Here is a 55996-nt window from a genome sequence, read left to right on the forward strand (position 1 = left end):
CCGACGTCCTCTGAGCCGCCCCCCGCCCGGCGGACGGGTCACCATTACCCCCTCGGGCTGGGAAAAGCCTAAAATCACGTCAGACGTGCAACCAGACGGGCGCCCCGGCGCTCGGAACGCGCCCCGCCCGGGGCGGGACGGGAGATCAGAGATGACCATCAACGCCGACGGCAGCCACGCCGTCCAGCCCCACGCCGCGAACGCCCACACCGCCCCGGCCCGCCCCGTGCGCCACGCCGTGGTGGAGGAGGAGGTGCTCGAGCCGCTGGGCCCGGTGGAGGGCTGGGGCTTCACCAACCGCGTCATCCTCGTCTCGGTGCTCGTCGTGATCATCGGCAACGTCGTGCGCGTGCTCACCGGCGACCTGGGTGATCCGAACGGCTCCGTGGCGCTGGGCGAGACCGGCCACGGCTGGGTCGTGCTGGTGCAGTCGTTCATGTTCGGCCTGGTGGGCGGCGCCCTGGCGGGCGCGGCCGGCTACCTGGTCGTGCTGCTGATGGGCGGGGCTGCCCGCTCCGTCGTGCGCTACGTGGTCGGTGGCGTGGTCGGCGGCTTCCTCGGTGCCGTGGGCCTGTTCGCGGTGTTCTCCAACACCGTCCTCTACGGGGCGGGCCTGCACCTGTTCTGGATGCTGCCGGTGGCGGGCCTGCTCGGCGGCCTCTGGGCGGGCGTCGTCTCCTCCCGCCGCTGATCCCCGCAACCGGCGCCTCGGGCGCCGGCCGCAGAGAAAGGCCCCGGTTCCGGCTCTCGCCGGGCCCGGGGCCTTCTCCGTCATCACTCGCACCTTCGATGAGGTGGCTTCAGCCTACGAACTCGCCTTGGGCTTTCCAGGGGAGTCGGCTGGGCGTTCCCTGGGAGTGTCGGCCGCCCCGAGCAGGTGCGCGAGCTCGCCGGTGGCGGCGACGAGGGCCGCCCCGCACCGGTCCGCCAGCTCGTCCGTGCAGCGGTAGGCCGGCACGAGCGTGCTGAGCGCACCGACCACCGTGCCCGCCACGCTGATGGGGGCGGACAGCGAGGTGACGTCCTTCTCCACGGAACGGGTGCGCAGCGTGTAGTCCCCCGCGGCCACGCTGCCGCGCAGGGCGTCGCCCACGGCCGTGCCCGCCAGGGGGACGGTGCGTCCGACCCAGTTCGTGTGGCGGACGGAGTGCGTGCCCTCCACGATCGCCAGGTAGACGGCGGAGTCCGGAGGGGTCGTCACCGAGAGGTAGACGGATTCGCCCGTGGCGGCCACGACGTGGTCCATCGGCCCGCGGGCCAGCTGCACGAGCGAGTCTCGGGAGAAGGCCCGCGCCCCGAGCTGGATGAGGCGCACGCCGGGGCGGTAGGCGCCGTCGTCGTCGCGGGCCACGAAGCCGGATCCCTCGAGGCTGCGCAGCAGGCGCAGCGCCGTGGACGCCGGCAGCTCCGTGGCGCGGGCGGCCTCGGTCAGGCTCAGCCGGGGCTGCTCGGTGACGGCGGCGAGCAGGTCCAGGGCCCGGTCCACGGTGCGCGTCGAGGCGGTGGGGGTGGTGGTCATGAGAGGGAGCGTAACGGGTGCGGGACACGCGGATCGGGCTTGCGCGTGAGCCGAGTCACTGTTTCAATGTTCGGAAAGTGCATGCCGAGCCGTGAAATCACCGGGGCCACCCGTCCCGGCGGCGCACGCACCCCGTCGAGAGGAACTGCCATGGCCGTGGGCTTCACCCAGCACGACCCGTCCCGCACCATCCGCGCCCCGCGCGGCACCGAGCTCTCCGCCAAGTCCTGGCAGACCGAGGCCCCGCTGCGGATGCTCATGAACAACCTGGACCCCGAGGTCGCCGAGCGTCCCGAGGACCTCGTCGTCTACGGCGGCACCGGCCGCGCGGCCCGCTCCTGGGAGGCCTACGACGCCATCGTCGCCACCCTCAAGGACCTCGAGGAGGACGAGACCCTCCTGGTGCAGTCCGGCAAGCCGGTGGGCGTGTTCCGTACCAACAAGTGGGCCCCGCGCGTGCTGATCGCCAACTCCAACCTGGTGGGCGACTGGGCCACGTGGCCGGAGTTCCGCGAGCTCGAGGCCGAGGGCCTGATGATGTACGGCCAGATGACCGCCGGCTCGTGGATCTACATCGCCACCCAGGGCATCCTGCAGGGCACCTACGAGACCTTCGCCGCGATCGGCCGCAAGCGCTACGACGGCTCCCTCAAGGGCACCCTGACCCTCACCGGCGGCTGCGGCGGCATGGGCGGCGCCCAGCCCCTGGCCGTCACCCTCAACGGCGGCGTCTGCCTGATCGTGGACGTCTCGGAGGACCGCCTGCGCCGTCGCATGGGCAAGCGCTACCTGGACGAGGTGGAGACGGACATCGACAAGGCCGTCGAGCGCGTCATGCAGGCCAAGCGCGACGGCGAGGCCGTCTCCGTGGGCCTCGTGGGCAACGCCGCCGAGGTGTTCCCCGAGCTGCTCGAGCGCCAGAAGGCCGGCACCGTCGAGATCGACATCGTCACCGACCAGACCTCCGCGCACGACCCGCTGTCCTACCTGCCGATCGAGATCGACGAGAAGGACTGGCACGCCGAGGCCGAGGCCGACCCGGACACCTTCACCAAGAAGGCCCAGGAGTCCATGGCCCGCCAGGTCGAGGCCATGGTCGGCTTCCAGGACATCGGCGCCGAGGTGTTCGACTACGGCAACTCCATCCGCGACGAGGCCCGCAAGGCCGGCTACTCCCGCGCGTTCGAGTTCCCGGGCTTCGTCCCGGCCTACATCCGCCCGCTGTTCTGCGAGGGCCTCGGCCCGTTCCGCTGGGCCGCGCTCTCCGGCGACCCGGAGGACATCCGCGTGACCGACGAGGCCCTGAAGGAGCTGTTCCCCGAGAACGAGCACCTGCACCGCTGGCTCGACGGCGCCGCCGAGTTCGTGGAGTTCGAGGGCCTGCCGGCCCGCATCTGCTGGCTGGGCTACGGCGAGCGCCACAAGGCCGGCCTGCTCTTCAACCAGCTCGTGGCCGAGGGCAAGGTCAAGGCGCCGATCGTGATCGGCCGCGACCACCTCGACTCGGGCTCCGTGGCCTCCCCGTACCGCGAGACCGAGTCCATGCTGGACGGCTCCGACGCGATCGCCGACTGGCCGCTGCTGAACGCGCTGACCGCCACCTCCTCGGGTGCCACCTGGGTGTCGATCCACCACGGCGGCGGCGTCGGCATCGGCCGGTCCATCCACGCCGGCCAGGTGGGCGTGGCCGACGGCACCGAGCTGGCCGCGGCCAAGCTCGAGGCGCTGCTCACCAACGACCCGGGCATGGGCGTCATCCGCCACGTCGACGCCGGCTACTCCCGCGCCGCCGAGGTGGCGAAGGAGCGCGGCGTCCGTGTGCCCATGGAGGCCACGATCCGGGACTGACCCCGGTCACGTCGTCGGACGGCGACGGTGCCGCCGCGCCGTCGCCGTCCGACGACTTCACCGCCGCGAGCCGGACGGGCGGCCGCCCGTCCGGCTCGCGATCGAAAGGACACCACGATGGACTCGTCCCGCCCCGCAGACCACGAGCTGCACACCGACACCACCGCGATGGCCGCGATCGAGGCCGACGCGCCCCGCCCGCCGGCGCGCTGGCGCATGATCGTCTACTCGGCGATCGGCATCGTCATGTTCTTCGTGCCCGTCACGATCAACGGGGCGAGCTCCATCCCGCTGGACCACCTGGTGACCTGGGTGCGCGGGCTGCTCGGCCCGGCCGACCGCTGGGTGGGCCTGGCCATCATCGCCGCCGGCGCCGTGTACCCGTTCGCCTCGGGCCGCTGGCGGACCAGCACCACCCGGACGGTCTTCGCCCTCCTCGCCGTGCTCGGCCTGGTCGCCTCGGCGATGGTCGTGTTCGGCGTGGGCCCGAGCTGGATCCTGGACAAGAGCATCGGCCCGTTCCTGATGGACAAGCTCGTGGTGCCCGTGGGCCTGATCGTGCCCATCGGCGGCGTCTTCCTGGCCCTCGTGATCGGCTACGGCCTCATGGAGTTCGTGGGCGTCTACCTGCGCCCGGCCATGCGGCCGATCTGGCGCGTGCCCGGCCGCGCCGCCGTCGACGCCGTGGCCTCCTTCGTGGGCTCCTACGCCCTGGGCCTGCTGCTCACCAACCGCATGTACACCGGCGGCCGTTATACGGCCCGCGAGGCGGCGATCATCGCCGTCGGGTTCTCCACGGTGTCCGCGACCTTCATGGTGATCGTGGCCAAGACGCTGGGCCTGATGGACATCTGGCTCTGGTACTTCTTCGGCACCCTCGCGGTGACGTTCGCGGTCACCGCCATCACGGTGCGCATCCCGCCGCTGAGCCGCATCCCGGACGAGTGCTACCCGGGCGTCACCCACTCGCCCGAGCAGGCCGTCACCCGGGACCGCTTCCGCGTGGCCCGTCGCGCCGCCGAGCAGACCCTCGCCGAGGCCCCGTCCCTGCCGAAGAACATCTGGGTCAACTTCCGGGATGGACTCGTGATGGTGCTCCAGATCCTGCCGTCCATCATGTCCGTGGGCCTGATCGCCCTGGTCCTGGCCACGTACACGCCCGTGTTCGAGTGGATCGGCGTGATCTTCTACCCGCTGTTCTGGGCGCTCGGCTACTCCGACCCCGGCCTGCTGGCCTCGGCCTCCGCCACCTCGATCGCCGAGATGTTCATCCCGGCCACGATGGCGGCCGGTCACGAGGACCTCGTCGCCCGGTTCGTGATCGGCGTCGTCTGCGTCTCCGCAATCATCTTCTTCTCCGCGGTGGTTCCTGCCATCCTGGCCACGGACATCCCCGTGAAGATGTGGCACCTCCTGGTGATCTGGGTCGAGCGCGTGGCGCTCACCATCGTGCTGGCCACGCCGCTGGCCCACCTGGTGGCCGCGCTCACCTGAGGCCCGCCCCACCGGCCCACCCCCGTCCGTCCCGCAGAGAGGCCCCCATGCGCTCCACGCTCATCACCGACATCGCCGAGCTGACCACCGTCGACCCCGAAGGGCGGGTGCTCACGGACGCGGCCGTCGTCGTCGAGGACGAGCGCATCGCCTGGATCGGTGCCGCCGCGGACGCCCCGGACGCGGACGACCGGGTGTCCGTGGGGGGCCGTGCCGTGCTGCCCGGCTGGGTGGACTCCCACACGCATCTCGTGTTCGACGGGGACCGCTCCGCCGAGTTCGAGGCCCGCATGGCCGGGGAGTCCTACGCGGCCGGCGGCATCGGCGTGACCACCTCCGCCACCCGCGCCGCCTCGGACGACCGCCTGGCCGAGCTGGTCCGCGGCCGGGTGGCCGACGCGGTGGCCGGAGGCACCACCTACCTCGAGACCAAGACCGGCTACGGGCTCACCGTGGCGGAGGAGGCCCGCCACGCGCGCCTGCTGGCCGGGCTGCGCGAGGAGGGCCTCGTCGACGAGGTGACCTTCCTCGGCGCCCACCTCGTGCCCCCGGGCCGGGACGCGGAGGACTACCTCGACGACGTCGTCGGGCCGATGCTCGAGGCCGTGCGGGAGCACGCGAGCTGGGTGGACGTGTTCTGCGACACCGGCGCCTTCGACGCCGAGCAGACCCGCCGCGTGCTCGCCGCGGGTGTGGCGGCGGGGCTGGGCGTGCGCCTGCACGGCAACCAGATCGAGCAGGGCCCGGGTGTGGGCGTGGCCGTGGAGTTCGGCGCCGCCTCCGTGGACCACGTCAACCACCTCTCCGACGCGGACGTCGAGGCCCTGGCCGGCACCTGGACCGGCTGGGACCGCGCCTCGGCCACCGGCACGCCCGGCACCGTGGCCGGCTGCCTGCCCGCGTGCGACCTGTCCACCCGCGCCCCGCTGGCGCCCGCGCGTCGCCTGCTCGACGCCGGCATCGAGGTCTCCCTGGCCTCGAACTGCAACCCGGGCACCAGCTACACCACGTCCATGAACTTCAACGTGGGCACCGCCGTGCTGCAGATGCACCTGACCCTCGCCGAGGCCGTGCGCGCCGCCACCCTCGGCGGGGCCCTCGGCCTGCGGGCGCAGGACCGCGTCGGGAGCCTCGAGGTCGGCAAGCGCGCCGACCTGCACGTGCTCGACGCCCCCGCCGCCATCCACCTGGCCTACCGCCCCGGCATGCCGCTGACCCATGCGGTCTGGCGCGCCGGTCGCCGGGCCGTCTGATCGACCGACAGCAAGGAGAACGCATCACCATGACCACCCCTCCCGCCACCGTCACGCTCGGCACGTCCGGGGCCACCCTGGACGACGTCGTCGCCGTGGCCCGCCACGACGCCCGCGTGGTGCTCGCCGACGACGTGCTCGAGACCGTCGGCGCGGTGCGCCGCCACGTCGAGGCGCTGGCCGAGGCCGAGACCCCCACCTACGGCGTCTCCACCGGCTTCGGCGCGCTCGCGGACAAGCACATCCCGCTCGAGTCCCGCGCGCAGCTGCAGAAGTCCCTGATCCGCTCCCACGCCGCCGGCATGGGCCCCGTGGTGGAGCGCGAGGTCGTCCGCGCGCTGATGTTCCTGCGCGCCACCACGCTGGCCTCCGGCCGCACGGGCGTGCGCCCCGTGGTGGTCGAGACCTTCGTGGCCATGCTCAACGCGGGCATCACCCCCGCCGTGCGCGAGTTCGGCTCGCTGGGCTGCTCCGGCGACCTCGCTCCGCTCTCCCACGTGGCCCTGGCGCTGATGGGCGAGGGCGACGTCGTCGGGGAGGACGGCGCGCTGCGTCCGGCCGGCGAGGCGCTCGCCGAGGCCGGGATCGAGCCGGTCGAGCTGCGGGAGAAGGAGGGCCTGGCCCTCGTCAACGGCACCGAGGGCATGCTCGGCATGCTGATCATGGCCCTGGCGGACCTCGACGAGCTCGCCGACACCGTGGACCTCACCGCCGCCATGTCCGTGGAGGCACTGCTCGGCACCGACCGCGTGTTCGTGCGGGAGCTGCATTTCCCGCTGCGCCCCCACCCGGGCCAGGCGGCCTCCGCGGAGCGGATGCTGAAGATCCTGGCGGGCTCGCCGATCGTGGCCAGCCACAAGGAGGGCGACTCCCGCGTGCAGGACGCCTACTCGCTGCGCTGCGCCCCGCAGGTGGCCGGCGGCCTGCGCGACACCCTCGCGTACGTGCGCACCGTGGCCGAGCGCGAGCTCGCCGCGACCGTGGACAACCCGGTGGTGCTCGACGACGGCCGGGTGAGCTCGAACGGCAACTTCCACGGGGCGCCCGTGGCGTACGTGCTGGACTTCCTGGCCATCCCGGTGGCCGACGTCGCCAGCATGTCCGAGCGCCGCACCGACCGCATGCTGGACCCGGCCCGCTCACACGGGCTGCCCGCGTTCCTCGTGGACGACCCGGGCGTGGACTCCGGCATGATGATCGCCCAGTACACGCAGGCCGGGCTCGTCTCGGACATGAAGCGCCTGGCCGTGCCCGCGTCCGTGGACTCCATCCCGTCCTCCGCGATGCAGGAGGACCACGTCTCCATGGGCTGGCACGCCGCCCGCAAGCTGCGCTCGGCCGTGGAGAACTTCCGCCGCGTGCTCGCCGTCGAGCTCGTGGCCGCCGCCCGCGCGATCGAGCTGCGCGCCCCACTGCAGCCCTCCGCCGCGACCGGTGCCGCCGTCCGCGTGATCCGCGAGGCCGGCGTCCCCGGCCCCGGCCCGGACCAGTACATGGCCCCGCAGCTGGCCGCCGCCGAGCAGGCCCTGCGCGACGGGTCCGTGCTGGCCGCCGTGGCGGAGGCGCTCGCGGGCGTGTCCGCCGACGCCGAGCCGCAGGACCTGGCCGAGGAGTCCGAGGGCGCCGAGGCCGAGGGGCACTGACGCCACAGCGTGGTCCGACGCCACAGAGTGGTCACGACATGCCCCGTGCGCCTGCGCGAGACGGCGTGTCGTGACCACTCTGTGTGTGGGCGGCCCTTCCGGCTCAGGCCGCCAGGTCCACGTCCTTCGTCTCCTTCATGACCAGGCCGGTGAGGCCGCCGACCACCATGAGGTAGATCGGGAACGCGCTGGCCCACCCCTGCGCCGTCAGCCACGTGATCAGGTACGGCGCCGTGCCGCCGAAGATCGCGGTGGCCAGTGAGAGCATGGTGGCCACGCCCTTGGCGCGCACCGCCGTGGGCAGCGCCTCGGACCAGACGGCGCCGTTGACGCCGAACAGCAGCGCCACCGCCAGCAGGGCGATGGTCTGCACGAGCAGGAACGAGGCGAAGGTGCCGTCCAGCATGCCGAACAGCGGGAACGGCAGCACCACGAAGAGCAGGCCGAAGGCGATGACCAGCGGACGGCGGCCGATCCGGTCGCCCAGCAGGCCCGCCCCGAGGATGGCGGCCAGGAAGATCACCTGGGCCACGAGCGAGGCCGAGAGGGTGGTGGACTTGTCCATCTGATGGGCCACCTGCGCGTGCGTGGGCAGGTAGATCAGCCACGTGTAGAACATCAGGGAGCCGCCCGCGGAGACCAGGAAGATCGTCAGCAGGCCGCGTCACACCGCACCCGGCTCCCGGCGGGGAGCGTCGTCGGCGGTGGGCACCACCTGCTGCGCCGCCGTGAAGTGCTCCGACTCCGTCAGGCTCCGTCGCAGGTACAGCGCGTAGAGGCCGAGGACGCCGCCGATGCCGAACGCCACGCGCCAGCCCCAGGACGCCACCTGCTCGGGAGAGAGCAGCGTGTTGATGGCCAGGCCCACGAGCGTGGCCAGGATCGTGCCCACCACCACGGACACCCACGACGTCGCCCCGAACAGCCCGCGCCGACCCTGCGGCGCCCGCTCCACGAGGTAGGTCACGGAGGTGCCCATCTCGCCGCCATGCGCCAGGCCCTGCAGCAGGCGGGCGATGACGAGGATCACCGAGGCGAGGACGCCCACCGTGCCGTAGGTGGGGGTGAAGGCGATGATCAGGCTGCCGAGCGCGGTGATCATCATCGCCGCGAAGAGGCTGCGCTTGCGGCCCACCCGGTCCGCGTAGGCGCCGAACACGTAGCCGCCGATGGGGCGGGCGACGAAGCCCACCGCGAAGACGGCCAGGGTGGCGAGCAGCTCGGAGGTGGGATTGTCCGCGTGGAAGATCTGCGCCGCGAAGACCGGGGCGAAGATCGTGTAGACGTTCCAGTCGTACCACTCCAGCGCGTTGCCGAAGTTCACGGCCAGCATGTCCTTCAGGCTCCGGGGGCGGGCCCGGGGCACGGGAGCGGGCCGGGCCGCGCCGGTGGCCGCGGTGCTCATGCCCGTCCCTCGAGGCCGGCCTGGGCATCGCCGTCGGCGCCGGGCACCCGCATCTCGAAGGTCTCCCGCACCACGGTGTAGTCGAAGTAGCCCAGGCGGGCGATCGGCTGGATGCGCGGGATGTCGATGCGGCCGTCGGCGGTGATGACGTCGTCGTCGATGTGGATGGTGTCCACGTGGGCGAAGACCACGTCGATGGTGCCGACGTTCGAGTCGCCCTTGATGCGGTGCGTCGAGTGGTAGCGGCACTCGAAGCGCACGGGGGACTCGGCGACCATCGGGATGGGGTGGTTGTCCGCGTAGACCTTGGTGACGCCGTGCTCGGCGATGCGGTCCCACTCGCTCTCGCCCGGCTTCAGGGCCATGGCGGAGACGTTGACGGCCTCGCGCAGGTCGTAGGTGGCCATGTTCCACACGAACCAGCCGGTCTGCTCCGCGTTGAGGACGGTGTCCTTGCGGCGTCCGTCCGGGTACTGGTTCGCGGAGAACATCACCATGGGCGGGTCGAAGGTGAGGTTCTGCCACTGGCTGTAGGGGGCGATGTTCTCCCGGCCGTCCGTGCTCACGGAGGACAGCCAGCCGATGGGCCGCGGCACGGTGGAGCTCTTGAAGGGGGAGAAGGGCAGGGGGTTGGCCTCGTGCTGCGGCGGTACTTCATGAGTCCTCCATGTGATGCCGGTAACAGTGTGTGGGCCACGCTATGTCGCATATTCCGGATATATCAAGCGGATTGGGGGCAGATCACTGCCTACGCTGGGCCCATGAACAAGTCGGAGGAGGCCTACGCCCGCCTGATGCAGAAGATCGAGACCGGGGAGCTGCCACCGGGCGCCATCCTCAGCGAGGCGGACCTCATTGACGTCGCCGAGACGGGGCGCACGCCCCTGCGCGAGGCCGTGCAGCGCCTCATCCGAGACCACTGGCTCCTGGTCGGTGGGGGACGGGGACTGCAGGTGCCCCCGATCTCCGTGGACGACCAGCTGGAGAGGCTGGAGGTGCGGCGGTCGCTCGAGGCGCTGGCCGTGGGACTGGCCTGCGCGCGGGCGGACGAGGAGCAGCTGGCCGCCGTCGCGGCCCACGTGCGGCACCTGCGCACGGTGGAGGACCTGGCCGCGTACGTCGCCGCCGTCGGGCGCTCGCACGAACTCCTGCGCACGATCGCGAACAACCGCTATCTCGCCGATTCCCTGGTCCCGCTCCAGGGGCTCTCCCGGCGGTTCTGGCTCGCCACCACGAAGGGCCTGCCCGACGAGGTCGAACGCGGCCGGGCGTTCTACGTCCCGGCGCTGGAGGCGGTGACCCGGAGGGACGCGGCAGGAGCCCGGGCCGGGGTGCTGGCCCTACACGACTTCCTGGCACGCTCGGCGCTGGACTACGCCGCCCGACGCGCGGACCACGGCAGCGCCGAGCCCCCGGCCCCGTGGGCGGAGGGACGCTGACGCGCGCGGCCCCCGCGCCGGAAGGGACCCCCGGCCCGCCTCAGGCCAGCAGCGACGCGTCCGTCCGGTGACGGCTGACGACCGTGTGGATCAGCCGGGCCGCGGCCTTCGCGGTGCGGCCGTCCACGTCCAGGGCGGGGTTGAGCTCCACGACGTCGGCCAGGGCCAGCTTCCCGGACTGGGTGGCCTCCAGCGCGCACGCGTGGATCACCTCGTACGGCACGCCGAAGCCGGCCGGTGCGCTCACCCCCGGGGCGACGGCGGCCGGCAGCACATCCAGGTCGATCGTCAGGTAGAGCACATCCACGGCGTTGATGAACGAGCGCACCCAGCGGCGCACGCCGGTGACGTCGGCGGTCTGGGCCTGCTCGTCGGTCACCCACGTGACCCCGCGTTCGCGCGCGGTGTCGAACAGGGCCCGGGTGTTGTTGGCCTCGCTGATGCCCACCACCGCGTAGGAGAGCTGATGCTCCGCCCCCTCGGCATCCCGCAGGGCCTGGAGGAACGGGGTGCCGGAGCTGGGCCGCGGCGCCTCGCGCAGGTCGAAGTGCGCGTCCAGGTTGAGGATGCCCACGCGGGTGCCCGCGCCCACGCGCGTGGAGCCGGTCAGGCCCGTGATCGAGGCGTAGGCGGTCTCGTGTCCGCCGCCGAGCACCACGGCCAGGTCGTGGGCGTTCAGCAGCCCGCTGACCACCGTGCCCAGCTCGGCCTGGCCCGCCTCGAGCTCGCCCGGGGCATCGTCGTCGCCACGGTCCACGGACACGTCGCCCGCGTCCACGAGCGCGCCCGTGCCCTCGAGGTACGCGAGCGAGGCGAGCGCACCGCGCAGCGCCTCCGGGCCGTCCTCGGCGCCCACGCGGCCGTGGTTCCGGCGCACGCCCTCGTCCGAGGCGAAGCCGACGAGCGCCGTGGACCGCGCGCCCGACGTCGGAGCACCGGCACCGGGGTGGCGCTGCGTCGTCGTGGGCTCGCCGCGGCCGTCGGCGGGGCGGACGACCTGGTGCCAGCGCAGGTGCTCGGGGGTGTCGCCGTCGGTGCGGCCGGTCCAGGCGGGGGAGAGGGAGGGGGAGGGGAGCTCGGAGGTCATGGGCCCATCCCACGCCATCGACGGGCGGGTGCGCAACGAGGGCCGGACGACGCCCGACACGGGGCGTCGTCCGCCTAGCGGTCCAGTTCCTGGCGCCGCGAGCTGATCACGCCGGTGACGAAGCCGGCGAGGTTGAGCCCGCCGTGGAAGCGGGCGTGCTCGATCTTCACACAGCGGTCCATCACGACCTCCAGGCCCGCGGCCTCGGCCTGACGCGCGGCGTCCTCGTTCCAGATGCCCAGCTGCAGCCACACGGTCCGGGCGCCCACGCGGGCGGCGTCCGCCACCACCTCGGGGGCGTCGGAGGACTTGCGGAACACCTCCACGAGGTCCGGGGTGACGGGCAGGTCGTCCAGCGAGGCGTACACGCGGTGGCCGAGGATCTCCTTGCCGGCCGCGGCGAGCACGGGATTGACGAAGTAGACGTCGTACGTGGTCGAGCTCAGCAGGTACGTGGCCACGAAGTACGACGCACGGGCCGGCTTGTCCGAGGCGCCGACGATCGCGATCGACCGGGTGCGCCGCAGGATCGCCAGGCGCTCGGGGGCGCCGGGGCCGGTCCAGGTGCGCTCGGGGTGGGTGGTGCTCATGGCTCAGGCCTCCTTCGGCGCGGCCGGGGCGCCGTCGTCGTCGCGGGTGCGGCCGGTGGCCTCGGTCAGGGCCTGGTCCAGGTCCCAGAGGATGTCCTCGGTGTCCTCGATGCCCACCGAGATGCGGATGAGGTCCTCCGGGATGCCCGCGGCCACGAGCTGCTCGGCGGTGAGCTGCTGATGGGTCGTCGTGGCGGGGTGCAGCACGAGCGTCTTCGCGTCGCCGATGTTGGCCAGGTGGCTGGCCAGCTGCAGGGCGGAGATGAAGCGCGACGCCGTCGCACGCCCGGCCTCCGGACCGGAGGCGCCGTCGTCGGTGTCTGTGGCTGCCGGGGCCACGCCGAAGCTGAACACCGAGCCGACGCCCCGGGGCAGCAGCTGCTGCGCGCGGGCGTGGTGCGGGTGGTCGGGCAGGCCGGCGTAGCGGACCCAGGAGACGCGCGGGTCCTCGTCCAGCCACTGCGCCACGGCCTGCGCATTCGCCAGGTGGGCGTCCATGCGCGGGGCCAGCGTCTCGACGCCGAGCAGCAGCTGGAACGCCGACTGCGGGGCCAGCGACGGGCCGAAGTCGCGCAGCTGCTCCGAGCGGAGCTTGGTGAGGAAACCGTACTCGCCGAAGTTGCCCCACCAGGAGACGCCGCCGTACGAGGGCACGGGCTCGGTCATGGACGGGAACTTGCCGTTGTCCCACGGGAAGCGGCCGGACTCCACCACGACGCCGCCGAGCGTGGTGCCCTGCCCGCCGAGGAACTTCGTGGCCGAATGGATGACGATGTCCGCGCCGTGTTCGATCGGCCGGATCAGGTAGGGCGGGGTGAGGGTCGCGTCCACGACGAGCGGCACGCCGTGCCGGTGGGCGACGTCGGCCAGGCCCGGCAGGTCCACGACGTCACCGGAGGGGTTGGCGACGATCTCCGTGTAGACGGCCTTGGTGTTGGGCTGGAGGGCGGCCTCGAAGTCCGCGGCCTCGGCGGAGTCCACGAACGTGGTCTCGACGCCGAACCGGCGCAGGGAGACGTCCAGCTGGGTGATCGTGCCGCCGTACAGCTTGGAGGACGCCACGATGTGGTCGCCGGCCGCGGCGAGGGCCGCGAAGGTGACGAACTCGGCGGCCATGCCGGACGCCGTCGCGACGGCCCCGATCCCGCCCTCGAGCGTGGCGACCCGCTCCTCGAACGCGGCGACCGTGGGGTTGCCGATCCGCGAGTAGATGTTGCCGTACTTCTGCAGCGCGAAGAGGTTGGCGGCGTCTTCGGCGGACTCGAACACGAAGGAGCTGGTCTGGTGGATCGGCACCGCGCGGGAGCCGTGGACGGCGTCCGGGACGGCGCCCGCGTGCAGCGCCTGGGTGCGGAAGCCGAACTCGTGGTCAGCCACGGGGGTCCTTTCGATGGAGGCTTCGGGACAGTCCCTCCCATTGTCCCGGGCGAGGTGCGCCGGGGGCAGGGTGGGCACGTCGCAGAGCGTCACGCGGCGCAGGCCGGTGCCGTGCAACGCGGGTTGAGTTATCACCGGTTACGCGGGCCTGGACCCGTGACAACTCAACCCGCGTTGGACGGGACCCGTGACAACTCAACCCGTGTTGGCCGCGGGGGCGGATCAGCGCGTGCGGGCGAGCCGACGCCGGACCAGCCCCACGATCCGCCCGAACCCAGCGCGCTGGTCCTCCCAGGTGCAGCGCAGGGTCGTCCATTCCCGCTCGAGGCAGTACGCGTCCCGACGGGCGTCCCTCGCCTGCTGCTGAGCCGTGCGGTGGCCGGCGCCGTCGTACTGGAGGGCCAGGCGCGCCCCCCGGTACCCGAGGTCCACGACGGGCGAGGCCGGGTCGGCCGGGTCGACGGCGACCTGCAGCTCCGGCTCCGGCAGCCCGGCCCGGATCAGCGCGAGCCGGAGGAAGGTCTCGGGCGGGGAGTCGGCCCCGACGCGCACCTCCGCCAGCGCGGCACGTGCGAGACGGACACCCGGCCGGCCACGGCAGCGGGCGAGCACCTCCGACAGCTCGGACACGGTGGCCACGGGGTCCGCCCGGCCCGTCGGCGTCCACGGCGGACGCACCAGGTGGTCGCCGTCCGCGATGAGCCAGTCCACCTCGTGGGGGCGGAGCATCCCGGCGAGGTCGAACCAGGTGCGCGCCGCCGTCGTGACGCGCTGGCCGTCGGGAAGCTCGAGCACGTGGTCGGAGGGCAGCCGCACCCGGTGGCTGACGACGCCGTCCAGGTCGGTCCGGTGCGTGCGCGCGGAGCGGTCGAAGGTCAGGTGCAGTCCGGCGGGCCGCGCGAGGCGGGGCGGCAGCGGCAGTCCGTGCCAGAGGGCGGCAGAGACGTGGGAGACCACCCCGCCCGTGAGGCGGACCAGCGCGGCCGCGCCGTCCGGGGCGCACGGGTCGGGGATGCCCGCGGTGTGCACGCCGCGGCAGATCCGGGCGAGGTCTGCCGCGAGGGTGCGGCGCCACGGCAGGCCGGCGGCGTGCAGCTCGGCCGTCGTGAAGGCGCCCGCGGCGAGGGTGGACGGCAGGGGCGTGCGCGCGGTCATGGGGTGAGCCTGCCGCCCCCGGGCCCTGCGACGGACCGGACCGACGCGCCCTGGGGAGGGCCGCCGTCGTCGTGGTGGCTGTGCAGGAGCGGCCGACCCGCCGGTCATGGTGGCACCGGCGCGACGCGGGTTGAGTTATCACGGGTGCAAGCCGCCTGGACCCGTGATAACTCAACCAGCGTTGCAGGGGGGAGCGGCCGGCCCGTCGGTCACGGCGTGCGGTCCACGGACACCAGCTCCACGTCCTCGAGCCGTCCGTCCCGCGCCACCGCGCGCATCAGCGTGCACACCGGCTGCCGTCGCCGGTCCGTGCAGGAGCCGGGGTTGAGCAGCCGCAGGCCCGGGTTCGCGGTCTCCGGGCCGGCCACGGTGTCCCACGGGATGTGGCTGTGCCCGAACACCAGCACGTCCGCGTCCGGGAACGCCGCGGCCATGCGGCGCTCGCGGCCGGCCGCCGGGCCCGTCTCGTGGACCATCGCGATCCGCACCCCGCCGATCTCCACGCGCGCCACCTCGGGCAGCCGCGCCCGCAGCCCCGGCCCGTCGTTGTTGCCCCACACGCCCACCAGCCGGGCGGCCCGTGCGTCGAGGTCGTCGAGCACGTCCTCGGTCACCCAGTCGCCGGCGTGGAGCACGACGTCGGCCCGCGCCACCCCGGCCCACACCTGCGCGGGCAGGGCGCGGGCACGCCGCGGGATGTGGGTGTCGGCGATCAGGAGCAGGCGGACGGCGACGTCGTCGGACACGGTCCGCCTCACCGCGCGGCGAACGCGCCGAGCCAGAGCGCCAGCGGCAGGCCGATGATGAACACCGCCACGAATCCGCGCACCAGCCACCGGCCCACCGGCGTGGCGAGGTTGATCGTCACGCCCACGCCGTAGCCGGGGCGTTTGGCGGGGAAGACGGCCGGGTCCTCGGGGTCGCGCTTGAGCCCCAGGGGCGTCCACACCTCGTCCTCGGCGCGTTCCGCGGCCGTGGGCCGGTGCCCGAGCTCCGCCGCGACGCGGTCCGACCAGCGCGTCCACCGCTGCGTTCCGGCCCGCATCGCCGGGAAGATGCCCACCATGAGCACGGTCAGTGTGAGGGGCAGGAGCCACCACGGCATCGTCCAGGCTCCGGCGGCGAGCACCTCTACCGTCGACGGGGCCAGCGCCAGGACCATGAGCACGCACAGCCAGCCGATGCCCTCCCGGACCCCGCGGTGCACCCCCGTCTGGCGCACGCGCCGCCACGGGGACAGCCCCGGATCCGTGGGGGTGAGGACGGTGACCATCGCGGAGACCAGGGCCAGGAACCCCGTCACGCCGAGGCCGATCAGCGGCCCCGTCGCCACCGTGCCGAACGAGGTGTCCTCCCACGCATCCGGCCGCCCGTCGACGCCCCAGTGCGTGGGCACGCGCTCCGGCAGGCCCGGCAGGGCGACGAGGGCCCACCCCAGCAGCGCCAGGCACAGCACGGCCGCGAGCAGGAACGGCAGCCACGGACGCAGCCGGCCACGGCGCAGGGCGGCGCGCTCGGCGGCGGGGACGTCGTCGGGGGCGGGACGGGACGGGTGGGGCATCGACACAGGCTAGCCTCAGCCCCTGCCCGCCACACCCGGTGATCGGCCCGTCCAGACGGCGGCCGCGCACGCCGCGATCACCAGCAGCATCCCCGCCAGGTCCAGCGGGGTGAGCTCCTGCCCGCGCACGGCCCACGCCGTCAGCGCCGCCGCGATCGGCGAGAGGCACGTCAGCAGGGAGAACAGCGCGGTCGGCATGCGGCGCAGCACCTGCAGGTCGATCCCGTACGGCACCGCTGTGGACAGCAACGCCACGGCCAGCCCCACGCCCAGCACCACGGGGGAGAGCAGGGCCGCCCCCGCCGTCGCGACGCCGACCGGCAGCGCCACGAGGGACCCGGCCGCCGTCGCCAGGGCCAGCCCCTGCACCCCCGGCAGGTGGGTCCCCGCGCGCCGCGAGAGCAGGATGTATGCCGCCCAGCACGCCGCCGCGGCCAGCGCGAGCGCCACCCCCACCGGGTCCAGTCCCGCCCCGCCGATCCCGCCGTCCGCGCTGAACCCCTCCCGGCCGAGCACCCCGATCCCGGCGAGCGCGAGGGCCGCCCACGCCGCCGACCGCCACGACGGCCTCGCCGCCACGGACAGCGCCAGCGGCCCGAGCACCTCGAACGTCACGGCCACGCCCTGCGGGATCCGCGCGAACGCCTCGTAGATGGCCAGGTTCATGCCGGTCATGGCCGCGCCCAGCCCGACGACGGCGGCCCACCCCCGGGGGCCCAGGCCGGCGAGGGCGGCGCGGCTCGGCCGGGTGACGAGCAGCAGCACGGCCGCGGAGAACACCACGCGCAGGGCGACCATGGCGGACGCGCCGACGTCGTCGAACAGCAGGCCCGCCACGGACGCGCCGAGCTGCTGGCTCAGCAGCGAGAGCAGGACGAGCAGGACGAGACGCACGCCCACAGCCTAGGGGCGCGCCGCGCCACCCCGGCCCCGGCCGGCGCGGGAGCGCTGCTGCCGGAGGACCACCGGGGGGCCCGGTTCCGCTGACCCCGAGGCCGCGGAAAACATCACGCTGACGTGCGCTAATCCGCCTCGTCGTGGGAGAGTGGGGGACGCGTGCCCGCGCAGACCCCGCCCCCGACCCCAGGAGGCCCGCATGGCCCGGCCCCAGACCGTCCTCACCGTGCTGGCCGCCCGCCGGCTCACCCCGCACCTCGTGCGCCTGACCCTCGGCGGCGAGCAGTTCGACGCCGTCCACGCCCGCTGGGCGGAGAAGGGCGCCACGGACCAGTACGTGAAGCTGCTCTTCGCCGGCCCCGCGCTCGGCCTCGAGCCCCCGTACGACCTGGACGCCCTCCGCGAGCGCCTCGCCCCGGAGCAGCTGCCGGTCCGCCGCACCTACACGGTGCGCCGCATGGACGCGGCCGCCCGCACCATGGACGTCGACTTCGTGGTCCACGGCGCGTCCGACGACGGCGCCGCCCCCGGACGCGACGGCGGCCTGGCCGGGGCGTGGGCGGCGTCCGAGCCGGTGGGGCAGCAGGTCGCGTTCCTGGGCCCCGGCGGCGCCTACCGACCCGACCCCACCGCTGACTGGCACCTGCTCGCCGGCGATGAGTCCGCGCTGCCGGCGATCGCCGCCGCCCTCGAGGACCTCGCCGCCACGGACGCCGCGGCGGCCGGTCTCGCGCTGATCGAGGTGACCGACGCCCGGGACGAGGTGCCCCTGACCGCGCCGGCCGGCGTCGAGGTGCGCTGGCTGCACCGCGGCGGCCCCTTCACCCCGGAGACGACGCGGTTCGCCGCCGCCGTCGAGGACGCGGCGTGGCGGGAGGGGCGGGTGCACGCGTTCGTGCACGGCGAGCGGGAGCAGGTCAAGCGCGTCCGGGCGTACCTCACGGACGTGCGCGGCGTGGACCGGCGGCAGCTGTCGGTGAGCGCGTACTGGGCCTACGGCCGCGCCGAGGACGTGTTCCAGGCGGAGAAGCAGACCCCGGCGGGGCAGATCTTCGAGGACGGCACCACCGGCGGCTGACCCGCACAGGATCGGCACAGCCGCAGTTCCGCCGCCCCTCAGGGTATGACGGGCCAGGGGTGACGTGAGACGGTCGAGGGGTCATCACCCGGCGGTCCCCGGCCGCCGGCACGTCCGCACCTCTGCGAAGGAGTCCCCCATGAAGACGCCCGCACGCCTCGCCGTCGGCATGCTCGCCGCCTCCGGTCTGCTGCTCACCGGCTGCGCCTCCGACCCGACGCTGGACGAGAGCTGGCCCGAGATCCGCCAGAAGGTCGTGGATGCCGAGAGCCTGCGCCTGAGGGTGGAGGGCACCGCCGCCGACAAGGGGGAGGAGAAGGACGACGTGTCGGCCTCGGCGTCGCCCTCCGCCTCCCTGGGCACGGACGCCATCCAGTCCGCGAACGTGGACCTCGCCGGCGCCACCGACGACTCCCACCTCAAGGGCACCATGAACATGGACATGGGGGCGGCCACCATGGACATCGAGGTCCTGCGCCGGGACGCCGACGTGTTCTTCAAGCTCAGGGCCGACGGTGACGACCTGCCCCGGGAGATGGGCATGTTCTCCACCCTCGTGGGCGACCGCTGGATCAAGACGAGCGCCGAGCAGGCCGCGCAGATGGACATCTCACTCCAGGAGATCATGTCCGACCTCGAGGAGGACATGCCCGCCGCGGACGCCTTCGACGGCAAGGACCTGAAGGCCGAGGAGGTGGAGCTCGAGGGCAGGACGTACCTCAAGTACGCGCTGCCCGAGGAGCACCACGAGTTCGGTCGGACGATGCTGATCGACCCGGAGAGCACGACCCTCTACCGCCTCGAGGACGTGAACTCGGAGGACGAGGACGAGGACGTGGACGCGGACGCCACCTTCACCGAGTGGAACGCGGTCGAGGCGCCCGAGGCCCCCGCCAAGGAGGACGTCTTCGACCTGACCGAGCTGCAGGAGCTGGCCGGCTGACCCGCTGCGCGATCCGGGTGGGCCGGCGGGCCGCCACGGCATGATGTCCTGATGGACCGCACCGCCCCCACCCCGCCCGCGAACGCCCTCGCCCCGGACCTGCCGGAGGACATCGCCCGGGAGGCGATCGCCTTCCGCCGCCTCCTCCACGGGCATCCGGAGCTGGACCTGCACCTGCCCCGCACCCAGGCCGCCGTCCTCGAGCGGCTCGAGGCCCTGCGCGCTGAGGCGGGGGAGGATGCCGCCACCGGCCGCCCTGCGCTGGAGACGAGCGTGGGCCGGGCGCTGAGCTCCGTCGTCGTGGTGCTGCGCGGCGGGGCCCCGCTGCCGGAGGGGGCCCGGCGGCCGGTCGTGCTGCTGCGGGGGGACATGGACGCCCTGCCCGTCACGGAGGAGACCGGGCTGGAGTACGCCCCCTCCGTGCCGGGCACCATGCACGCCTGCGGCCACGACCTGCACACCGCCGGCCTCTACGGCGCGCTGGCCTGGCTGGTGCGCCGTCGCGGGGAGCTCGCCGCCGACGTGGTGGCCATGTTCCAGCCCGGGGAGGAGACCGGCGGCGGCGCCCTGCACATGATCCAGGAGGGACTGCTGGAGGCGGCCGGGCGACCGGTGGACGCCGCCTACGCGATCCATGTCTCCTCGGGCACGTACCCGCGCGGCGTCCTGCGCAGCCGCCCGGGGGCGATCCAGGCCGGCTGCGACGACCTGGTGGTGACGGTGCACGGTCGAGGCGGGCACGGCTCCGTGCCGCACCTGGCCCAGGATCCGGTGCCCGTGGCCGCCGAGATGGTGCTGGCGCTGCAGTCCGTGGTCACCCGGCAGTTCGACGCCTTCGACCCGGTGGTCGCGACCGTCGGGCACCTGAGCGCGGGCACGGCGGCCAACATCATCCCGGACAGCGCCACCCTCGCCCTCACCCTGCGGACCTTCTCCGCGGACGCCCGCGCCCGGCTGCGCGCGGCCGTGGAGCGCATGGTGCACGGGATCGCCGCGGCGCACGGCATGAGCGCGCAGGTCCGGGCGGACTGCGCGTTCCCGGTGACGGCCAACGACGCGGACGCGGTGGCCTTCGCCCGCGGGGTCGTGGAGGACCTCTACGGGGCCGACGCCTACCGGGAGCTGCCCGAGCCTGAGCCCGGCAGCGAGGACTTCTCCGAGGTCCTCCAGCGGGTGCCCGGGGCCTACGTCCTGCTCGGGGCGGTCCCGGAGGGCGTGGACCCGGACGAGGCCCCGGTCAACCACTCCCCGCAGGCCGTGTTCGACGACGCCGTGGTGCCGCGGGCCGCTCAGGTGCTGGCCGAGCTGGCGCTGCGGACGGCGCCGGTGCCGGCGTCCTGAGCGCGGCGGCCGGCCCGGAGCACCTCGGCGATCTGCCCGACGCACGGCTCGTTCTGCAGGCTCGTGGTGTCCCCGAGCGCGGTGCCCTGGTGCAGCTGCGTCAGCAGCCGCCGCATGATCTTGCCCGAACGGGTCTTGGGCACGTCGGGGACGAAGACCACCTCGGCGGGCTTGGCCACCGGCCCGATCACCCGCCCCACATGCCGCCGCAGCTCCTCGGCGCGGTCGGCGGCGGAGGCGCCGGGGCCGTCGTCGCCGGCCAGCCAGCTCTCGTGCGCCACGACGAAGGCGACGGCGGCGTGCCCGGTGGTCTCGTGCGGCACGGGGCACACCCCCGCCTCGATCACCTCCGGGTGCGCCACGAGGGCGGACTCGATCTCGATGGTGCTCAGCCGGTGCCCGGAGATGTTGATGACGTCGTCCACGCGCCCGAGGATCCAGACGTCGCCGTCCTCGTCCCGCTTGGCGCCGTCGCCGGCGAGGAACCAGCCCGCCTCGCCCTGGTCCGCGTAGTCCTCCCAGTACGAGTGGAAGTAGCGGGCCGGGTTCCGCCACACGGTCCGCGCCATCGCCGGCGAGGTGCGGGTGACCACGATCCGGCCCTGCAGGCCCTCGGGCGTGGGGGCGCCGTCGTCGTCGACCACGGCCACGTCCACCCCCGGCAGGGGCCGGGAGCCGCAGCCCGGCTTGAAGGCCGTGTCCGTGGGGCGGGGGGAGAGCACGGTGGCGCCCGTCTCGGACTGCCACCACGTGTCCACCATCGGCAGGTCCGGGGTGTCCCGGCCGATCTGGGTGCGGGCCCACGTCCAGGCCTCCGGGTTCACGGACTCGCCCACGGTCCCGATCAGGCGGATCGAGGACAGGTCCGGACCGCCGTCCGCGTGCGCCGGGATCCCGTCCGGATGCCAGCCCTTGAGCGAGCGGATCAGGGTGGGCGCCGTGTAGTAGCTCGTCACCCGGTAGCGCTCGATCACCTCGAAGTGCCGGCCCGGGTGCGGGGCGTTCGGCACACCCTCGTAGATCACCTGCGTGACCCCGTTCGAGAGCGGACCGTAGATCTCGTAGGTGTGCGCGGTGACCCAGGCCAGGTCCGCGGTGCACCAGTGGACGTCGTCGTCGCGCCGTGCCGGGTTCGGGTGGGAGAACAGGAAGTCGTGCGTCCACGAGGCCGCGGCGAGGTACCCGCCGGAGGTGTGCACGAGCCCCTTGGGCTGTCCCGTGGTGCCGGAGGTGTACATGATGAACAGCGGGTGCTCCGCGTCGAAGGCGCGCGGGGTGTGGGTGTCCGGCTGGCGGTCCACGACGTCGTGCCACCACAGGTCTCGGCCCTCGGTCCACGGGATGTCCCGGTGGCCCGTGCGGTCCAGGACGAGGATGTGCTCGATCGCGTTGTCCCCGGACACGGCCTCGTCCGCGTTGGCCTTCACGGGGACGGCGGCACCGCGGCGGAACTGGCCGTCGGTGGTGACGAGCAGCTTGGCGCCCGTGTCCTCGACGCGGAACCGCAGCGCCTCCGCCGAGAACCCACCGAACACGAGCGAGTGCACGGCGCCGATCCGCGCGCACGCCAGCGTGATGACGATCGTCTCGACGAGCACGGGCAGGTACACGACGACGCGGTCGCCCGCCTCGATGCCCAGCTCCTCGAGGGCGTTCGCGGCCTGGGCGACCTCGCGCTGCAGCTGTGCGTAGGTGACGGCGCGGCGGTCGCCGGGCTCGCCCTCGAAGTACAGGGCGACCTTCTCCCCGCGCCCCGCCGCCACGTGGCGGTCCACGCAGTTCACGGCCACGTTCAGGGTGCCGTCCTCGTACCAGCGGATCTCCGGGCCGCGCTCGGCGGCCGGGTCCGGGGCGGTGAGGGAGCGTGTCCGGGTGAAGGGTCGCTCCCAGCTCAGACGTCGGCCGGCCGCCTCCCAGAACGCGAGCCGGTCCGCCTCGGCCACCGGGCGGCCGTCGCCGCGCCCGCCGTGCAGCCGGTCCGCCGGGCGGCCGGGGTGGACGTCCGGGTCGGCGGCGTCGACGAGCGCCTGCGGGAGGGGGCCGGGCAGCGTGGCGAGGGCCGCGGCGGGCACGCCGTCGTTCGGTCCGCGGACGGCCCCGGAGGCGCCCTCCTCGGCCGGGTCGGGGCGGGCGGGGTCCTCGGTGGGCGTCATGGGCGGCGGTCCTCCTGGTCGGCGGGTCCGACCAGGCTAGGGACGACGACGACGGCGCCCCGCCCGCCGTCGTCACCGGCGGTCATGCTCGGCCCGCCGGACCCCCGCGGGCGCCCGGCGCGGGCCAGGGCGACGGCGGCCGGTGTGGATCCCGTCCCACGGCCGGGTCGCCCCGGCCGCCGGCCCGCCCGCGCGTGTCAGAGTAGGGCCATGACCACCTACGCCACCCTCGCCGCCCGGTACGCCGACGCCTTCGACTCCGTCGCCCACGGCGAGCGGGCCCGCGAGGCGGGCCGGCACCTGCCGTTCGCCGCCCTCGCGGAGCTGCAGGCCGCCGGGTTCGGCAAGGTCGGTGTCCCCGAGGACGCGGGCGGCGAGGGCGGCGGCAGCGAGACCGTGCTGCGCCTGCTCATGGACCTGGCCGCCCGGGACGTGAACACCGCGCACGTCTGGCGCTCCCACCTCGTGTTCATCGCCACGGCCATGGACCAGGCGCCCGCCCGTCGGGAGCGGTGGCTGCGGCACATCGTCGACGGGGACTGGGCCGGCTCCGCCCTGGCCGAACGCGCCGGCGGGGCCGCGCCGGGCCGTGCCGCCACCCTGGCCAGCCGGGACGAGGGCGGCACCTGGGTCGTGCGGGGGCAGAAGTACTACGCGACCGGCTCGGCCTTCGCCACGTGGACCGCCGCGACCGTGGGCATCGAGGGGGCGGACCTCGTCTCCCGCCGGAACTCCAAGCGGGCCGGGGGCGCGGTCCGCGAGCCGGACCGGGCCGTCGCCGTCGTGCGCGTGCGTCAGCCGCGCGTGGGCATCAAGGACGACTGGGACGGCTTCGGCCAGCGCCTGACCGCCACCGGGTCCGTGGTGCTCGACGACGCCGCGGCCGAGGAGCTGCTCGAGGTGCCGCGGCAGGACGGGCCCGTGCCCGTGCTCATGGAGGCGACCCTGCTGGCGCTGCAGGCCGGGATCGGCCGGGCGGCGCTCACGGAGGGCACGCAGCTGCTGCGGCAGCGGCGCCGCACCTTCAACACCGGCACGGCCGCGCTGCCCAAGGACGACCCCCAGCTCCTCGAGATCATGGGGCAGCTGGCCGGGCGGCAGGCCGCGGCCGAGCTGATGGTGCGCGAGATCGGGCGGCTGCTCGACGAGGGGCAGGACGGCGCCGACGGGGCCGGCCCGGCGGAGGCCGACGTCGTGGCGGCGTCCGCCGAGGCGATGGCGGCCGCGTACCGGGCCCAGGCCGTGGTGCCGGAGGCCGTCCTCGAGGTGTGCACCCGCATCTTCGACACGCTCGGCGCGTCGGCGACGTCGGCCACGCTGCGGCTCGACCGGCACTGGCGCAACGCCCGCACCCTCGCCACCCACGACCCGGCGGCGTTCAAGGTGCGCATGGCCGGCGACTGGCTCGTGAACGGCACCCCGCCGACCGCCTACACGTCGGCCGGCGAGGTCCCCGAGGGGGACTGACCCGACGACCGGGCGGCCGGACGTGCCGGGCTCAGGCCCAGCGGCGCAGGGCCCGGCGCTCCAGCAGGCCGAGCAGCCAGTCGGTGAGCTTGCCGAGCACGGCGAGCAGGATGATCGCCAGGATCAGGCGGTCCGTGCGTCCGTTGTTCTGCGAGTCGGTGAGCAGGAAGCCCAGGCCCATCGAGGAGGCGATCAGCTCCGCGGCCACCAGGAACAGCCAGGCCTGGGCCAGGGCCAGCCGCAGGCCGGAGAACACGGCCGGCACCACGGCGGGCAGCTGCACCGTCCGCAGCAGGGACAGCCCGTGGTAGCCGAAGGCCCGACCGGCCTCCACCAGGTGCGGGTCCACATGGCGCAGGGCGGCGTAGACGGTGGTGAACACCGGGAAGAACGCGCCGATCGCGATGAGGGTGACCTTGGACTCCTCGCCGATCTGCATCCACAGGATCAGCAGCGGCACCCAGGCCAGCGAGGGCACCGCGCGCAGCGCCCCGATCAGCGGGGCGAACAGCGCGTCCGCCCACCGGGACAGCCCGAGCGCGGACCCCACGGCCAGCCCGAGTGCGGCGCCGAGCAGGAAGCCCAGCAGCACGCGCTGGGTGGAGATCCCCACGTGCAGCCACAGGTCGCCCCGCTCCAGCAGGTTGACGCCGGCGCTCAGCACCGCGCCGGGGGAGGGCAGCTGCACCGCGGAGAGCAGCCCGGCGGCCGTCACCGCCCACCACAGCACCAGGAGGACAGCGGGCGCGGCCAGCCCCACCACCGCCCGGGCGCCGGGCCGGTCCAGCACCCGGGGCCGCTGCCGTCGGCGCGCCCCTGTGTCGCCGTCGTCGTGACCCGACCGCTCGCGCGCCTCGGGGCCCGTCGTCGCGGCGGGGGTGGTCAGGGCGGCGCTCATCGGATGGCCTCCTCGGCGAAACGGGTGTCCAGGATGCTCGCCAGCGCGGCGTCCACCTGGTGCTGGTAGTCGACGGACCCGGTGCCGACCAGGATCCGTCCGACCCCCGTCAGGGCGTCGAGCAGCTCCTGGCCCGGCACGGGGCTGACGTCCGCGTTGGTGCGTTCGAGGATCACGGTGCGGGCGACGTCGGGAGAGATCTTCGCGGCCTCGGCCAGGATCCCGACGGTCTCGTCCGGGTGCTCGAGCGCCCAGGCGCGGGCGCGTTCGTACGTGTCCAGGACGGTCTGGGCCGTCTCCGGGTCCGCCTCGAGGAAGGACTCCGTGGCGTTGAGGACGGAGAACGTGTTCAGGGCGAGGTCCCGGTACAGGAAGCGGGCGCCCTCGGCCTCGGCCTTGGCCATGATCGGGTCGAGCCCGGACCACGCGGCCACCGATCCGCCGGCGAGGGCGGCGCGGCCGTCGGCGTGCTGCAGGTTCTGGATCTCGACGTCGGCCGGGTCCACCCCGGCGGCCTCGAGCGCCTGCACGGCGAAGAAGTACGGGTCCGTCCCGCGCGTGGCGGCCACCGTGCGGCCCGCGAGCTGGGCGACGTCCGTGATGTCCGAGCCGGGCGGGACCATGAGCGCGGACCACTCCGGCCGCGAGGCGACGCCCACGATGCGCGTGGGCGCTCCGTTGGCCCGGTTCAGCAGCGCGGCCGAGCCGGCCGTCGACCCGATGTCCACGGAGTTCGAGCGCAGGAGCTCGTTGGCCTTGTTGGAGCCGGCGGAGAACACCCAGTTCACCCGGACGCCGCGGGGCGCGAGCGTCTCCTCCAGCCATCCCTGGTGGCGGATCACGAGGGAGAGCGGGTTGTAGGTGGCGTAGTCGATGCTCAGCGTGTCCGGACCGTTCACCGGCCCGGTCGTCGCCTCACCCTGCAGGACGCATCCGCTCAGGCCCAGGGGCAGGGACGCGGCCAGCAGGCCGAGCGCCGTGCGACGGGTCAGGCGTGCGGAGCCGGCGCCGCTCATCGGGCGTGGCTCTCGACGCCGAGGCCCTCGAGGAGCTCGGCGCGCAGCCGGGCCAGGCGGGCGTCCGCGCGGTCGCGGGGACGGGCCCCCGGCACGTCCACGATCCGCCCCACGGTCGCTCCGGGGCGGGCCCCGCCGTCGGGCGCGGGGACGTCACGGGCGAGCAGCAGCACGCGGTCGGCGAGCTGCAGGGCCTCCTCCACGTCATGGGTGATGAGCAGGACGGTGGTGCCGGTGGCGGCGTGCACGTCCAGCAGCAGGTCCTGCATCTTCAGGCGCGTCAGGGCGTCGAGGGCGCCGAAGGGCTCGTCGAGCAGCAGCACGCCGGGGCGGCGCGCCAGGGCGCGGGCGAGCGAGGCCCGCTGGGCCATGCCGCCGGAGACCTCCCGGGGGCGGTGCTCCGCGAAGGGCGCGAGGCCCACGAGCTCGAGCAGCTCCTGCACGCGGTCCCGGCCCGCGGCGCGGTCCAGCTCCCGGGGCAGGCCGAGTTCCACGTTGCGGCGCAGGGTGCGCCAGGGCAGCAGGCGCGGCTCCTGGAAGCCGACGGCGGTGCGCTCGTCGTAGGGTCGCACGGGCGAGCCGTCGATCAGCAGCTCTCCGTCGAAGTCCGGGTCCAGGCCGGCCACGGCGCGCAGCAGCGTGGACTTGCCGCAGCCGGAGGCGCCGATCACGGCGAGCACCTCGCCGGGCGCCACGGTCAGGTCCACGTCGCGCAGGACGACGCGTGGTCCGTCCGCGGTGGGGAACGTGCGCCCGACGCCGCGGAAGACGACGTCGAGGCTGTGGCGGTCCTCGTCCCGGACCGGGGTGGAGGCGGTGGCACGGGAAGGCGCGTGCACGCTCATGGAGGGCTCCCATCGTCGCTTCGTCGTCGGTGTCGGACGGATACGGATGCCAGTAGACCACCGCGGGCCCGGTCGGCCGCGCGGTCGCCCGGCCGCCGGCGCCGGAGGGTCACACGGGCGTCACACCGGGGGCGCCGCCGGTCCTGGCCCGGCCGGCCGTCACGGCCCGAGCCCAGCGCCGAGCCAGACGTTTCGGTCGTCTCTGCAGGGTGGAGGCAGCAGATTTCTCTGGCTCAGCGCTGGGGTGCCACTGGGCCGCAACAGGGCCGCCGCCCGCGGACGTGTCCTCCGTCATGGTCGGGGCATGTCACGAACCGGGCGCCGGACGCGTGGCCGGGCCCGGCGGGGCCGTCATGAACCCCTGGGCCGGACCGGCTTCCACCGCCGGCCGCGTCAGCGTTGCATGGTGCGGAACCGTCGCTCGCCCGGCCGCGCCCCTGCGACCGGGCGGCCCTGGAAAGGAGACCCATGAGCACCGCCGAGAACGCCGGGGCCGGAGCACCCACCCGCCCGGACGAGCACCGCGCGATCCTCTTCAACGCATTCGACATGAACTGCGTCGCCCACCAGTCCCCGGGTCTCTGGCGTCACCCCGACGACCACGCCCGGGACTACAACACCCTGGGCTACTGGACGCACCTGGCGCAGACGCTGGAGAAGGGCCTGTTCGACGGCCTGTTCATCGCCGACGTCCTCGGCCCGTACTCCGTGTACGGCGGCACCTCCGAGGCCGCCATCAGGACCGGCGCGCAGACCCCCGTGAACGACCCGTTCCTGCTCGTCTCCGCGATGGCCGCGGTCACCGAGCACCTCGGCTTCGGCGTCACCGCCGGCACCGCCTACGAGCACCCCTACCCGTTCGCCCGCCGCCTCGCCACGCTCGACCACCTCACGGGCGGCCGCGTGGGCTGGAACGTGGTCACCGGCTACCTGCCCTCCGCCGCCCAGAACATGGGCCAGGACGACCAGATGGAGCACGACGAGCGCTACGAGCACGCCGACGAGTACCTCGACGTCGTCTACAAGCTCCTCGAGGGCTCGTGGGAGGACGACGCCGTCGTCTACGACAAGGAGTCCGGCGTGTTCGCGGACCCGGCCAAGGTCCACGACATCGCCCACGAGGGCCGGTACTTCACCGTGCCCGGCCACGCCGTCACCGAGCCGTCCGTGCAGCGCACCCCCGTGATCTACCAGGCCGGCGCCTCGACGCGCGGCCGCGCCTTCGCCGGCAAGCACGCCGAGGCCGTGTTCATCAACTCCCCCACGAAGGAGCTGGCGGCCGCCACCGTGAAGAAGATCCGCCAGGCCCTGGTGGACGCCGGCCGTGACCCGTACGACGTGAAGATCTTCGCGATGCAGACGATCGTCACCGGGGCCACCGACGAGGACGCGCGGGCCAAGTACGACGACCTGGCGCAGTACGTGGACCCGCTGGGCGGCCTCGTGCTCATGTCCGGCTGGATGGGCATCGACCTGTCCCAGTACGACCTGGACGAGCCGATCGGGGACGTGAAGTCGAACGCCATCCAGTCCGCCGTGGAGACCTTCCAGAAGGCCTCCGGCACGGATGAGGAGTGGACCGTGCGCAAGCTCGCCGAATGGGTGGGCATCGGCGGCTTCGGCCCCGTGATCGTGGGCGGCGGCGAGTCCGCGGCCCGTCAGCTCGTCGAGTGGGCCGACGAGACCGACGTGGACGGCTTCAACCTCGCCTACCACATCACCCCGGGCGCCTTCGAGGACGTCGTGGAGTTCGTGGTGCCGGCGCTGCAGAAGCTCGGCCGCTACAAGACCGCGTACACGGACGGCACGCTGCGCCACAAGCTCTTCGGCCGCGGCGACCACCTGCCGCAGAACCACCACGGCGCATCCTTCGCCCTGCGCCGCCGGTAGGGTGACGCCAATGGCCGCGGCGCCCTGCCTCGGCCGGCAGCAGCCCCAGGAGGAGAACATGCAGCGCAGACGTGCCGTCCGCGCGGCCGGGCTCGGCGTCGTGGGCGCCCTGGCCTTGGCCGGGTGCGCATCCGAGCCGCAGTCGGCGGGGGAGGCCTGGCATCAGGCCCGCACCCAGTTGGACGAGGCCGAGACCGTCCGACTCGAGACCGCCTACACCACCGGCCGTCAGGGTCCGCACTCGGTCCGCTGGGACATCGCCGGCCGGCTCGACGGCGGCGACGCCGAGTCGAAGGGCGTCATGCAGGTCGGCCGGGACTCACACATCACCATGGAGTCCCGCCAGGTCGGCGAGGATGTGTTCGTCCGGGTCGACGTGGACGGCTCCGACGTCCCGGACGACGTCCAGGTGATGTACTCCGACCCGCAGTGGCGCCGTGTCCCGGCCGGTGAGGGGCAGGAGCCGCCCCTGAAGGCCCTCCTCGACCAGGTGGGCTTCCCCGCGGCGGACGCCCTCGACGGCGCCGAGGTGCGCGCCGAGGAGGTCGACTGGGACGACGGCACGGCCTACCGCTACGCCGTGCCCGAGGAGGTCGCCGACGCCGCAATGGTCGAGGGCGACGCCACCCGGGTGCACTCCTTCACGGTGGACGACGACGGCGAGCTGGTCGCGCTCACCGTCGACGACGGCCGGGCCACCCAGCAGTACGCCCTGAGCGACTGGAACCAGATCGAGCCGGCCGAGGCGCCGGAGGAGGTGGCCGAGTGAGGCAGCGCCAGACCCAGACCCGCCGCACCCGCCGCGGCCTGTCCCTCGCCGCCCTCGGGGCGGCCGCCCTGCTGCTGACCGGCTGCGCCTCGGGCGACGACGCCCCCGGCGCCTGGGACCGCGCCCGCACCCAGCTCGAGGAGGCCGACTCCGTCCGCATGGTCACCGAGCTGCGGTCCGAGGCCCCGAGCAACGGCCGCGCGGTCCCGGACGCGGTGGACATCTCCGGTCCCGTGGACGGCTCGTCCATGCGGTACGTGTCCGTGTACAAGGACGACGGTCTGATCACCCGGGACGAGTCCCGGATCGTGGACGGCACCGCGTACTCCCGGTTCACGGTGGAGCGCGTCGGCGCGAGCGGTGAGGACCATCCCGCCTATGCGGAGCGCTGGACCGCCACCCCGTACGAGGGCGATCCCAGCGCCACCGGCATGGGCGCGATGGTGAGCTCCCTGCTGGGCTCCCTGCCGGAGTCGGGCGGCCTGGACGACGTCGAGGCGGACGCGGACGGCATCCGCCGCAGCGGTCAGGATGCGATCCGCTACGTGCTGGACGAGCCCGTCTCGGGCCCGCAGGAGGGCGTGGAGCTGACCGCGTTCACGGTGTCCAAGGAGGACGGCCGCCTGCTCACCGTGGAGACCGAGTCCGCCGGCACGAAGGCCGTGGTGACCCTCTCCGAGATGGGCGGGGTGGATCCGGTGCAGGCCCCGCCGGCCGACGAGGTCCTGAAGCAGGACGGCTGACCCGGCCCACGGCGGCGGCGGCCCGCCTCCCCTCGGGGAGGCGGGCCGCCGTGTCTGCGCGGGTCAGCGCGTCAGCGGACCCTCGTCACCCAGCGGGGTGGACGGGTCCGAGATGGTGTCCGGCTCGGCACCGTGGCGGGCCGCCGAGGTGATGTTGTCGTTGTTGGACTCGGTCACGCGATCTTCGCGGACGTCGTTCTTCTTGTCGTTGCCCTGCATGGCATCCTCCACCTTCGTCGTGGCCTTCTGCACCGGATCGGACTTCTTCACCTCAGCGAACTTCTGCTGGGCGGTCTCCTGGACCTGGCCGACCTTCTCCTGGGTCTTGGGGTCGTTCCAGAGCTTCTGGGCGTTCTGGGTCATCTTCTCGAGGTTCTTGCGGCCCTCGGCGGAGCCGAGCAGGTAGCCGAGTGCGGCGCCGAGGCCCAGGGTGATGAGGCGCATGGGTGGTCTCCTTCATGTGTCGGGACCGCGCCGACCCTCTTGGACGGGCCGGGCGGCGCGCTGGCGCGCTGTCCTGGGATCACTCTGGTCATCGGAGCCCGCCGCGTCAACGACTGAGGCGCACGGCCGTGCGAGGGTCGGCGGCGTTCGTCCCCGCCGTCCCGCCCCACGACGACGGCCGCCCACCCCGGAGGTGAGCGGCCGTCGTCGTGCCGGGGCCCGTGGGCCCACGGGGTCAGCCGAAGTGCTTCGGCAGGGTGGCCTCCCAGGCCTCGCGCAGCTCCGCGATCGGCAGGGTGAAGGCGTCCTGGACCTCGAGGGCCGCGGAGTCGGCGTCCACCACGCCGATGCGCACGGCCGCGTAGCCGCGGGCCGTGGTCATGTCCGTGAACCGGACCTCCTCGGTGCGGGGCACGGCCACGACGGCGCGCGCCTGCGTCTCGGAGAACAGTGCGGTGAACAGGTCCACGCCGGCGCGGCGCAGCACCTCGTCCAGCACCACGCGGGCGCCCACGCCGAAGCGCAGCACCATCTCGGACAGGGTGGCCGCGAGGCCGCCGCCGGAGACGTCGTGGGCGGCGTCGATCATGCCGTCCCGGGACATGTTGACCAGCAGCTCGCCGAGCAGGCGCTCCTTCTTCAGGTCGACCTTCGGGGGCAGGCCGCCGAGGTGGCCGCGCAGGCGCGCGAACTCGGAGCCGTCCAGCTCGTCCGCGGTCTCGCCCAGCAGGTAGATCGCCTGGCCGTCCGCGTCCGGGGCGAAGCCGGACGGGGTGCGGCGCAGGACGTCGTCGAGCTGGCCGAGCACCGCCACCGTGGGGGTGGGGTGGATCGGGGTGCTGCCCGTCTGGTTGTACAGGGACACGTTGCCGCCGGTCACCGGGATGCCGAGGGTCTGGCAGCCGTCCGCCAGGCCGCGCACGGCCTCCGCGAACTGCCACATCACGTCCGGGTCCTCGGGGGAGCCGAAGTTCAGGCAGTCGGAGACGGCCAGGGGCACGGCCCCGGCGGTGGTGACGTTGCGGTACGCCTCGGCCAGGGAGGCCTGCGCGCCCGTGTACGGGTCCAGGTAGGTGAACCGGTCGTTGCAGTCCGTGGCCAGGGCCACGCCTATGCCGGTCTCCTCGTCCACGCGCACCACACCCGCGTCGTCCGGGGCCGCCAGGGCGGTGTTGCCGCGGACGTAGCGGTCGTACTGGCGGGTGATCCAAGAGGTGTCCGCCAGGTTCGGGGAGCTCATCAGCTCCACGACGGCGGCGCGCAGCTCCTCGCCCGTGGCGGGCAGGTCCTGACCGGCCTCGGAGGAGCGGAACGTGTCCGCCTGGAGCTCGTCCTGCCAGGCCGGACGCGCGTACGGGCGCTCGTAGACCGGGCCGTCGTGGGCCACGGTGCGCGGGTCCACGTCGACGATGACCTCGCCGTCCCAGGTGATGATCAGGCGGCCGTCGCCGGTGACCTCGCCCAGCCAGGAGTACTCGACGTCCCACTTTGCCATGACGGCCTCGAACGCGGCGACGTTCTCCGGCGTCACCACGGCCATCATGCGCTCCTGCGACTCGGACATGAGGATCTCGCCCGGGGTCAGCGTGGAGTCGCGCAGCAGCACGTCGGTCAGCTCCACGCGCATGCCGCCCTCGCCGTTGGAGGCGAGCTCGGAGGTGGCGCAGGAGATGCCGGCGGCGCCGAGGTCCTGGATGCCCTCGACGAGGGAGTCGCGGAACAGCTCGAGGCAGCACTCGATGAGCACCTTCTCGGAGAAGGGGTCGCCGACCTGCACCGAGGGGCGCTTGGCGGGCTTGCCGTCGCCGTCGAAGGACTCGGAGGCCAGCACGGAGGCGCCGCCGATCCCGTCACCGCCGGTGCGGGCGCCGAACAGAACTACCTTGTTGCCCACGCCGGAGGCGTTGGCCAGACGCAGGTCCTCGTGCTTGAGCACGCCCACGGCGAGGGCGTTGACGAGCGGGTTGCCCTGGTAGATCGGGTCGAAGCGGGTCTCGCCGCCGATGTTCGGCAGGCCCAGGGAGTTGCCGTAGCCGCCGATGCCGGCCACCACGCCGTGGAACACGCGGGCGGTGTCCGGGTGGTCGATCGCGCCGAAGCGCAGCGGGTCCATCACGGCCACCGGGCGGGCACCCATGGAGATGATGTCGCGCACGATGCCGCCGATGCCCGTGGCCGCGCCCTGGTAGGGCTCCACGTAGGAGGGCGAGTTGTGGGACTCGACCTTGAACGTCACGGCCCAGCCGTCACCGAGGTCGGTCACGCCGGCGTTCTCGCCGATGCCCACCATCATGTGCTGCTTCATCTCGTCGGTGAGCTTCTCGCCGAACTGGCGCAGGTGCACCTTAGAGGACTTGTACGAGCAGTGCTCGGACCACATGACCGAGTACATGGCCAGCTCGGCCGCGGTGGGGCGGCGGCCGAGGATCTTCTTGATCTCGGCGTACTCGTTCTCCTTCAGGCCCAGCTCGGCCCAGGGCTGCTCGACGTCCGGCGTCGCCTGGGCGTCCGCGACCGTCTCGATGTTGAACTGCTGGCTCATGCATGGCCTCCACGGCTGGCGAGGGTGGTCAGGACGGAGGTGAAGAAGCCGAGGCCGTCCACGCCGGAGCGGGGGCCGGCGGCGGTGTCCGGGCCGAAGCCCGTCTCCACGGCGTGCTCCGGGTGCGGCATCAGACCGACGACGTTGCCGGCCGGGTTCGCGATGCCCGCGATGTCCCGGCGCGAGCCGTTCGGGTTCCAGCCCTGATAGCGGAACACCACGCGGCCCTCGGCCTCGAGGGCGTCGAGGGTCGTCTCGTCCGCCACGTACTGGCCGTCCTGGTTCTTCAGGGGCACGGTGATGGTCTGGCCCTGCTCGAAGTCGCGGGTCCACACGGTGTCCGTGCTCTCCACGACCAGCTCCTGGTCGCGGCAGATGAAGTGCAGGTGGTCGTTCTTGATCATCGAGCCCGGCAGCAGGTGTGACTCGGTGAGGATCTGGAAGCCGTTGCAGATGCCGAGCACCGGCAGGCCGTCCGCCTCGCCCTCGGGGCCGCCGGCCGCCGTCGCCACCGCGTCCATCATGGGGGCGAAGCGCGCGATCGCGCCGGCGCGCAGGTAGTCGCCGTAGGAGAAGCCGCCCGGGATCACGACGGCGTCCACGCCGGCGAGCGTCCGCTGCGGGTCCGCGTCGGCGTGCCACAGGGAGACGGGCTCGGCGCCGGCGAGGCGGACGGCGCGCAGCGCGTCCACGTCGTCCAGGGTGCCGGGGAAGGTGATGACGCCGATGCGCGCGCCGCTGAGCGGCGTCGTCGGCGTCGAGTAGTCGCCGATGAGGGGGAGCTCGGTCATCGGGCGCCCTCGGCCTCGTCCAGGACGGCCACGTTCACGACGTCCTCGATGACGGGGTTGGACAGCATCTCCTCGGCGGCCGTGCGGGCCTGAGCGAGGATCTCGTCGGTGACCTTGCCCTCCACGGTGAGCTCGAAGCGCTTGCCCTGGCGGACCTGGCTGAACTCGGTGAAGCCGAGGCGGGGCAGGGCCCCGTTGATCGCCTTGCCCTGCGGATCGAGGATCTCGGGCTTGGGCATGACGTCGACGACGATGATGGGCATGAACACGCTCCTGGGTGCGGGACGATGCCGCGGAGCAGGACGGTGTAGATGCCGTCTCACGCCCGGCCCTGGGCGCTCCGCGTGCTTGCCCGCCCAGTCTACTCGGCCGCCCGGACGCGGGATCGTGGGTGTGATGGGGGCGGCACGCGGCAGCCGGCCCGGCGTAGCCTGGCGGCATGAGACCTCAGCAGACCCGTATGTCCCCGCTCGGCCGACGCCGGCCGATCAGCCCGCTCGGCCCCGCGCTGCTCGCCGCGGCGGCCGGCGTCGTGCTGACGGGAGTGCGCCGCATCAAGGCCCGCTCCGCCCGGCGTCGCGCGACCGGACGCCCGCGCCGGTGACCCGCCCCGAGCCCTGCCCCTGCGGGTCCGGAGCCGGGCTCGCGGCGTGCTGCGGTCGCCTGCACGCGCGTTTCGCCCGGGACGGCGCCCTGACCGCGCCCACCGCCGAGGCGCTCATGCGCTCCCGGTACACGGCGTTCGCGCGGCTGGGCGAGGCCGGGCCGGCAGAGGCGCGGGCGATGGCCGACTATCTCGCCGCGACCTGGGTTCCCGAGCACCGGCCCACCGCGGCCGAGCTGCTGCCGACCGAGGGGGAACAGGCGCCGCGGTTCACCCGCCTGGCGGTGCTGGACGTGCGGGACGGCGGGCCGTTCCAGGACGCCGGGACCGTGGAGTTCGTGGCCGTCGGCACGGGGGCCGAGGGGCGGTTCCGACTCCATGAGGTCAGCCGGTTCCGCCGTGAGGACGGGATCTGGCGCTACGTGGACGGCGACGTGCGCTGAGGCCGGAGCGGCGCGTCGGACGGCGGCCGGCGGTGCCGCGTCAGAAGGCGGAGAAGATCCCGGCGCCCACGCTGAGGACCAGGCCCAGGATGGCGATCCACGCCACCAGGGTGACGATCGGGCGGGGGCGACGCGGGGCGTCGTCGTGCCAGTCCACGCCCTCCAGCTCCGGAGGGGTGCGCAGCTCTCGATCCATGGCCCCAGCCTCTCATGCCCCACGCCGCCCCGGGCCCAACGCGGGTTGACTTGTCACGGGTGCTGGGCGCCTGGACCCGCGACAACTCAACCCGCGTTGCCGTCCGGGGTGAACAGGTCCTCGATCCGCCGCCCGAACACGGCCGCGAGGCGGAAGGCGAGCGGGAGCGAGGGGTCGTAGCGGCCCTTCTCGAGGGAGATGACGGTCTGCCGGGAGACGCCGAGCTCGTCGGCGAGCCGCTGCTGCGACCAGCCGAGGCGGGCACGCTCGTCGGGGATGGTGTTCTCCACGGCTCAGCCCCGGCGCTTCTGGAGCGCGTAGCGGACGGCCACCGAGGCGCCCGCGAAGAGGAGCAGCCCGGCGCCCACGAGGGGGAGGCTGGGCTGCCACCCCGCCAGGGCGACGACGAACGTGCCCAGGCCCAGCACCACGAGCAGGTCGCCGAACGCGCCGGACTGCGCCTTCTCGAGCCACCGGCCTTCGATGGTCTCCTCGGTGTCCCGGACGGCGCCGCGCAGGGTGGTGCGGTCCACGAGGAACAGCCAGGCGAGGGCTGCGCCGACCGGGAGCGCCGACGCCGCCATGACCGCGCCCGTGACCGCCGGGAAGCGGGGACCGGCGTCGCCCTGGCTCGAGGCCAGACCGTAGGACGCGGCCCCGATCAGCAGGGCGATGACGACGCCGGCCACGAGGCTGACGAGGATCAGTCGCCCGGACCCGCCGCCCAGACGGGCGGAGCGGCCCCAGCGGGGGCGGCGGTCGCGGGCGAGGTCGGTGGTGGTGTGCGGCGTGGTGGCCATGGCGGTCCCTCCGGGGCGGGGCCGGGGTTTGTCCCCGTCGTGTGAAGCAAGCTTGACAGTAAAGAGAGTTTGACGTCAAGTCTGCTTGACGGTGGCCCGACAGGGCGGCGGCGGAGCTGGGCCTCGCCATGGACGCCTCCACCGCCGCCCACGATGCTGGCCGCATGGCCTTCGAGGTGCACCCGCTCACCGCCGACCGCTTCGACGACTTCGCGCACGTCGTCAACCCGAACCGCCGCGCCACGCACTGCTGGTGCCTGTCCCCCCGGCTCTCAGCGCCGCAGAGGCACGCGCCCGGCGACCCCCGCGAGGACACCATGCGGGCGCTCGCTGCGGGGGAGCCTGCGCCCGGCGTCGTCGGTACTCGGACGGCGAGCCCGTCGCGTGGTGCAGCATCAGCCCGCGCAGCGCGATCCCGCGGCTCGTGATGCGACACATCCGCGGGTGACCCGGCCCTCCGCCGTCCGTCCGCCCGTCCGGCCAACGCGGGTTGACTTGTCGCGGGTCTGGGCGGTGAATACCCGTGACAAGTCAACCCGCCTTGCCCGGGGTGCCGCGCCCTTGGCTCGCGTGGAGTCGTCCCCGCCCGCCCCGGCCCGTTCCTGAGGAGCCGCCATGTCCCTCCGTCTCTCTCACACCACGTGGGACGCGCTGGACCCCCACGCCATCGCCGAGTTCTGGCGCGCGCTGCTCGGCTGGGAGGTCGACGAGCCTCACCTCTACCGCCCGGGGTCGGACGAGTGCTCACTCGTCGGCCCTGACGGGCAGGTCGTCCTCTTCTTCCGCGTCCCGGACGCCAAGCGCGTGAAGAACCGCGCCCACATGGACCTGCGCGCGGCCGCCGGCTCGACGCGCGACGCCGAGATCGAGCGGGCGCTCGCCCTCGGCGCCGCGATGGTCGACGACCGCCGCGTCGACCTCGGCTGGGCCGTCCTCGCCGACCCCGAGGGCAACGAGTTCTGCATCCTCGACGGCTGAGCCGACCCCACGACGGCCCGGCGTCTCCGCGGGGGAGTCGCCGGGCCGTCGGGGCGGACCGGGTACCGGGTGCCCGGGCCGTCCGCGGCGGCGGTGGTGTGGCGGGAGTGGTTCGTGGTCATGGGGCCCTCCTGTGGTCGATGCCCTGGGCCGGTGGCCCGGCCCGCCTCGGAGGCTCTGTGGGGGCCGTCCGACCGGACGTTGTGAAGCAAGCTTGACAGTCAAGTGACCTTGTCGTCAAGGGAGCTTGACGCCGGGGCCCGCGCGAACTCCTCCCACGTCGTGGGCGGGGTCAGCCCGAGCCAGGCAGGCTCGAGACGGAACCCGAGGGCCGCGTTCATCCGCAGGGACGCCGCGTTGGACTCGGCGCCGCCGGTTCCCCACTCGCGCCCACCGCGGGCATGGGTCGCCAGGACAGTCGCCGCCTTGACGGCCTTCGCCACGCCACGGTTCTCGTGCTCGGACGCGACCGCGGTGCGGTCGACCTCCCACCGGTCAGGGGAGCGGAACGTCAGGGTGAATCCGATGAGCACGCCTCCCTGGAAGGCCCCCACGGCGAGCCCCTCTGGGGTGGACAGTCGGGCCTCGAGGTCGTCCGGCAGCGGCTCGTGACGGGAGCCGTCGGTGTGCGGGAATCGGGGAGCCGCTTCCTCGTCGAGGGCGCGCAGGGCAGGCAGGTCGACGGCGGTCAGTCTCCGGACCTCGATTCCCCGCGCTTCGGCCACCGCGACGTGGCCACGGTAGGGCGCCAGGTCGGCGTCGTCGTCGAGGTGGAGGCGCGCGCCCCAGGAGCGGGAGCGCACGCTCCACCCGGCGTCGAGCAGCGCGGCGGCCTCGGCCGAGTCTTCGCGGTGCACGCGGGCGTCCGCCCGTGGGTCGGTCACGGGGGTGAGCATTGAGCACGGGATGTGCCCGGAGACGGCCTCGTCCGGATAGATGTGCGGGAACTCGGCCGAGTGGGGATCGGAGGGGTCTCCCGGCTCGCGCCGCACCCGCAGGCCGGCCCCCGCCAGTTCGTCCTCGTCCAGGCCGACGACGAACGCGTCGGGCCGGTCTGGGTAGATCGCCGCGCCGACCATTCCCACCTGGGCGGCGTCGTCGGAGGCGTGGAGGAAGCCGACGTCGTCGATCGAGGCGCCGCGCGTCGACGCCGTGTAGCGGCCGGTGCGACGCGCGGCGGCCCAGTCCTCCGGGAGGGTGATGTGCAGGATCATGGCGCGAGGCTATCGGCCTCGGCGTCGACGCCACCCCTCCGGCTGCCCATCGCGGGTTGAGTTATCGGGGGTGCGCGGCGGCGGCACCCGCGACAACTCAACCAGCGTTGCAGGGCCGCCCCGGGGCGTGACGACGGCCCGGCGTCTCCGCGGGGGAGTCGCCGGGCCGTCGGGGGCGAGCCGGGTGCCGGGGTGCCCGGGCCGTCAGTCCTCCAGGAAGGCCTCGACGTCCGGGGTCACCGCGCGGGAGTCGATCAGCTGACGCTCAATCGCGTCGTGGGTGATCCGGTTGGCCTCGCGCACGGCGTCGGTGCGCATCGAGATCTTGATGTCGCCCTTGTGCGTCGGGGTCCCGGCCACCTGGACCGGCTGGGTCTCGAGCGGCAGCGGGACGGCGTCGCACAGCGACTTCTCGGCCGGCTGGGCGCCGGTCAGGAAGTAGTCACGGATGGGCGCGTCCACGCACTCGGTGCGGTACGGGAACAGGCCGTGGGTGCCCTCGTTGTCCACGGAGATCAGGGACGTGTTGCGCAGCACGCCGGCGGCGCGGTGGCCGCCCTCGTACGGGGTCGCCGCGTCCAGCTCGGACTGCACGATCACGGTGTTCGGGGCGCCCTTGCCACCGGGCTGGGCGGGCATGGAGGTCTGGGCGGGCCAGTACATGCACTCCGACGGGCCCATCAGCACACCGATCCACGGGGCCTTGCGGCCGAGGTCGTCCACCCACGAGGTCCAGTATCCCTGCGAGGTGTTCCACTGGCCGTCCTGGCAGCGGATCGCCGAGAACGCGCCCTCGAAGGTGACGGCGTCACCGGCCTGGGTGGCGGCGACGAGCTGCTCGCGCTCGCCCACGGTCTCCAGGCCGCGGGCGGCGAAGCGGTCGAAGGAGTCGCGCTCCTCGGCCGGCAGCGACGCACGGGCCTCGGCCAGGATGCGCTCGATCTGGGTGCGCTGCCCCGCGGGGTCCGTGGCCGCGGCCTCGGACTCCATGATGCGGATGTAGGCGGCGATGACGGACCCGGCGTCGAGGTACTGGGACGTGTCGTACAGGGCCGGCAGCAGGAACGAGCCGGCGACGATCATGCCGAGCTGGGTGCGGGTGCCGCCCACGTCCTCCCAGCGCTCCCGGATCTGCATCGGGTCGTCCCCGAGGTCGAAGATCTCGTCGTGCCGGGCCACGTAGGGGAGCATCGCGTCCTGGAACTGGCGGTCGCGGGAGCGCGGCTGCAGGTCCCAGGTGGTCTGGAGCCCGTCGCGGGAGATGTCGACGGCGGAGTCCAGCAGGAACCGGTGCGCGTGCTGGGGGAAGACGCGCTGGTACCAGCTGCCCAGCCACGTGCCGTACGAGTAGCCGATGTAGGAGGTCTTCTCCTCGCCCAGGACGGCGCGGATGAAGTCCATGTCGTACACGGTCTGCTCCGTGGTGATGTACGGGGTGAGCTCGTTCTCCAGGCACGCGTCGACCTGGGCCTTCGTGTCCTGCCACACGTCGTGCTCGGGGTTCGGCGTGTAGGTGCACTCCAGGGCGGTGGACTGGCCCACGCCGCGGGGGTCGAAGCCGATGAAGTCGTACTGCTCGGCGAGCTCCGGGGCGCGCTCGGCCATGGCGGGCCCCCAGGGCAGGCCGGAGCCGCCCGGGCCGCCGGGGTTGACCAGCGCGATGCCCTGGCGCTCCGGGTTGCCCTTCGAGGTCTCGGTCTTGGCCACGCGCAGGGTGATGGTGTGGCCGTCCTCGGGGTTCTTCCAGTCGCGGGGCACCGTGACGTCGGCGCACGCGGTGCCGGGGATCGCGCTGAACCGGGCGTTGAGGCTCTCGCTGCCGAAGTCGCAGGCCTCCCAGTCCAGCGTCTGGCCCACGAGGTGCGGCGCGAGCGCGGCGGCGTCGTTGACCTTGTTGCCCCGCGTGGCGGAGAGGTCGTTGGAGCGGGCCTGACCCTGCGATGCGGACCCGTTGCCGTTGCCGTTGCCGTTGCCGTTGCCGGGCGCGGAGAGCGCGGGGGCGGCGGCCGTGACGGCGAGCGAGACGGCCGCGACGGCGGCGGCGAGCGTGGTGCGGCGGCGAGCTGGAACGGTTCTGGTCACGTCAGGTCCTCGAGTCGTTCGGTGCGGAGAGGGCCGGGGCGGTCACCGGATGACGCGAGTGATGCGCCTCACAGCCTGTAGAGCGGCCATCCTAATCATGGACGTGCGCTGGAAGTCCACTCGGCGTCCGGCCCGGTCCCGGGGGCCGCCCCCGCGGCTGCGTTCAGCACCGCCAGCAGCCGCGCCCGCAGCGCCTGGCCCCGTTCGGCGAACTCGCGCTGGCGCCGCGCGTACTCGGCACGCCCGGCCGGCTCCTCGATCCGCACGGCCGCGTAGCCGCCGCGCCCGTCGGAGAGGTCGTCCACCCCGGTCAGGTCGTACGGCGAGGCCTCCATGTCCAGCCTGCGGATGTCCCACGCGAGGTCGAAGCAGTCCGCGAGCAGGTCCGAGTCGACCACCGGCACCAGCTTGTACGCCCACTTGTACAGGTCCATCCCCGCGTGCAGGCAGCCGGGCTGCTCCATCTCCCGCATCCCGGCGCGCGTGGGCAGGACGCCGTCGTCGCCCTCGTTGCGGTCGCGGGCCTCGGGCGCGAAGAACCGGAACGCGTCGAAGTGCGTGCACCGGATCCGCGAGCCCTCCACCACCGCGTCCGTCCCCTCGGCCCCGAGCCGCAGCGGCAGCTGGGAGTGCCGCACCCCGTGCACGTCCGAGCGGTACGCCATCGCCCACTCGTGCAGCCCGAAGCAGCCCAGGCGCGGCGCCCGCTCCGCCGTGCGCGCGAGCAGGTCCCGCGTGAACGCCACCCCCGACGCGCGGTCGGCCAGCACCGCCGCCACGTCCACCAGCCAGCCGCCCACCGCGCGGCCGTCGACGACGGCGCCCGCCACCTCACCGGCCTCGACGCGCCGGTAGTGCTTCCACTCGCCCCGTGGGGTCGCGCCCAGCTCGGCCGCCTCGGCGCGGGCCGCGGCGCCGTCGTCGTCCGCGAGGAGGACCCCCGGCCCGGGGTGCTAGCGCTGCAGCGCGGCGGGGGAGTGCGTGTAGTAGCCGAAGAGGAAGTCCTGCACCGGGTGCTTCTCGCCCCGCATCCGCAGGGCCACCAGCGGGTCCGTGCGTCGGGCGATGCGCTCGCGGTGCGCCCGCGCGTGGGCCCGCCACACGTCGGCGGGCAGGGCGACGACGGCGGTCGGCGGGGGCGCGGGGGCGGTGCGTGGCTCGGGCATGGCCCCACCATCCTCCCCCGTGGTGCCCCTCATGAGCGAGCGGGCCCGGGGCGCCGACGCGGGGAGCGCGCTCCGGCGGCCGTTATTCGACGGCCCTGGACGTTGCCTGGCAAAGATCTGGTCAAACGCCCTACCGGACGGTAGATTGCACGTGTCTTGCTGTGGCGCCCATCACATGCGGCGCCGCTCTCCCCGTCCCCCGGCGCCATCCCCGCCGTCGTGCCACGGGCGAGAGCTGGGCGGACCTTGATGAGAAAGGCGGAGGCAATGCCTCAGAACCCCACCCCTGCCCGGCGCCGTCGGGCCCTGGCCGCGGCCGTCGCCGGCGCGAGCCTCGTGGCCGCTCCCGCGCTCGCGGTGTCGGCCACCGCCGTCGAACTGCCCGACGGCAGCACCGTCTCCAGCCCGCAGGGCGAGGTGCAGGTCCAGCAGCAGTTCGAGGACGCCCGCTACTTCGTGGTCCTGAAGGACCAGCCGTCGGTGACCGCCCCCGAGGCCGGCGCCGTTCCGGGCGCCGCCCCGAAGGCGAAGTTCGACCCCTCGCACCCACGCGTGAAGAACTACGAGGCCAAGCTCCAGCGCCAGCAGGCGAAGGTCGCGAAGGCCCACGGCGCCAAGGCCGAGATATCCTTCCAGCGCGCCGTGAACGCGTTCGTCGCCGAGCTGACCGCCGAGGAGGCCCAGGCGATCGCGAAGGACCCGGCCGTGCTCGGCGTCGCACCGGACGAGCAGGTGGCCCCGGACTACAGCTCCACCGAATTCCTCGGCCTGCCCGGCAAGAAGGGCACCTGGAAGTCCGTGTACGGCAAGGCCGAGAACGCGGGCAAGGGCGTGGTGGTCGGCGTCATCGACTCCGGCATCCACCCGGACAACCCGTTCATCGACGGTCAGCCCGTCCAGCCGCTCAAGGGCAAGGCCAAGGTCGGCGTGCCGTATCGCACCGCGGACGGCCAGATCGCCGTGCTCAAGGCGGACGGCACCACCGCCACGGCCGACTGCGAGACCGGCCCGGACTTCCCGGCGTCGTCGTGCGACTCCAAGCTGATCGGCGCCTACGCCTTCTCCGACGACTTCGAGCGCTTCGTCCCGGTGGACGAGCGGGCCCCGGAGGAGCGCATCTCCCCGCTGGGCGTGTTCTCCCACGGCACCCACGTGGCCACCACCATCCTCGGCAACACCGGGGTGGAGCAGACCATCGACGGCGACTCCTTCGGCGAGGGCGCGGGCGTGGCCCCGGCCGCCCACCTGATCTCCTACAAGATCTGCTGGGAGGACACCGATCCGGACACCGGCGGCTGCTACACCTCCGCCTCCGTGGCCGCCGTCGAGCAGGCCATCGAGAACAACGTGGACGTGCTGAACTACTCGATCTCCGGCTCCAACACCTCGATCGTGGACCCGGTGGCCATGGCCTTCAAGTCCGCCGCCGAGGCCGGCATCTTCGTGGCCGCCTCCGGCGGCAACTCCGGCCCCGGCCCGAACACCGTGAACCACGGCTCCCCGTGGCTGACCACCGTGGCCGCGGAGACGTTCTCCAACGAGCTCACCGCCACCGTGCAGTTCTCCGACGGCACGCAGCTCCGCGGCGCCTCCTCGGCCCGCACCGGCGTGGGCCCGGCCGAGGTCATCCACGCGTCCGAGGTCGCCGCCGGCGACGCCGAGGCCGCGCGTCTCTGCCTGCCCGGCGGGCTCACCGAGGAGGCCGCCGGCAAGATCGTGCTCTGCGAGCGCGGCGTGAACGCCCGCACCGAGAAGTCGCAGGTGGTGGAGGAGGCCGGCGGCGTCGGCATGATCCTCGTGAACACCCCGTCCGGCTCGCTCGACGCGGACATCCACGCGGTGCCGACCGTGCACATGAACGACAACGGCGTGATCGAGAAGGTGAAGTCCTCCGACCTCACCGCCACGATCGTCCCGGGCGACACCACCGGCCTGCCGGAGGACCCGCTGCCCCAGATCGCCGGCTTCTCCTCCCGCGGCCCGGCCAACGCCGTGAACCAGGAGCTCCTGAAGCCCGACCTCGCCGCCCCCGGTGTGAACGTGATCGCCGGCGTCTCCCCGCTGGACCCCGACTACCACGGCAACACGTTCGGCCTGATGTCCGGCACGTCCATGGCCTCGCCGAACCTGGCCGGCATGGCCACGCTGCTGATCGGCAAGTACCCGGCCTGGTCCCCGATGGCCGTGAAGTCCGCCCTCATGACCACCGCCGGCGACGTGTACAACGCCGACGGCACCGTGAACACGGACAACTTCGCCACGGGCGCCGGCTCCGCCGATCCGGCCGCCGCCGCCCGCCCGGGCCTGGTCTACGAGTCCGGCAAGGAGCAGTGGGACGCGCTGCTGCGCGGCGACATCGCCGGCCGTGACGTGAACGTCCCGTCCCTGGCGATCCCCGACGTCGTCGGCTCGGCCACCGTGACCCGCACCGTGACTGCCCGGGAGAACGGCCGCTGGCAGTTCTCCGCGAACGTGCCCGGCTTCGAGGTGACCGCCTCCCCGGCCGTGCTGGACCTGAAGGCCGGCCAGTCCGCCGACGTCGAGCTGACCGTCACCCGCACCGACGCCGCGGTGAACACCTGGACCCACGGCTCCATGTCCTGGACCACCGCCAAGGGCAAGCCCGTCCCGGAGGTGACCTCCCCGGTCACCGTGAAGGCGAAGTCCGCGACCGTCACCTCCGCCGTCGAGGGCTCCGGCGCCACCGGCTCCGCCGACGTGGAGATCACCCCCGGCGTGACCGGTGAGCTGACCCCGCAGGTCCTGGGCCTGGGCAAGGTGGACTCCACCGTGGCCGCCGCCACCGCGAGCAACTCGCTCGTGTCCAGCGCACTGGCCGTGTCCACGGTGACCGTGGAGGAGGGCACCCAGTCCCTGGTGGCCTCGATCAACGCGGGGGCTGCCGGCGCCGACTGGGACCTGTACGTGATCACCCCCGAGGGCAAGCAGCTCTCCCGGGCGACTGCGGACGAGTCCGAGACGCTGACGATCGCGAACCCCACCCCGGGCGCCTACACCGTGGTCGGCCACCTGTACGCGGCCAACGGCGGCAAGGACACCGGCACCCTCGAGACGCTCAAGCTGCGCGAGGACGCGGGCAACCTGACCGTCTCCCCGAACCCGGTCCCCGTGACCTCGGGCAAGGCCACCGAGGCGACCCTCTCCTGGTCCGGCCTGACCTCGGGCACCTGGAAGGGCCTCGTCACCTGGGACGCGGGCATCACGACCGACGTGACCGTCCAGGTCCCGTGACCGCCGACCCCCTCCGTCCTCGCTGACGGAACGGGAGGGACCCCGCACGACGCCGGCCCCGCACCTTCACGCTGAAGGTGCGGGGCCGGCGTCGTGGTGGGTGGGGGAGGGGCGGGTGCGGCGTCAGCGGCCGGTGCCGCCGTAGACCGTGGCCTCCTCCTCGGCGTCGAGGCCGAAGGCGGCGTGCACGGCGCGGACGGCGTCGTCGAGCTTGCTCTCGGCGGTGACCACGGAGATGCGGATCTCCGAGGTGGAGATGAGGTCCACGTTCACGCCGGCGTCGGCGAGGGCCTTGAAGAAGGTGGCGGAGACGCCCGGGTTGGAGCGCATGCCCGCGCCGATCAGCGAGAGCTTGCCGATCTCCGGGTCCGAGACGATGTCCTGGAAGCCGATCCGGTCCTGGGCGGCGCGCAGGGCGGCCATGGCGTCCTTGCCCTCCACGATCGGCAGGGTGAAGGAGATGTCCGTGCGACCCGAGCCCTCGCGGGAGATGTTCTGCACGATCATGTCGATGTTCACGTTGGACACGGCGATCACGCGGAAGATCTCGGCGGCCTTGCCGGGCACGTCGGGGACGCCGACGATCGTGACCTTGCCCTCGGAGCGGTCGTGGGCGACGCCGGAGACGATGGGCTGTTCCATGGGAGCGCCTTCCTGAAGGGTGATGGTGTCGTTCGGGTCGGGCATGATCCAGGTGCCCTCATGGTCGGAGAAGGAGGAGCGCACGTGCAGCGGCACGCCGAAGCGGCGCGCGTACTCCACGGAGCGCAGGTGCAGCACCTTGGATCCGGAGGCCGCCATCTCGAGGGTCTCCTCGGAGGAGAGCTCGGTGAGCTTGCGGGCGGTCGGTACGACGCGCGGGTCCGCCGAGTAGACGCCGTCCACGTCCGTGTAGATCTCGCACACGTCCGCGCCGAGCGCGGCGGCGAGGGCGACGGCCGTGGTGTCCGAGCCGCCGCGGCCCATGGTGGTGATGTCCTTGGACTCGGGGCTCATGCCCTGGAACCCGGCCACGATGGCCACGCGGCCGGCGTCGAGGGCCTCCTGCACGCGGTGGGGGTTGACCTTGACGATCCGGGCCCGGCCGTACGAGGTGTCCGTCAGCATGCCGGCCTGGGAGCCGGTGTAGGAGCGGGCCTCGACGCCCTCGGCGTGGATGGCCATCGCCAGCAGGGACATGGAGATGCGCTCGCCGGCCGAGAGCAGGATGTCCATCTCGCGTGCGGGCGCGTCCTGCGTGAGCTCGGCGGCGAGGTCGAGCAGCTCGTCCGTGGTGTCGCCCATGGCCGAGACCACGACGCACACGCGGTTCCCGGCCCGGACCGTGTCCGCGACGCGGCGGGCCACGCGCTGGATGCCGGCGGCGTCGGCCACGGAGGAGCCGCCGAACTTCTGGACGATGAGACTCATGGGTCGCTCCGGACGGGATCGAGGGTCGGTTCGGGCCAAGTCTAGGGGCGCGCACCCGCGCGAGTCCGCCAGGTGAACCCCTGTTCCGGATGCTGGACCCGGCGCCCGTGGTCGGTCAGGACGACGGCGTCCGCGGCCCCGCCTGCGACCCCGGTCGGGCTCGGATCGGCGCCGGGATCATCCCCCGGGTGGATCCGCGTCCGGGCACGGTCCGGCAAGGATGGGGCCATGACCGCTCCAGCACCCCCGCCCGCCTCACCCGTCCTGGGGGTGGCCGCCCACGACGGGATCGTGGCCCACGGCCTCGCCCGCTCGTTCGGCGCCGTCCATGCGGTGCGGGACGTCTCCCTCACCGTGCCCGCCGGCTCCGTGACGGCCCTCGTCGGCCCGAACGGCTCGGGCAAGACCACGCTCCTGCTGATCCTGGCCACCCTGCTGCGCCCGGACGCCGGCGCCGTGTCCGTGGCCGGGGTGGACGCGGTACGCGAGCCCGTCGAGGCCCGGCGGCGGCTCGGCTGGATGCCCGACACCCTGGGCGTGTGGGAGGAGCTGACCTGCCACGACATCCTCGCCAGCCTGGGCCGGCTCTACGGCATGGGGAAGGCGGAGGCGTCGGCACGCGCGGACGAGCAGCTAGCGTGGGTCGAGCTCACGGAGTTCGCCCACCGGCCCGCCCGCGTGCTCTCCCGCGGCCAGCAGCAGCGCCTGTCCCTGGCTCGGGCCACCGTGCACCGGCCCTCCGTCCTGCTCCTGGACGAACCCGCCAACGGCCTCGACCCGGCCGCCCGCATCCGGCTGCGGGACGACCTGCGCGCCATGGCCGCAGCCGGCACCGCTGTGCTCGTCTCCTCCCACGTGCTCGCCGAGCTCGAGGAGATGTCCGATCGCGCCGTGTTCCTCCGTGAGGGCGCCACGGTGGCCACCCAGGAGTTCCGCGCCTCCGACGACTTCGCCCGCCCCTACCGGATCGCCGGACCCGACCCGACGGGCCGGGAGGACCTCGTCCGCGCCCTCGAGACCCGCGGCCTGACCGTCACCGCGGCCACGGGCGCCGGCGCGGGCCAGCGCCGGGACGGGGTCGTGGTGCAGCTGCGGGGGGAGGCCGCCGCGGCCGCTCTGCTCGCGGACCTCGTGCGCGAGGGTGTGCTCGTCAGCCACTTCGCGCCGGAGGGCTCCCGCCTCGAGAACGCCTACCTGGGCCTCCATCTGGAGGGCCCCCGCACCGAAGGAGACCGGCCGTGAGCACCGCCGTCGCGACCTCGATCCACGACCGCCGCCCGCCTCAGCCGCAGCCGGGGGGACGCCTCGGCGCGGCCCAGGCCGTGGCCACCGTGGTGGGGATGGAACTGCGTCAGCGGCTGCGCTCGCGCGGCTGGTACGTGCTGTTGGGCGTCTTCTTCGTGGTGGTGGGGGCGGTGACCCTCGGCGCCCTCGGGCTGCGAAGCCTGGGCGTGGCGGAGATGGAGGCGTCCGGCCTGGAGCCGGAGCTGGCGGAGCAGCAGATGCGCGCCCTGGGGCGGACGCTCTTCGACGGCGTCCTGCTCTTCGTCCTCACCCTCTCGCTGCTGGTCTCACCTGCCCTGGCGGCCAACGCGATCTCGGGCGACCGTGCCGGCGGCACCCTGGCCATCACCCAGGTCACCCTGCTGCGGACCGGGCACCTGATGGCGGGCAAGTGGCTGGCCGCGTGGATCGCCTCCGCCGCGTTCCTCGCGGCCGCGCTGCCGTGGCTGGCGGTCGCGGCCGTGGTGGGGCGCGTGTCCCCGTGGGCCGTGCTGGTGGGGCTCGTGATGATCCTCGTGGAGTTCGGCATGATCGCGGGGATCGGCGTGGCCGTCTCGGCGATCGCCGGGCGCACGCTGTTCGCCGTCGTGGTGACGTACCTGATCGTGGCGGCGCTGACGATCGGCACCCTGGTGGCCTTCGGGCTGTCCCTGCAGTTCCTGCAGACCGAGGTGCGGGCCAACGACGCCGAGTACGGCTCCATGACGGCGGAGCCGTTCACCGAGGCGGAGCTCGAGAAGATGACCCCGGAGGAGGCGGAGCAGGCCTGGGCCGAGTGGGAGGCGGCGCACCCGGAGCTGTTCGACGGGATCGCCGACCGGTGCGTCGGCCCGGTGACCGCCCGGACGATCCCCGACCCGCGGCGCAGCGGATGGCTGCTCGCGGCGAACCCCTACGCCGTCCTCGCGGATGCCTCCCCCTGGGAGGCAGGGCTCCTCGCGGACGGGACCCGGGTGGATCCCGGGCCGCTCAACCTGCTGTCCGTGGGGCTGCGCTGGACCCAGCGTGACCCCGTCCGGGACGTCGAGTGCCTCGACGGCGAGCTGCGCGGTCTCGACCAGAGCGGCGTGCCGGACCGGCAGGGCACCTGGCCGGTGTGGCCGCTCGGTCTGGCGATGCAGGGTGTGCTGGTGGCCGGGCTGGCCTGGTGGGGCCACCGCCGCCTGGACACCCCGGCCGGGCGGCTGCCCGCCGGCACGCGCGTGGCCTGAGCCGGGCCGGCGCCGGGCGGGACCTGCTCGACGCCGGCCGGTGTCAGCCGCTGATCAGGCGGCGGCCCTCGAAGGCACGGCCGAGGGTGACCTCGTCCGCGTACTCGAGGTCTCCGCCGACGGGCAGACCGGAGGCCAGGCGCGTGACGCGGATGCCCGTGGCGCCGAGGAGCCGGCCGAGGTAGGTGGCCGTGGCCTCGCCCTCGAGGTTGGGATCCGTGGCGAGGATGACCTCCTGCACGGCCTCGTCCTGCAGCCGGGTGAGCAGCTCGCGGACGTGGAGCTGCTCGGGGCCGATGCCGGCGATCGGATTGATGGCCCCGCCGAGCACGTGGTAGCGGCCCTGGAAGGCGCGGGTGCGCTCCATGGCCATGACGTCCTGCGACTCCTCGACCACGCAGATCTGGGAGCGGTCCCGGCGTTCATCCCGGCAGAGCGAGCACACCTCGTCCTCGGAGACGTTGAAGCAGACCGAGCACAGCCGCACCCTGTCCTTGACCGTGCGGATGGCGTCCGCGAGCCGCAGCATGTCCTCCCGGTCCGCCTCCAGCATGTGGAAGGCGATGCGCTGGGCGGACTTCGGCCCGATGCCCGGCAGGCGGCCGAGCTCGTCGATCAGGTCCTGCACCGCGCCCTGGTACATCCGTCTCCCTCGTCCGATGGTGCGTCTCGTGGGGCGTGCGCCCCGACGCGGCGCCGTGGTCCGGCGCCGCGTCCATCATGCCCGCGGCCCCGGACGGCGTACGGGCGCGTTCGCCTCAGGCGTCGTTGGGGCGTTCCTCGAGCAGACGGCCGCCGAGCACCCGTTCGACGACGGCCCGGCCCACGAGGCCCGAGTCCTCGAGCGGGACGTCGTCGTCGCTGGCGACCTCGTCCTCCCATCCCACACCGGACGTCGCCGGGGCGGCGGGGCCGGTGTCGGCGGGCCGGGCCGGGCCGCGACCCTGGGCGGCCTCACGGGCGGCGCGGATGGCCGCGGCCCGCGCGTCCAACGACGGCGGCGCCGAGGCTCCCCCGGCGGGCTCGACGTCGGCGGGGCGCGCCCCGAGCGAGGCCGCGCTCGGCCGGCCCCCGGCGGGGGAGCCCGGCGAGGCGTCCGGGCCGGAGCCATCGGGAGCGCCGGGGCCGCCGCCCGTCCCGCTGCCGCCGCTCGAGCCCGCGTTCACCGGAGGCTCGAGGGGCCCACCGGCCCGCAGCCGCTCCATGAGCCGCGGGTACATGCTCGCCGGATGGCCCGAACCCGGGAAGTCCGAACCGGTCGGGCCGGCAGCCGCGCGCGGCGCGGCGTCTGCGTCGTCGGCGGGCACGCCCGGGTCAGGGGTCGCGTCGGCCGTGGGCGAGCCCGTGGGGCGCCGCTCCTCGTCCGAGGACGGGCCGGCGCCCGAGGCGGCCGGGTGGAGATCGCGTCGCTCCGTGGCCGCTGCGTCGTCGTCCGGGGCGGGCGACGGCGTGGCAGGCCGGGCGGAGTCACCGTCCGCGGCCGCGCCCGCGCCGTCGTCGAAGCCGGCGGGACGGGTCGCGCCGAAGCGCTTCGCGAACTCGGCGCGCAGCTCCGCCTCCGGACGGGCGAACACGGGGATCGAGTGCTCCTCCTCGCGGACCAGCGGCCCCGGGTCGTAGGCCCGACGGACCTCCTCGGCGCTCGGCTCGCTCTCGCCGGGGGTCGGGGCGTCGGGCTGGACCGGGGAGTCCTGGCCGGCGTCCGGCGCGGCGCCGCCGGGGGCCGGTGCGGCCTGCGGCGGCGCGCCCCAGTCCTCGACCGACGGCACGGGGCCGTCCCAGCCGGCGGCGCCGACGGGCCGCTCCTCGGCGTCCCGGGCCGGCGGGGTCCAGCCCTCGGGGCCGTCCGAGTCGTCCTGCTCCGCGTCCGGGTCGAACGCGGGCAGCGAGTCCCACGGGTCCTCCTCGGGCGGGGGAGCGTCGTCCCAGGCGGGCGGCTCCTCGTCCGGGCCGCCCCAGCCGTCCGCCGGCGGGGCGGGGGCGGGCGTCGTCGACGACGTCGGCGCCGGCCCCCAGGAGGTGGCGGGAGCCGCGGGCGTCCAGGCGGGGGACGGCTCCGGCGTCTGACGCTGCTGCGTGGCCCGGGGCGGAGCGGCCGGCGGCGCCGGATCGTCCTCCGCGGTGGAGGGTGCGGCGGAGCGCGGCGGGGTGGGGCGGGAGGACTCCGGCTCGCGTGGGGCCTGCCCCGGTGCCGGAGCGGGCCGGTTCGGCTGCGCCGTCGGTCGGTCGGGCCGGCCCTGCTGCGGGGCCGGACGCTCAGGCCGGTCCGTCCGCGCCGGGCCGGCCGGGCGAGCGCCGGACTGTGCGCGGGCGTCCCCGGTCGGCGCGTCCCCACCGAGGATCAGATCGAGCCGCGGGCGGATGCCGAGCACCTGGTGGACGGCCTCGCCGAGCACGCGGTCACCGCCCCGGCCGAGCAGCGACTGGCGGGGCCCGTCCTGCTGGAAGCCGATCGTCAGCAACGAGCCGTCGTAGCCCGCGACGCTCGCGTTGTCCTTCACCAGCATCCACACCAGGCGTGAGGCGTCCTCGAGGGCCGTGAGGATGTCCGGCCAGGCCCGGCGGATCATCTCCACCTGGCTCGCCGCCGGGGCGGGCGTGGGGCTCGACGGCGCGGCCGTCTCCTCCGGCCCGTGGGCGGGGGCCGGCGCGGCACCGGTGCGCTCCTGGGCCTGGGACCGGCCCTCGGGCTCGGGCCGGCCCTCAGGCTCGGCGCGGCTCCCGGCCTCCGGGCGGCGCGTGTCCCCGGAACGGGCCCCGACCTCAGCCGGTTCGGGCCGCTTGGGCTGCGGCGGCTGCTGCGGACGCTCGGACCCCGTGGCCCCGGCGGCGGCGTCCCCCTCCGGCGCCTCTGCCGCGGACTGCGGGGCAGGCGGCGTCCAGCGCTCCGGCGGGGCGGTGGACGCGGTCGGCGCGGGCTCCTCCGGCCGCCGCATGGCGGCCCGGGCGAGCGCGGCACCGGTCAGAGTGCCGGAGCCCTCCGCGTTCTCGGCCGATCCGCCGCCGTCCGCGGCGGGCGTGCCGGACCGGGCCGGCGTCGTCGTGCCCTCCGGGGCGCCGTCCTCGACGGGCGCGGCGCCACCGAGCTCCAGGCGCCGTTCGAGGGCCTCGAGGCGGGCGGCCAGGCCGCGGTGCGTCTCGTCCGAGGCAGGCAGCAGCAGGCGCGCCATGAGCAGCTCGAGGTGCAGGCGGGGACTGGTGGCCCCCACCATGTCCGTCAGCGCGAGGTTGGTGACGTCCGCGAGGCGGGAGAGCTCCGCGCGGGAGAGCTGCGCGGCCTGCGCCGACAGACGCCGCACCTGGTCCTCCGGCATGCCGTGCAGGATCGCCCCGGCCTCCTCCGGCAGGGCACGGGCGATCACGAGGTCGCGGAAGCGGTCCAGCAGGTCCTCGACGAAGCGGCGCGGGTCCTGGCCGGACTGCACCACGCGGTCCACCACGCGGAACACGGTGGGGGTGTCGTCCGCGGCGACGGCGTCGATCACGTCGTCCAGCAGGGCTTCCGGGGTGAAGCCGAGCAGGCTCACCGCGAGCTCGTAGGAGACCTGGCCCTCCTGGGCACCCGCGATCAGCTGGTCCAGCACGGAGAGCGTGTCACGCACCGAGCCCGTGCCGGCGCGCACCACGAGCGGCAGCACGCCCTTCTCCACGGACACGCCCTCCTCCGCGCACAGCTGCTCGAGGTAGGCGATGAGCGGCTCCGGCGGCACGAGCCGGAACGGGTAGTGGTGGGTGCGGGAGCGGATGGTCCCGATGACCTTCTCCGGCTCCGTGGTGGCGAAGATGAACTTCAGGTGCTCCGGCGGCTCCTCCACGATCTTGAGCAGCGCGTTGAAGCCCGCCGCGGTGACCATGTGCGCCTCGTCGATGATGAGGATCTTGTAGCGGTCCCGGACCGGGGCGAACGTGGCCCGCTCGCGCAGGCCGCGGGCGTCCTCCACACCGCCGTGCGAGGCCGCGTCGATCTCCAGCACGTCCAGCGAGCCCGGCCCGCCGGTGGCCAGGTCCCGGCACGAGTCGCACTCGCCGCACGGCGTGGGCGTGGGGCCTTGGGCGCAGTTCAGGCAGCGCGCGAGGATGCGGGCGGACGTGGTCTTGCCGCAGCCGCGCGGGCCGGAGAAGAGGTAGGCGTGGTTCACGCGGTCCTTCGCCAGTGCGGTGCGCAGCGGGACCGTGACATGGTCCTGCCCGATCACGTCCTCGAAACGGTCCGGGCGGTAGCGGCGGTACAGGGCGGTGCTCACCCTCGAAAGCCTATCCGGCGGGCGGACGGGCTAAGGGAGCCGGGGAATGCGCCCACCCACCGGCCCGTTCCCTGGCCCATGACCACCACGCACATGCACACCGACGCCGAGGACACGATCCACCCCACGCAGCCGGCCCCGGACGCGGGACCGCTGAGTCAGGCCGAGATCGACCGCCTCTTCGCGGACCGCCACACGACGCAGCTCTTCTCGGACGAGCCCGTCGACCTCGCGCTGATCGAGCGGGCCTACGCGGACCTCCGCTGGGCGCCGACCGCCATGAACAACCAGCCGCTGCGGCTCGACGTCGTGGACAGCCCCGAGGCCCGCGCCCGCCTGGCTCCGCTGATGATCGAGTTCAACCGGGAGAAGACGGAGCGCGCCCCGCTCACGCTGATCGCCTCCTACGACCTCGACTGGCACCGCCACATGGGCCACCTCGCCCCGTTCCGGGAGGGCTTCGAGGAGGATGCCGAGGGCAAGCCGGGCATGCGCGAGGGGATGGGCCGCACGAACGCGCTCATCCAGGTGGGCTACCTGCTCGTGGCCCTGCGCGCCCACGGGCTCGAGGTCGGCCCCATGGCCGGGTTCGACGCCGCCGCCGTGGACGCCGAGTTCCATGCGGACCGTGCCTGGAAGTCCCTCCTGGTGATCAACGTGGGCCACGCCGCCGCAGACGACGAGAAGGCGCAGCAGCCCCGCCAGGGCCGCCTCGACTTCGACCAGGCCGCCCAGGTCCTCTGACCGGGGCCGGGCCTGCGGCGGACCAGGGCGCCGGCCCGTTCAGAGCCCGGTGAACACCCACGGATCACGCGGCAGGGCGGCCGGGTCGAACGCGGGCACGGCGGCCGCCAGCGGTCCCGCGGGCAGGCCGAGGGACTCCAGCAGCCGGTTCCGCACCCGCTCGGGGGTCCACGCCGGGTCCTGCGCGGAGAGGTCCTCGAGGGTCACGGCGCCGTCCCGCTTGGCCAGCCGCCGCCCCTCCGCATTCAGCACGAGCGGCACGTGCAGGTGCTCCACCGCAGGCGTCGGCTCCCCGCGCGCTGCGCACAGCGCCTCGGCCAGCCAGCGCTGGCGCGGGGCCGAGTCGAGCAGGTCGTCGCCGCGGACCACCTGGTCCACGCCCTGCGCCAGGTCGTCCACGACGACGGCCAGGTTGTACGCGTACGCCCCGTCGTTTCGGCGCAGCACCAGGTCGTCGACCAGGCCCGTGACCTCGCCGTGCAGCACGTCCACGGCGGTGGCGCGCGGGATCTCGCCCGCAGGCAGGCCCGCGACCTTCGCCGCGTCGATCCGCAGGGCGGCGGGACGCACCCGCCGTCGCTCGGCCCGCTCGGCCTCCGTCAGGCCGCGGCAGGTGCCCGGATAGAAGCCGGGCGGACGCAGCGGCACGGCGCCGCCGGAGGCGGGGGCGCCGTCGTCGGGCCTCGGGTGCGGGGCCGACGTCGCCTCGGCGATGTCCTTGCGCGAGCAGAAGCACTCGTAGACCGCGTCCGCGCCGTGCGCGGCCCGCAGGGCGGCCACGGCGGCGTCGTACAGGGCGGTGCGCTCGGACTGGCGCACCGGCTCGGCGTCCCAATCCAGCCCGACGGCGGCCAGGTCCGCCCGCTGCCCGGCCTCGGCCCCGGAGCGCACGCGGTCCAGGTCCTCGACCCGCAGCAGGAAGGCACGGTCCGTGGCGCGCGCCGCGAGCCACGCGACGAGCGCGGTGCGCAGGTTGCCCAGGTGCAGGCTTCCCGTGGGGGAGGGGGCGTAGCGTCCGGCGGGCATGGGATCTCCTGGGGGAAAGTGAAGACCCCTCACGCACCTGCCAGAGCCCACCTACCCTTGCTACCTTCCGGTCCTGGGGGAGTTCAGCGAGATGACACCACGTGAGGGGCCGTCGAAGAGTCTAGCAGGGTGGCGGCGGGCGCGGCGATTCGGGCCGCGGGGAGGCTCGGGCCGAGCTCGCGCCTCCCGCGGAGGATTGGCGCGGCCCAGGACGATCTGGTTATGATGGAACCTGCCCTCGCGCGGTCCGCCGCATGGGGGCGCACCAAGGAGGATTCGCCTAGCGGCCTATGGCGCACGCCTGGAACGCGTGTTGGGTTAACAGCCCTCGGGGGTTCAAATCCCCCATCCTCCGCGGGCAAGCCCCGGGACCCCAGTGGTTCCGGGGCTTTTCGCGTGTCCGGGACCGCTGTCGACCGGGGAGGGGGCGCTCGGACTCCTCATCTGCCGCGCTGGATGCGAGACGCGGGTCACATTTGCGCGTATCCTTCTCCCCAGCCGTCCGGGACCGCCGGCGGCCGCCGCTCGGAGCTCGCACCGCACCGGCCATCCCCACCCGATCTGGAGACCCCATGTCCTTCGCAGATCTCATCACCGCCGTGAACGACGTCATCTGGTCCCCGGCCCTGATCTGGCTCTGCCTGATCGTCGGCCTCTACTTCACCATCCGGACCATGTTCCTGCAGTTCGTGAACATCCCGGACATGGTGAAGCAGCTCCGCGAGGGCCAGGACTCCGCGGACGGCACCTCGTCCCTCCAGTCCCTCATGATGTCGCTCGCCGGCCGCGTCGGCATGGGCAACATCGGCGGCGTCGCCACGGCCATCGCGTTCGGCGGCCCCGGCGCCGTGTTCTGGATGTGGGTCATGGCCCTGCTCGGTGCCGCCACGTCCTTCATCGAGTCCACGCTCGGCCAGATCTACAAGGAGCGCGACCCGGACACCGGCGAGTACCGCGGCGGCCCGGCGTACTACTTCGAGAAGGCCTACAAGCACACGGCCGCCGCCCCCGCGTTCAAGGTGTACGCCATCCTGTTCGCCGTCGTCACCGTCTTCGCCACCAGCTACTTCCTGCCGGGCGTGCAGGCCAACGGCGTGGCCGCGGCCGTGGGCGAGGCGTGGGCCGTGCCCGCCTGGGTCGTGGCCCTGGCCATG

General features: G+C 73.9%; 51 protein-coding genes, 1 tRNA gene, 1 other RNA gene and 1 pseudogene (2 of these 54 running past the window's edge). 24 read left to right on the plus strand and 30 right to left on the minus strand.

Annotated elements, in window-relative coordinates:
* Positions 1–14, plus strand: the final stretch of a protein-coding gene (locus DE149_RS05535; RefSeq protein WP_036315777.1) for a carbon-nitrogen hydrolase family protein. It extends 772 nt beyond the left edge of the window; 14 of the gene's 786 nt are visible here — the last part of the coding sequence; the start codon falls outside the window, past its left edge; the stop codon is at positions 12–14.
* 137 nt (positions 15–151) lie between these two features.
* Complete coding sequence (locus DE149_RS05540; RefSeq protein ID WP_036315779.1) at positions 152–691, plus strand: hypothetical protein; 540 nt, start codon at positions 152–154, stop codon at positions 689–691.
* Between the two features lie 114 nt (positions 692–805).
* Here the strand turns inward: DE149_RS05540 and DE149_RS05545 are convergent, their stop codons facing one another.
* Entirely contained in the window at positions 806–1519 is a 714-nt protein-coding gene (locus tag DE149_RS05545; protein ID WP_041104426.1) for an IclR family transcriptional regulator, read from the minus strand.
* 150 nt (positions 1520–1669) lie between these two features.
* Between DE149_RS05545 and hutU the strand changes: the two genes are divergently transcribed.
* From hutU to hutH, 4 genes are all read left to right on the plus strand, one after another.
* Entirely contained in the window at positions 1670–3367 is a 1698-nt protein-coding gene (gene hutU, locus DE149_RS05550; RefSeq protein ID WP_049147830.1) for a urocanate hydratase, read from the plus strand.
* Positions 3368–3484: 117 nt separating this feature from the next.
* Positions 3485–4861: a YjiH family protein gene (locus DE149_RS05555; RefSeq protein WP_080981730.1), complete on the plus strand. Its 1377-nt coding sequence runs from the start codon at positions 3485–3487 to the stop codon at positions 4859–4861.
* Between the two features lie 47 nt (positions 4862–4908).
* On the plus strand, positions 4909–6114 hold the full coding sequence (hutI, locus tag DE149_RS05560; protein ID WP_049147896.1) for an imidazolonepropionase: 1206 nt from the start codon (positions 4909–4911) through the stop codon (positions 6112–6114).
* 29 nt (positions 6115–6143) lie between these two features.
* Positions 6144–7757, plus strand: coding sequence for a histidine ammonia-lyase (hutH, locus tag DE149_RS05565; RefSeq protein ID WP_049147895.1), 1614 nt, complete (start codon positions 6144–6146; stop codon positions 7755–7757).
* Between the two features lie 103 nt (positions 7758–7860).
* On the opposite strand, the gene DE149_RS11810 is transcribed toward hutH, so the two are convergent.
* The 3 genes from DE149_RS11810 to DE149_RS05575 are packed head-to-tail and all read right to left on the minus strand — an operon-like array spanning position 7861 to position 9758.
* Positions 7861–8415 carry a hypothetical protein gene (locus tag DE149_RS11810; protein WP_363692579.1) on the minus strand — a complete coding sequence of 185 codons (555 nt, stop codon included), beginning with the start codon at positions 8413–8415 and terminating at the stop codon, positions 7861–7863.
* A 6-nt stretch (positions 8416–8421) separates the two neighbouring features.
* Positions 8422–9162, minus strand: coding sequence for an MFS transporter (locus DE149_RS11815; RefSeq protein WP_230297364.1), 741 nt, complete (start codon positions 9160–9162; stop codon positions 8422–8424).
* Entirely contained in the window at positions 9159–9758 is a 600-nt protein-coding gene (locus tag DE149_RS05575; protein ID WP_230297363.1) for a flavin reductase family protein, read from the minus strand. Before DE149_RS05575 ends, DE149_RS11815 begins: the two co-directional genes overlap by 4 nt.
* A 165-nt stretch (positions 9759–9923) precedes the next feature.
* On the opposite strand from DE149_RS05575, the gene DE149_RS05580 reads away from it, so the two are divergent.
* Positions 9924–10601, plus strand: a complete 678-nt coding sequence (locus DE149_RS05580; protein ID WP_049147894.1) for a GntR family transcriptional regulator — start codon at positions 9924–9926, stop codon at positions 10599–10601.
* A 40-nt stretch (positions 10602–10641) separates the two neighbouring features.
* Here DE149_RS05580 and hutG read toward each other — a convergent pair whose 3' ends face one another.
* The 7 genes from hutG to DE149_RS05615 form a co-directional block, all read right to left on the minus strand.
* Complete coding sequence (gene hutG, locus DE149_RS05585; RefSeq protein ID WP_049147893.1) at positions 10642–11688, minus strand: formimidoylglutamase; 1047 nt, start codon at positions 11686–11688, stop codon at positions 10642–10644.
* A gap of 74 nt (positions 11689–11762) precedes the next feature.
* On the minus strand, positions 11763–12278 hold the full coding sequence (locus DE149_RS05590; RefSeq protein ID WP_041104443.1) for a CoA-binding protein: 516 nt from the start codon (positions 12276–12278) through the stop codon (positions 11763–11765).
* A gap of 3 nt (positions 12279–12281) precedes the next feature.
* Positions 12282–13655 (minus strand): O-acetylhomoserine aminocarboxypropyltransferase/cysteine synthase family protein, encoded by a 1374-nt coding sequence (locus tag DE149_RS05595; RefSeq protein WP_049147892.1) that lies wholly within the window; start codon positions 13653–13655, stop codon positions 12282–12284.
* Between the two features lie 222 nt (positions 13656–13877).
* Complete coding sequence (locus tag DE149_RS05600; protein ID WP_049147891.1) at positions 13878–14810, minus strand: hypothetical protein; 933 nt, start codon at positions 14808–14810, stop codon at positions 13878–13880.
* Between the two features lie 209 nt (positions 14811–15019).
* Entirely contained in the window at positions 15020–15556 is a 537-nt protein-coding gene (locus tag DE149_RS05605) for a metallophosphoesterase (protein WP_041104447.1), read from the minus strand.
* 8 nt (positions 15557–15564) lie between these two features.
* On the minus strand, positions 15565–16371 hold the full coding sequence (locus DE149_RS05610; protein WP_113914155.1) for a DUF1648 domain-containing protein: 807 nt from the start codon (positions 16369–16371) through the stop codon (positions 15565–15567).
* A 15-nt stretch (positions 16372–16386) separates the two neighbouring features.
* Positions 16387–17265: a DMT family transporter gene (locus DE149_RS05615; RefSeq protein WP_113914121.1), complete on the minus strand. Its 879-nt coding sequence runs from the start codon at positions 17263–17265 to the stop codon at positions 16387–16389.
* A gap of 202 nt (positions 17266–17467) precedes the next feature.
* Between DE149_RS05615 and DE149_RS05620 the strand changes: the two genes are divergently transcribed.
* The 3 genes from DE149_RS05620 (at position 17468) to DE149_RS05630 (ending at position 20630) form a co-directional block, all read left to right on the plus strand.
* Complete coding sequence (locus tag DE149_RS05620) at positions 17468–18346, plus strand: siderophore-interacting protein (RefSeq protein ID WP_095695246.1); 879 nt, start codon at positions 17468–17470, stop codon at positions 18344–18346.
* A gap of 139 nt (positions 18347–18485) precedes the next feature.
* Positions 18486–19289, plus strand: a complete 804-nt coding sequence (locus DE149_RS05625) for a hypothetical protein (protein WP_113914122.1) — start codon at positions 18486–18488, stop codon at positions 19287–19289.
* Positions 19290–19340: 51 nt separating this feature from the next.
* Positions 19341–20630 (plus strand): M20 family metallopeptidase, encoded by a 1290-nt coding sequence (locus tag DE149_RS05630; RefSeq protein ID WP_113914123.1) that lies wholly within the window; start codon positions 19341–19343, stop codon positions 20628–20630.
* Here the strand turns inward: DE149_RS05630 and acs are convergent.
* A complete protein-coding gene (gene acs / locus DE149_RS05635; RefSeq protein ID WP_078025423.1) occupies positions 20579–22783 on the minus strand; it encodes an acetate--CoA ligase in 2205 nt (734 codons plus the stop codon). The genes DE149_RS05630 and acs overlap by 52 nt on opposite strands.
* 210 nt (positions 22784–22993) lie before the next feature.
* On the opposite strand from acs, the gene DE149_RS05640 reads away from it, so the two are divergent.
* Positions 22994–24250, plus strand: a complete 1257-nt coding sequence (locus tag DE149_RS05640; protein WP_063189897.1) for an acyl-CoA dehydrogenase family protein — start codon at positions 22994–22996, stop codon at positions 24248–24250.
* Positions 24251–24281: 31 nt separating this feature from the next.
* On the opposite strand, the gene DE149_RS05645 is transcribed toward DE149_RS05640, so the two are convergent.
* From DE149_RS05645 to DE149_RS05655, 3 genes are read right to left on the minus strand one after another with little or no spacing between them, the layout of a single operon-like run.
* Positions 24282–25148: an ABC transporter permease gene (locus tag DE149_RS05645; RefSeq protein ID WP_044658679.1), complete on the minus strand. Its 867-nt coding sequence runs from the start codon at positions 25146–25148 to the stop codon at positions 24282–24284.
* Positions 25145–26164 (minus strand): aliphatic sulfonate ABC transporter substrate-binding protein, encoded by a 1020-nt coding sequence (locus DE149_RS05650; protein ID WP_020621434.1) that lies wholly within the window; start codon positions 26162–26164, stop codon positions 25145–25147. The genes DE149_RS05645 and DE149_RS05650 overlap by 4 nt, the downstream gene beginning before the upstream one ends.
* Positions 26161–27009 (minus strand): ABC transporter ATP-binding protein, encoded by an 849-nt coding sequence (locus DE149_RS05655; RefSeq protein ID WP_020621435.1) that lies wholly within the window; start codon positions 27007–27009, stop codon positions 26161–26163. The genes DE149_RS05650 and DE149_RS05655 overlap by 4 nt, the downstream gene beginning before the upstream one ends.
* A gap of 468 nt (positions 27010–27477) precedes the next feature.
* On the opposite strand from DE149_RS05655, the gene DE149_RS05660 reads away from it, so the two are divergent.
* The 3 genes from DE149_RS05660 to DE149_RS05670 are packed head-to-tail and all read left to right on the plus strand — an operon-like array spanning position 27478 to position 30411.
* Entirely contained in the window at positions 27478–28899 is a 1422-nt protein-coding gene (locus DE149_RS05660; protein ID WP_020621436.1) for an LLM class flavin-dependent oxidoreductase, read from the plus strand.
* A gap of 10 nt (positions 28900–28909) precedes the next feature.
* Positions 28910–29668: a hypothetical protein gene (locus DE149_RS05665; RefSeq protein WP_044658680.1), complete on the plus strand. Its 759-nt coding sequence runs from the start codon at positions 28910–28912 to the stop codon at positions 29666–29668.
* Positions 29665–30411, plus strand: a complete 747-nt coding sequence (locus DE149_RS05670; protein ID WP_060973610.1) for a hypothetical protein — start codon at positions 29665–29667, stop codon at positions 30409–30411. Before DE149_RS05665 ends, DE149_RS05670 begins: the two co-directional genes overlap by 4 nt.
* A gap of 63 nt (positions 30412–30474) precedes the next feature.
* Here the strand turns inward: DE149_RS05670 and DE149_RS05675 are convergent, their stop codons facing one another.
* From DE149_RS05675 to purS, 4 genes are all read right to left on the minus strand, one after another.
* The gene (locus DE149_RS05675; RefSeq protein WP_044658681.1) at positions 30475–30855 is read right to left on the minus strand and encodes a YtxH domain-containing protein; all 381 of its coding nucleotides are present in this window, start codon (positions 30853–30855) and stop codon (positions 30475–30477) included.
* 235 nt (positions 30856–31090) lie between these two features.
* Positions 31091–33397, minus strand: coding sequence for a phosphoribosylformylglycinamidine synthase subunit PurL (gene purL / locus DE149_RS05680; RefSeq protein ID WP_041103643.1), 2307 nt, complete (start codon positions 33395–33397; stop codon positions 31091–31093).
* Positions 33394–34188: a phosphoribosylformylglycinamidine synthase subunit PurQ gene (gene purQ / locus DE149_RS05685; RefSeq protein ID WP_069941508.1), complete on the minus strand. Its 795-nt coding sequence runs from the start codon at positions 34186–34188 to the stop codon at positions 33394–33396. Before purQ ends, purL begins: the two co-directional genes overlap by 4 nt.
* Entirely contained in the window at positions 34185–34451 is a 267-nt protein-coding gene (purS, locus tag DE149_RS05690) for a phosphoribosylformylglycinamidine synthase subunit PurS (protein WP_069941507.1), read from the minus strand. Before purS ends, purQ begins: the two co-directional genes overlap by 4 nt.
* 176 nt (positions 34452–34627) lie before the next feature.
* Here purS and DE149_RS11615 point away from each other — a divergent pair, with 176 nt between their 5' ends.
* Complete coding sequence (locus DE149_RS11615) at positions 34628–34792, plus strand: hypothetical protein (protein WP_158530781.1); 165 nt, start codon at positions 34628–34630, stop codon at positions 34790–34792.
* A complete protein-coding gene (locus DE149_RS05695) occupies positions 34789–35235 on the plus strand; it encodes a YchJ family protein (RefSeq protein WP_069941506.1) in 447 nt (148 codons plus the stop codon). The genes DE149_RS11615 and DE149_RS05695 overlap by 4 nt, the downstream gene beginning before the upstream one ends.
* Positions 35236–35275: 40 nt before the next feature.
* Here the strand turns inward: DE149_RS05695 and DE149_RS11685 are convergent, their stop codons facing one another.
* The 3 genes from DE149_RS11685 to DE149_RS05705 form a co-directional block, all read right to left on the minus strand.
* Positions 35276–35431 carry a hypothetical protein gene (locus tag DE149_RS11685; protein WP_010079551.1) on the minus strand — a complete coding sequence of 52 codons (156 nt, stop codon included), beginning with the start codon at positions 35429–35431 and terminating at the stop codon, positions 35276–35278.
* Positions 35432–35517: 86 nt separating this feature from the next.
* Positions 35518–35721, minus strand: a complete 204-nt coding sequence (locus DE149_RS05700; protein ID WP_002856639.1) for a helix-turn-helix transcriptional regulator — start codon at positions 35719–35721, stop codon at positions 35518–35520.
* 3 nt (positions 35722–35724) lie between these two features.
* Positions 35725–36231: a hypothetical protein gene (locus DE149_RS05705; protein WP_020621444.1), complete on the minus strand. Its 507-nt coding sequence runs from the start codon at positions 36229–36231 to the stop codon at positions 35725–35727.
* Positions 36232–36359: 128 nt separating this feature from the next.
* On the opposite strand from DE149_RS05705, the gene DE149_RS05710 reads away from it, so the two are divergent.
* Positions 36360–36659 carry a hypothetical protein gene (locus DE149_RS05710; RefSeq protein ID WP_051049981.1) on the plus strand — a complete coding sequence of 100 codons (300 nt, stop codon included), beginning with the start codon at positions 36360–36362 and terminating at the stop codon, positions 36657–36659.
* Between the two features lie 187 nt (positions 36660–36846).
* Entirely contained in the window at positions 36847–37209 is a 363-nt protein-coding gene (locus DE149_RS05715) for a VOC family protein (protein WP_020621445.1), read from the plus strand.
* Between the two features lie 221 nt (positions 37210–37430).
* Here the strand turns inward: DE149_RS05715 and DE149_RS05720 are convergent, their stop codons facing one another.
* The 3 genes and pseudogenes from DE149_RS05720 to DE149_RS05730 all read right to left on the minus strand — a co-directional run bounded on the left by DE149_RS05720 (position 37431) and on the right by DE149_RS05730 (position 41671).
* The gene (locus tag DE149_RS05720; RefSeq protein WP_069941505.1) at positions 37431–38423 is read right to left on the minus strand and encodes a GNAT family N-acetyltransferase; all 993 of its coding nucleotides are present in this window, start codon (positions 38421–38423) and stop codon (positions 37431–37433) included.
* Between the two features lie 204 nt (positions 38424–38627).
* A complete protein-coding gene (locus DE149_RS05725; RefSeq protein WP_113914124.1) occupies positions 38628–40505 on the minus strand; it encodes an alpha/beta hydrolase in 1878 nt (625 codons plus the stop codon).
* 95 nt (positions 40506–40600) lie between these two features.
* Positions 40601–41671 (minus strand): annotated as a pseudogene (locus DE149_RS05730) (3-methyladenine DNA glycosylase).
* A 267-nt stretch (positions 41672–41938) separates the two neighbouring features.
* On the opposite strand from DE149_RS05730, the gene DE149_RS05735 reads away from it, so the two are divergent.
* Positions 41939–44923 (plus strand): S8 family serine peptidase, encoded by a 2985-nt coding sequence (locus tag DE149_RS05735; protein WP_113914125.1) that lies wholly within the window; start codon positions 41939–41941, stop codon positions 44921–44923.
* A 123-nt stretch (positions 44924–45046) separates the two neighbouring features.
* Here the strand turns inward: DE149_RS05735 and DE149_RS05740 are convergent, their stop codons facing one another.
* Complete coding sequence (locus DE149_RS05740; protein ID WP_036384130.1) at positions 45047–46333, minus strand: aspartate kinase; 1287 nt, start codon at positions 46331–46333, stop codon at positions 45047–45049.
* A 228-nt stretch (positions 46334–46561) separates the two neighbouring features.
* On the opposite strand from DE149_RS05740, the gene DE149_RS05745 reads away from it, so the two are divergent.
* A complete protein-coding gene (locus DE149_RS05745; RefSeq protein WP_113914126.1) occupies positions 46562–47575 on the plus strand; it encodes an ABC transporter ATP-binding protein in 1014 nt (337 codons plus the stop codon).
* Entirely contained in the window at positions 47572–48828 is a 1257-nt protein-coding gene (locus DE149_RS05750; RefSeq protein ID WP_113914127.1) for an ABC transporter permease, read from the plus strand. The genes DE149_RS05745 and DE149_RS05750 overlap by 4 nt, the downstream gene beginning before the upstream one ends.
* Before the next feature lie 43 nt (positions 48829–48871).
* Here the strand turns inward: DE149_RS05750 and recR are convergent, their stop codons facing one another.
* Both recR and DE149_RS05760 read right to left on the minus strand, forming a co-directional pair.
* Positions 48872–49471 (minus strand): recombination mediator RecR, encoded by a 600-nt coding sequence (recR, locus tag DE149_RS05755; protein ID WP_002856659.1) that lies wholly within the window; start codon positions 49469–49471, stop codon positions 48872–48874.
* A 115-nt stretch (positions 49472–49586) separates the two neighbouring features.
* Entirely contained in the window at positions 49587–53072 is a 3486-nt protein-coding gene (locus DE149_RS05760; RefSeq protein ID WP_113914128.1) for a DNA polymerase III subunit gamma and tau, read from the minus strand.
* Positions 53073–53150: 78 nt separating this feature from the next.
* Between DE149_RS05760 and DE149_RS05765 the strand changes: the two genes are divergently transcribed.
* Positions 53151–53816: a malonic semialdehyde reductase gene (locus DE149_RS05765; protein WP_049146682.1), complete on the plus strand. Its 666-nt coding sequence runs from the start codon at positions 53151–53153 to the stop codon at positions 53814–53816.
* 39 nt (positions 53817–53855) lie between these two features.
* Here DE149_RS05765 and gluQRS read toward each other — a convergent pair whose 3' ends face one another.
* On the minus strand, positions 53856–54842 hold the full coding sequence (gene gluQRS / locus DE149_RS05770) for a tRNA glutamyl-Q(34) synthetase GluQRS (RefSeq protein ID WP_113914129.1): 987 nt from the start codon (positions 54840–54842) through the stop codon (positions 53856–53858).
* Positions 54843–54859: 17 nt separating this feature from the next.
* Positions 54860–54956: signal recognition particle sRNA small type (ffs, locus tag DE149_RS05775), an RNA gene on the minus strand.
* 155 nt (positions 54957–55111) lie between these two features.
* Here ffs and DE149_RS05780 point away from each other — a divergent pair.
* Together DE149_RS05780 and DE149_RS05785 are read left to right on the plus strand one after the other, a co-directional pair.
* Positions 55112–55197, plus strand: a tRNA-Ser gene (locus DE149_RS05780).
* Between the two features lie 217 nt (positions 55198–55414).
* Positions 55415–55996: the beginning of a sodium:alanine symporter family protein gene (locus DE149_RS05785; RefSeq protein WP_113914130.1), read on the plus strand. 981 nt of this gene lie beyond the right edge of the window; the window shows 582 of its 1563 coding nt (coding positions 1–582); its start codon is at positions 55415–55417; its stop codon lies off the right edge, out of view.

The organism is Micrococcus sp. KT16 (assembly GCF_003315015.1).
Lineage (GTDB): Bacteria > Actinomycetota > Actinomycetes > Actinomycetales > Micrococcaceae > Micrococcus > Micrococcus luteus.

Bases quoted from the DNA above. Each gene is read 5' to 3' on its own strand.
- DE149_RS05540 (WP_036315779.1), top strand. From the start codon at position 152: ATGACCATCAACGCCGACGGCAGCCACGCCGTCCAGCCCCACGCCGCG.
- DE149_RS05545 (WP_041104426.1), bottom strand. From the start codon at position 1,519: ATGACCACCACCCCCACCGCCTCGACGCGCACCGTGGACCGGGCCCTG.
- hutU (WP_049147830.1), top strand. From the start codon at position 1,670: ATGGCCGTGGGCTTCACCCAGCACGACCCGTCCCGCACCATCCGCGCC.
- DE149_RS05555 (WP_080981730.1), top strand. From the start codon at position 3,485: ATGGACTCGTCCCGCCCCGCAGACCACGAGCTGCACACCGACACCACC.
- hutI (WP_049147896.1), top strand. From the start codon at position 4,909: ATGCGCTCCACGCTCATCACCGACATCGCCGAGCTGACCACCGTCGAC.
- hutH (WP_049147895.1), top strand. From the start codon at position 6,144: ATGACCACCCCTCCCGCCACCGTCACGCTCGGCACGTCCGGGGCCACC.
- DE149_RS11815 (WP_230297364.1), bottom strand. From the start codon at position 9,162: ATGAGCACCGCGGCCACCGGCGCGGCCCGGCCCGCTCCCGTGCCCCGG.
- DE149_RS05580 (WP_049147894.1), top strand. From the start codon at position 9,924: ATGAACAAGTCGGAGGAGGCCTACGCCCGCCTGATGCAGAAGATCGAG.
- hutG (WP_049147893.1), bottom strand. From the start codon at position 11,688: ATGACCTCCGAGCTCCCCTCCCCCTCCCTCTCCCCCGCCTGGACCGGC.
- DE149_RS05590 (WP_041104443.1), bottom strand. From the start codon at position 12,278: ATGAGCACCACCCACCCCGAGCGCACCTGGACCGGCCCCGGCGCCCCC.
- DE149_RS05600 (WP_049147891.1), bottom strand. From the start codon at position 14,810: ATGACCGCGCGCACGCCCCTGCCGTCCACCCTCGCCGCGGGCGCCTTC.
- DE149_RS05610 (WP_113914155.1), bottom strand. From the start codon at position 16,371: ATGCCCCACCCGTCCCGTCCCGCCCCCGACGACGTCCCCGCCGCCGAG.
- DE149_RS05620 (WP_095695246.1), top strand. From the start codon at position 17,468: ATGGCCCGGCCCCAGACCGTCCTCACCGTGCTGGCCGCCCGCCGGCTC.
- DE149_RS05625 (WP_113914122.1), top strand. From the start codon at position 18,486: ATGAAGACGCCCGCACGCCTCGCCGTCGGCATGCTCGCCGCCTCCGGT.
- DE149_RS05630 (WP_113914123.1), top strand. From the start codon at position 19,341: ATGGACCGCACCGCCCCCACCCCGCCCGCGAACGCCCTCGCCCCGGAC.
- acs (WP_078025423.1), bottom strand. From the start codon at position 22,783: ATGACGCCCACCGAGGACCCCGCCCGCCCCGACCCGGCCGAGGAGGGC.
- DE149_RS05640 (WP_063189897.1), top strand. From the start codon at position 22,994: ATGACCACCTACGCCACCCTCGCCGCCCGGTACGCCGACGCCTTCGAC.
- DE149_RS05645 (WP_044658679.1), bottom strand. From the start codon at position 25,148: ATGAGCGCCGCCCTGACCACCCCCGCCGCGACGACGGGCCCCGAGGCG.
- DE149_RS05650 (WP_020621434.1), bottom strand. From the start codon at position 26,164: ATGAGCGGCGCCGGCTCCGCACGCCTGACCCGTCGCACGGCGCTCGGC.
- DE149_RS05655 (WP_020621435.1), bottom strand. From the start codon at position 27,009: ATGAGCGTGCACGCGCCTTCCCGTGCCACCGCCTCCACCCCGGTCCGG.
- DE149_RS05660 (WP_020621436.1), top strand. From the start codon at position 27,478: ATGAGCACCGCCGAGAACGCCGGGGCCGGAGCACCCACCCGCCCGGAC.
- DE149_RS05665 (WP_044658680.1), top strand. From the start codon at position 28,910: ATGGCCGCGGCGCCCTGCCTCGGCCGGCAGCAGCCCCAGGAGGAGAAC.
- DE149_RS05675 (WP_044658681.1), bottom strand. From the start codon at position 30,855: ATGCGCCTCATCACCCTGGGCCTCGGCGCCGCACTCGGCTACCTGCTC.
- purL (WP_041103643.1), bottom strand. From the start codon at position 33,397: ATGAGCCAGCAGTTCAACATCGAGACGGTCGCGGACGCCCAGGCGACG.
- purQ (WP_069941508.1), bottom strand. From the start codon at position 34,188: ATGACCGAGCTCCCCCTCATCGGCGACTACTCGACGCCGACGACGCCG.
- purS (WP_069941507.1), bottom strand. From the start codon at position 34,451: ATGCCCATCATCGTCGTCGACGTCATGCCCAAGCCCGAGATCCTCGAT.
- DE149_RS11615 (WP_158530781.1), top strand. From the start codon at position 34,628: ATGAGACCTCAGCAGACCCGTATGTCCCCGCTCGGCCGACGCCGGCCG.
- DE149_RS11685 (WP_010079551.1), bottom strand. From the start codon at position 35,431: ATGGATCGAGAGCTGCGCACCCCTCCGGAGCTGGAGGGCGTGGACTGG.
- DE149_RS05705 (WP_020621444.1), bottom strand. From the start codon at position 36,231: ATGGCCACCACGCCGCACACCACCACCGACCTCGCCCGCGACCGCCGC.
- DE149_RS05710 (WP_051049981.1), top strand. From the start codon at position 36,360: ATGGACGCCTCCACCGCCGCCCACGATGCTGGCCGCATGGCCTTCGAG.
- DE149_RS05715 (WP_020621445.1), top strand. From the start codon at position 36,847: ATGTCCCTCCGTCTCTCTCACACCACGTGGGACGCGCTGGACCCCCAC.
- DE149_RS05720 (WP_069941505.1), bottom strand. From the start codon at position 38,423: ATGATCCTGCACATCACCCTCCCGGAGGACTGGGCCGCCGCGCGTCGC.
- DE149_RS05735 (WP_113914125.1), top strand. From the start codon at position 41,939: ATGCCTCAGAACCCCACCCCTGCCCGGCGCCGTCGGGCCCTGGCCGCG.
- DE149_RS05740 (WP_036384130.1), bottom strand. From the start codon at position 46,333: ATGAGTCTCATCGTCCAGAAGTTCGGCGGCTCCTCCGTGGCCGACGCC.
- DE149_RS05745 (WP_113914126.1), top strand. From the start codon at position 46,562: ATGACCGCTCCAGCACCCCCGCCCGCCTCACCCGTCCTGGGGGTGGCC.
- recR (WP_002856659.1), bottom strand. From the start codon at position 49,471: ATGTACCAGGGCGCGGTGCAGGACCTGATCGACGAGCTCGGCCGCCTG.
- DE149_RS05765 (WP_049146682.1), top strand. From the start codon at position 53,151: ATGACCACCACGCACATGCACACCGACGCCGAGGACACGATCCACCCC.
- gluQRS (WP_113914129.1), bottom strand. From the start codon at position 54,842: ATGCCCGCCGGACGCTACGCCCCCTCCCCCACGGGAAGCCTGCACCTG.